We start from the raw sequence: 57,671 nt of genomic DNA, 5'->3' as shown, positions 1-57,671 counted from the left end.
AAACAAACTAAAGAACCACTGACCGGGGCCACCGTACAGATATCAGGCAGCACACTGGGTGTGATAGCCGACATTGACGGCAATTATACATTGGACGTAAAAAATGGTACTTACACCATAGAGATACGATACATAGGTTACAAAAACATTCAAGTCACCAATATAAAGGTAGGCAAAGAAACTCTTATCCTGAACTTTGAGTTGGAGAACGATGCACAGGCACTGGGAGAAGTATCGGTAATAGCCCAAAAGAACTTGGAAGGTGAACGTGCCTTGCAAATGGAACGACAGAAGGCGACGCTTGCCATCGAGAACCTGGGAGCCAAAGAGATGAGCATCAAGGGGATCAGCAATGTGGAAGAAGGAGTAAAAAAGATAACAGGCATCTCCATTGCCAGTGCCGGACAACTGATTGTTCGCGGACTAGGCGACCGATATAGTACCACCACCCTGAACGGGCTTCCCATCGCCTCACCCAACCCGGACAACAAACTTATTCCACTCGACCTTTTCCCCTCGAGTACCGTACAGAACATCACCGTGAGTAAAGTATATGATGCCGGTGCCTTTGCCGACTATTCCGGAGCGCACATCGACATCAGCACCAAAGAGAATGTACCCGACAACTTCTTCACTATCAGTCTGAATACCGGAGGTAAATTCAATACGACAGGCAAGGACTTCTACCGTATGGACCGCGACGGCTCACTTTTCAGAAATCCGTCGATGGACCGGGCAGCCCTGGATATGAGCAGAACGGAATTCAATGAATACGTAAAGACCAAAGACATATTCAATACCTCGTTTGCCGTAAACAAGAAAACCTCCCTACCCGAACTGGGTGGAAACATCGGCCTTGGCAGGAACTTCAACATCAACAACCAAACATTGAGTGTCATCGCCTCCATCAGTGCAGGCAACGGGCACCAGACCATGAACAATGCGTTCTACAAAACCCTGGAAGCCAACGGAAACGCATTGGACAACTTCAGCTACAACGGTTATACAGACGAACTAAAGCTGGCAGCGTTAGGTTATCTGGGCTACACACTGCGTAAGCACGACCGTATCGGTTATACCTTCTTCTATGCCCGCAATGCCAGCGACACCTATCAAAGCCGTGAGGGTAACGATGCCGAAGGCTACGAGTTGACCGGCAGTAACAACATCACCCACATCTATACTTTGCAAAACCACCAGTTGAACGGTTTACATAACTTTGGTGAACACGGGCAATGGGAACTGACTTGGGGAGGGTCTTACGGCAAAACCGGCAGTGAAGAACCCGATCGCCGCCAAGTGATGTATATCAGGAACAGTCAAGGTTCCCTCAGCTTATTCACACTGAACCAACAGGAAACCGCACGCTATTTCGGCGAGTTGAATGAAAAAGAATGGAATGCCAATCTCGGCCTGACATGGAAATGGAACGAACAGAACTCCGTAAAAGTAGGTTTCAACTATAAAGATAAGAACCGCGACTACGCAGGTACGCGCTTTTACTACGACGTAAGGAAACTGAAACCGGCCATTACGGATATTTATGATACGGACAGCTTCCTTAATCAGGAAAACATCGCCAACGGAAACATCAGTGTAGGACGCTACATGTATCCCTACGAGAGTTACAAAGCAGGTAATGATATTTACGCCGGATACCTGTCGACCGACTTCTACCCGATAGCAACCATGCTGGTAAACCTCGGAGTAAGGTACGAAATAAGTAAACAATGGGTAAAATATGCCACAGACGGAGGAGAGAAGTACTCCAAACGCCGTAACCTGGACAAGAACGATATCTTCCCCACCCTAAATCTGCGGTATGCCGTGAACGAAGGAAACAACATCCGTTTCTCCGTTTCACGTACCGTCACCCGTCCCTCATTCATCGAAATGGCACCGTTCCTCTATCAGGAATCCTACGGTTCGGCACAAATACGAGGTAATGCAGAGCTACAGAACGGATATAATCTCAACTTTGATTTGCGTTACGAACTCTTCAAGAAAAATGGTGACATGCTTTCCCTTACCGGTTATTTCAAATACTTGGACAAGCCGATAGAGCGCACCCAGATGCTTAACGGCGGCAGTACGATACACTCTTTCCACAATGCAGACAACGGTATGGCAGGTGGCGTAGAAGTGGAGTTCCGCAAACAGCTGGTACGAGACCTGCGGTTGGGTGCCAATGTCAGCTACATGTATACCAACGTAAAGTTACCCGAAAGTGGGGCCTATACCAACAAGGAACGTTCGCTGCAAGGCGCATCACCTATCCTGGTGAATGCCGACCTCACCTACTCTCCCCGCTTCGGCGAAGACCGGCTGCTGAATCTCGCTTTGTTATACAATCTTCAAGGCAGCCGCATCCATTCGGTAGGCATATCCGGCCTGGGCGACGTGAAACAACAAGCCGTGCACACGCTGAACTTTAATGCCGGTTACAACTTCAACAAACGTTTCAGCATCAGGGCACAGGTAAACGATCTGCTGAACCGCGATATCGTCTTCAAACAAGATGTACCGAAAACAGGGCAGAATATCGAAGTGGAACGCTACAAAAAAGGAACAAACTTTGAGATAGGGGTAAGTTATAATTTCTGAGATCTCTCCCCTGCTCTAATAAAAAAGTATAATCAATTATTACAAACCATTATTAACTAAACGAATTGAATTATGAAATCTTTAAATTTGAAATTGTATTCTTGGGCACTGGTAGCCGGAATGTTCTTCTTCACCGCATGTAGTGATAACGAAGATGATGGAAATCCTGACGGTAATGCAATCGAGAACGGTGCCACCCTGAAAGGTTCCACCACCTCGGACGTCACCCTGAAAGCCGGCAACTCCTACAAATTGAGCGGCGAGTATATCGTAGAGAACGGTGCGACGCTGAACATCGAAGAAGGTGTAACCATCACCGCCATCGGTGACGATGATATCGTAGACTATATCCTCATCAAACAAGGAGGCAAAATCAATGCGGTAGGTACGGCAGACAAGCCCATAGTGATGACCAGCGACCTAAAAGCTCCCGGCGCATGGGGCGGTATCCACATTTGCGGCAAAGCGCAAACCAACGTAGGTTCGGGAGTATCCGAAATCGGCGATGCGGTCTATGGTGGCGATAATGATACCGACAATTCAGGCATATTGAGATATGTACGTGTAGAATACAGCGGTTACGCTTTCAATCCCGAGAAAGAAGCCAACGGCATCACATTCTACGGGGTAGGTAGCGGCACCACTGTTGACCATTGTGAAGCCTACAAAGGTTCCGATGATGGTTTCGAGTTCTTCGGCGGCACTGTCAATATCAGCAACATGGTAGTAGTGAGCTGTAGTGACGACTCATACGACTGGACCGAAGGTTGGAGAGGTACGGGCACAAACCTCGTAGCCTATCAGGAACCGGAAGCCACATTAGGATACGACTGTGACTGCCTCATCGAAGCCGACAACTATGAGAACGACTTCACCGCCACTCCCATCGCGCACCCGACACTGAAAAACCTGATCCTTGTAGGCAACGGATCCACCGAAAACAAACGGGGTATCCGTCTACGCCGCGGTACTCAAGTCAACATTGACGGCGCCAAAGTCTGCGGCAAGAATAACGCCGTAACCCTGGAAAGCGACGAAACAGAAAATGCCTTGAAGAACGGGATTTCCAAACTAATAAACATGACGGTAGACTCCGAACTGAAAAGTGAAAAGAACATCTATACGAACGATGCTTTCGTTGCTGCCGGAAACACGATCGACACTTCACTGAAATATACTTCATTCAGTGACATCAAGGCTGAGTGCAACTGGATGGCGGGTAACTGGGTGAAATAAAATAGAAAGATATCCAAATTCTTCCTATCCAGGTCTTATTAAGGTAAAAAACAGCCTGCACAACTCCGGTCAATGTGCAGGTCGTTTTTTTATAGAAGCGATTAAACTCCCTTATCTTTCTTCTTCAGTTCCTTTTTCAAATCCTGCACCTGGAAACTGAACAAATCCAAATGTCGGTAAATACGCTGCATAAAGCCGCTTGCCGCCTTGAAGCAAATACGCGAAACACGTACCTTGTCTGCCGTACAGTCTTCTATCCGTTCTACAGGTTCGCTGGTAATGGCGGGAAAGAAGTTACCCAAACCCTTGATATTCACAGTACGGCCACTTGCCAGAAAATCGGCAATGATGTCTGGAAGCTGTATCAATACGGACTGTGCATCACCCGTTTGCAATGAACTCATCTCCGCAAGCCTTGCCGCAATTTCATCGTTGCTCACCGGTTCGGGTTGTAACACTTTCGATGCGGCATAGTAACGCACCACTTCTTTATCTCCACTCTTGTCCACTTTCTTGCGGACTACATAATTCATTGACATACAGATTTAAATCTTTAAGTTTATAAGATATTCTTACCCAACATTTGTGATATCAACATCGAATATCTGCGATATTACGACTGAATGCTTTCGACATTACGCCCGAGTACCTTAGACATTACGACTAAAAGCCTAAAACACCCGGATGTTGTACCCCAAAACATGGGGATGTTTTCACATAAAACACCCGGATGTTTTATCGTATAACATGGGGATGTTTTGGAAGAAAAGTTCCGGTAGTTATTATCTTTCGATATAGGGCTTAAAGATACTAAGTATAGATGAGAAAAGCAACAGATATATAAGCAGTTCCTTCAACTAAACACATCAAGAGAATGCCCTCTGAAAGTCTCTTCCTGACGGTGATTGGAATACCTGCAAATCAAATTCGGGAATGATGGCAAGTACATGGTCGAAGACATCGGCTTGTACACCTTCGTATGGCACCCAATCTTTGAGAGAACAGAAGAAGTAAAGCTCCATAGGGATACCGTGGTCGGTGGGTTGTAGTTGGCGTACCATGCAAGTAAGCTCCTGATTGACATCGGGGAGACTTTTCAGATAAGCGGTCAGATAGGCACGGAAGACACCCAAGTTGGTTTGGCGGCGACCGTTGACGAGGATAGAATTATCAATATGGTTCTTTTCATTATAGTCTGCAATAACTTGCTCAGTATGTTCTACGTAATCTTTCAAAAGACGGATTTTACGATACTTCGCCAACATCTCCGGAGTACAGAACTTGACACTCGTCATATCGATGTTGATGGAACGCTTTACACGCCGTCCTCCACTCTCACGCATACCGCGCCAGTTCTGGAAGGAGTCGCTCACAAGCAGATAAGGGGGAATAGTAACAATGGTGTTATCCCAATTACGCACTTTCACAGTGTTCAGGGTGACTTCTATTACCGTACCGTCCGCACCATACTTGGGCATTGCAATCCAGTCGCCTACTTTCAGCATATCGTTGGCGGAGAGCTGTACACCGGAAACAAAGCCCATGATGCTATCTTTAAATACCAACATCAGGATGGCTGCCGACGCACCCAAACCGGCAAGCAGTGAGACAGGCGATTTATTGATGAGGATACTCACGATGACGATAGCTCCTACAAACCATAGGATGACCTGAACAGTTTGGAGCATTCCCTTCAAAGGGCGGTCACGAAGCTGTTCCTTGGCACTATATACCGTATAAACGGCTTTCAGGAAAGAGTTTATGAAACTCAGGAAAGTTATGATAATATAAATGAGACAGATACGCTGGATAAAAGCCAGAGTAGCCGAACCCGCCTCCGCAAATGCTACGGGGACAAAGATATAAATGATAACGGGAGCTACCATGCGGCTGAGGTGTACCATCACTTTATGGTCGAATACGATATCGTCCCATGTAGCTTTAGTCTTCCGCACCAGATGCGCCACTATTTTCAATAAGATATGACGGCATACGGCATCTGCCAGAAACGCAATGACAAGTACCAGCGCAAATGCGATGAATTGGTCGAGGCTATCAGCCAAGGAAGGAGATATTCCCCAAGATATCAAAAGATTATCAATGCTCTGCAATATTTCCATAATTTTACCCTTCGTCTTCCCTAAAGGGGAAGAAAAAATAATTTCATTAAGTTGATATTCATCATTAATGTACTTATAGAAAATCTATTTAGTTGCACACTCAACTATCAATCCGTTTATGGAGTAATCCTCTTCTCCTACTCAGGGTACAGGAGGCAACTCTAAAAACTCACGTATATCTTCTTTCAACCACTGATATAGGTAAAGGTTCTTATAGCCGCTGTTTTTTTTCAGCATCACGGCTACATTGACCTGGCTGTTTTCATAACCGGTCAGCTCGTTACGGAACTGCTCATTGTGTTCTGCCAGACGCTTGATTTCTTGTTCACGTTCACGGCGCAGTACGGTACAGACGGGAATTAAAATCTTCAGCACTACACAGTCCATGATGTGATGCCCCTGCATATAGAGATAAGTGGTATCTGGAGTCAGACCAAGACGTTCCAGTTCTTGCCCCATTTTCTTTATCGGATCGATATATCTCGGAAAACGGGCACGCATCTCGGATAATTTTGCCGATACTGTACGCTGCATCCGGTCCAAGGCACTGTAGGGATGCCGGATATTTATCTCTTGCAAACGGACATAGCTGTTGAAGTCGTACATGGGAAACGTGTGGGTATCGTGCAGGCGATAGAACCATACATTCCAAAGGAACAACGGATAGGCTATTTGGGAATAGCGTTTCAGGAAAGCGGGAAAGTCCAAAACAAAACGATCGTTCAGCGTAGCCTGCACACAAACCTCACGCAAACTTTCGGCAAAACAGTGAAAGTTTTCAATAGCATAACCGTAAGTCTGAAAGATATAAGGATTGCGGTTTATCTTGCGTGACATGTTAGTGGCACCTTGCAACAGAAAATCATAGTCACTGTCTACACAAGCGATCAAACTACGTCCCAGTTCGGCTGTATTCAGGGTATTCATCAGTACCATCTTCTTACCTTTGGCAAGGGAGGTGGCGGAAGGAAGCATTACCTGAAAATAGCGTTCTTCGTTTTCGAACTCGGATAGCAAGGTACGCCAGAAAGCAATGTCGTCATAACTCTCCACATACGCAACAATACGTCGGCGGGCTCTTTTGGGCGAAAGTTTGCGGGCGGCATCGAGGTAAGTGGAAGTAAGGTTGTGTCTTAAAGAAGTAGCCATCGTTCTATCGTTCTATCTCTGTTGAAATTTCTTCAACTTCCGTCACCGCATCCAGCCAACCTTCCATGATGACGGCAGGTGAGTGAGTGGTGAGGATAAGTTGCACATTGGGGTTCAGTTCGCGTATCATGCCGATAAGTTTCTGTTGCCACTCGATGTGAAGGGATGCCTCAGGCTCGTCCATGAAAAGTACACAATGGTCACCGTCACGTACCAGCACGGTTAGCAGAATTACCAACATCTGCTTTTCACCGGAAGAGAGCTTATAAGGTAAAAGACGTTCTCCATCCTGATAAAAAACGATATCGTTGCTCTTCCGGTCTATCTTCTTGCGAGTATAGCTGAACAGTTCATCAATCAGGTCCTGAAATTTCCGTTTTGGGGCGGACAATGAAGGTGCCAGAGAACGCTGTTTTTCATCACCGCTGAGAAGTTCTATCATCTTGTTGCCAATGTTTACCTGATAGTCGAGATAACGACGCTGAAGCAGGTAGAGTTGCCAGTCCAATTCCGACTTCACATTGGGATCCGCCATATGGGCGGTAAAATCACCCATGATGAGAGGACGGTCATAACTACGGATCACGTCGTAAGGTATAAAAGTCGCTTCAGGATTATCGAAGAAAACACGAACACCGTTTTTTTCATCATTCTTCATTTCACCGGAAGTCTGTTCCAAATAGTTGACCGAACTGTTCAGGATAGTGGTTTTCCCCACTCCGTTGATACCGGAGAGTATGTTGACGTCCGGGCGGAGCTCCCAGGCGATGTTGTACCGATGCCACAGTCCGTGTATTTCGATACGTTTGATATAATTGGCTTGTACTTCCATGATTTCTTGCTTTAAATCAAGACAAATATAAAGAAAGGAATTGAGAAATTAGTTAACTTTGCGACGTTTTTCGCATTGGCACGATTAGCGCATCGTCATATTAGTAGATTATTGCATTATGAACAAGAATATACAAGGACACCTATTTGCCTTAACGGCTAATATATTATGGGGGTTGATGTCACCTATCGGTAAATCGGCATTGACAGAGTTCTCCGCATTGTCAGTCACCACTTTCCGTATGGTAGGTGCAGCCGCCTGTTTCTGGCTACTTTCGCTGTTTTGCAAACGAGAACAGGTAGATCACCGGGACATGTTGAAGATATTCTTCGCTTCTCTGTTCGCATTGGTTTTCAATCAAGGCGTTTTTATCTTCGGATTGTCCATGACTTCTCCTATCGATGCCTCTATCGTGACCACCACACTACCTATCGTCACTATGATAGTAGCTGCTATTTATCTAAAAGAGCCTGTTACCAATAAAAAAGTGTCAGGTATTTTTGTGGGAGCTATGGGAGCATTAATACTCATCATTAGCAGTCAGGGTGCCAATAGCAGTGATGGTAATATATTGGGTGACTTACTCTGCCTGATAGCACAAATCAGTTTCTCCATTTACCTGACTGTATTCAAAGGGTTATCGCAGAAATATTCCCCTATCACCCTGAATAAATGGATGTTTGTCTACGCTTCCATGTGCTATATTCCTTTTTCTTATCATGATATGACAGCTATCCAATGGAGTGGTATCTCTACAGCTGCACTGTTGCAAGTGGGCTATGTGGTAGTAGGTGGCAGTTTCCTGGCTTATATCTGTATCATGTCTGCGCAAAGGATGCTCCGCCCCACAGTGGTAAGCATGTACAACTATATGCAACCGATCGTAGCCTCAACAGTGGCAATTATGATAGGACTGGGAACGTTCAATCTTGAAAAAGGAATAGCAATCGCACTGGTGTTCCTTGGAGTATATATTGTAACACAGAGTAAGTCACGAAAAGACTTTGAAAAAGAGGGGAAAGAAGTGTGACTATCCCCTCAACTCCTCAAAATACGTATCCAGCAAGTTCTTGGCGGCAACAAAAGAGGTTAGATTGCCCTGCAATACCTGCTTTTCCTTATCACTCAACATCGTCTCAATCTTCCGGTTATGATAGAAACTATCACGAAGCTGTTCGTTGATAGTCTCGTACATCCAGTATTTGCTTTGTTCATTCCGGCGATGCTCAAAATATCCATTGCCTTTCACGAAATCAATATACTGATATACCATATCCCAAACTTCTTTTACTCCGAGATTGAAGAAACCCGAATAGGTCAAGACTTGGGGAGTCCACCCACTCTCGGGAGCCGGAAAGAGATGGAGTGCATTGCGGAACTGGGTAGCCGCCAACTTGGCACGCTCCAAATTATCGCCATCGGCTTTATTGATAACAATGCCATCTGCCATCTCCATAATACCGCGCTTGATACCTTGGAGTTCGTCACCCGTACCTGCCAACTGGATAAGCAGGAAAAAATCCACCATTGAATGTACGGCAGTTTCACTCTGCCCCACACCAACCGTTTCTACAAATATCTTATCAAAACCGGCTGCTTCACAAAGCACAATCGTTTCACGCGTCTTACGAGCCACACCACCCAACGAACCTGCCGACGGGCTGGGACGAATAAATGATTTGGGATGTACGGAGAGTTTCTCCATACGGGTTTTATCGCCAAGGATACTTCCTTTGCTGCGCTCGCTACTGGGGTCGATGGCAAGAACCGCCAGTTTACCGTTATATTTCTCCAACACATGCAGACCAAAAACATCGATAGAAGTACTTTTACCCGCTCCCGGTACACCACTGATACCCACACGGATAGAGTTACCCGAATAAGGCAGACATTTTTCTATCACCTCCTGCGCTACCGCCTGATGTTCCGGTTTCACACTCTCCACCAACGTCACTGCCTGGCTCAATATGGTTACATCACCTTTCACAATACCGTCTACGTATTCTGCTACGGAAAGCTGACGCCGCGCCTTCCGCTTCAGATAAGGATTGACCGATGACGGTTGTTCAATGCCCGCATTGACAACCAAGCCTTTGTATGCTTCGTTATTTTCAGGATGTTCCATGTTTTTTTAATGTGCTAATATGATTAATATGCTAATGTGATTAATATGACAATATACTAATTGATTAATGCGCTAACAGACCTTTCTGATAATTCCGATTATCTACATTAGCATATTAGCACATTAACCACATTATCTCTTTATATTAATCTCGACTTTCGGTTGCATCGGATCGTTCGTTATCATCAACAAGCGCAAATGACGACGTTTTTTGCCAATATTCTTTTTCACCACATTCACACGAAGACGAGTACTTTCACCCGGTTGTAGCAGGCTCTTCTTCAAACTGACGCCCACGGCAGGATGGAACACCTGCAATTTTCTGATTTGCAATGGAGAGCGACCGGTATTAGTGAGAATAATATCCTGACGGGCCTTCGATTTCTTCGCTAAAACAGCACTCATATCAACATCTTTCGTGGACAACTGTATAGAAGGAGCATTCGTTTTTTCCGTAACCGTCATACCAGAGAAGTCAGGCAAGAGAATGGCAGACACAGGAATTTCATTTTCATCGCCTACTTTATCTCCGGCAAAGCGCGCCAAATAGACAGAAGTTTGCGTCAGACCGAGGTCAGTAAGTTTCTCAGAATCCAATGTAAGGGTAATAACACCTTTCTCACCTTTTTGCAAAACGTTGGGTTTTACTTCCATTTGCAGGTAAGGCGGCAAGTGCATAAGCACTGGTTCGTAAGGACGATCTGAAAGGTTCACCACCCCGATGTGGATAACCGGCTTGTCACCAGGCTGCACATCCGGAAAATCAAGGTTGTTCTTGTCAATACGAATTTGTCCGATGAGATACGGATGAGTCTTAGTATAATCCTTAATTTCTTGCACTACTTCTCCGGAAAACTTCAAATAAACCAAATGAGGTTCTGCATTGCTATAAATAGCCACAGATTTATGAAAATGTCCCAATGCTTCCGCATCAAAGGTCACATTGACCATTCCTTTTTCTCCAGGCGCTATAGGCGTTTTTGTCCATTGGGCAACGGAACAAGCACAATCCGGCTCTACCTCCGTGAGCACCAAAGGTTGATCACCCGTATTGGTGATGGTATATTGCACCGAGACCGGGTGCTTCCATTCAATCTGGCCGAAATTATGCATTTCGGTATTAGAGGTAAAACGTGGCTGTGCTGCGGCTGTCAAAGCCACAGCAGCCAACGTATATAGAGTAGTAAAGATACGTTTCATTTATTCTGTTTCTAAATTAGATGTACAAAAATAGATGTTTTAAATGAAAGTACCTAATAATTTAAGATTACTTGATTACTACCGTTCCTCCTGTAGAGTGCGAAGCATATTCCGGAGCGTACGCACACTGAATAGTGGCAAGTCCTGTTTCGTATGTTCCTCCACGAGCCACACGATAGCTATATTCCAGTACATGAACACCCTTGCCAAGCCGATCGAAGAAGAAATTCGTCGCGGCATCTTCCACCTCTACATAATAACTGAAGCCACTGTTCCAACGATAACCGGAAAGAGCGCCTATCGGTTCGAAACAAGCACCCCGCTGATCTTTCAACTGAACGAAGTCCATGGCACGATCCAGACGAATGGTTAAACGGGAGACAACTTTATCGCCAATGGATAAGTGAGCACTTTCTGTAATGGGTTGCAACGACTTCTGTCCGTCGGCAGCAACACGCTCTACAAACAAAGCCTTTTCTACGTTCAGTTCTCCGCCTTGTTGTTTCACGTCGGAAACAGGTGACAAATATTGCGCATAAACGGCTCCCCAAGCAATACCAGCATCACGTTTCTCTACAGTGATGGACTTAGCTTTCAATACCGGGTTCTCTTGGGTAAAGGTTTCCTTGATATATCCCAAACCGTGAACAGTAGTTTTAGTTGGTGATACTGTTTCCAGTACTTTATTACCTAAAGTGATACGCACATCCCCCTGATTATCGAGCAAGTTACTACCTTGGCAAAGCAACGCATAAACGGCATCGGCAGTGGCTACCGGAGAGTCCCAACTTGTAGCCTGCTTCTGTTTCAGCAGCCAAAGTTTCATTTCTTCTACCAAAGTTTCGTTACCACCTACCATCATCAAAGCTTCCATCACTTCGACATGAGTAGAAACCGGCAACATCCCCCAAGCATACGGATTCGCATAAAAAGCGAAGTGCGCACCCATTTCATCGGTCTGTACCAGATGTTCCTTGATAGAAGCGATAAATTCATTGGCAGCAGCCTTGCGACCGGTCTTGAGCAGAATGATGGCAGATTGTGCCTTACGTGCCATTGTTCCGTTTTCAAGATTACGGGCTATCTTGGAAAGGAAGTATCGATAGGCCACTTCATTACGGGCTGGTACCTTTTCACCACTGATGGCGATCAAGTAAAGATAACGCATAGCGGCATCTGATATTGTCGTAATCTTGGCTCCGTTTTTCTCAGCCTTAAGAATAGTATGGTATTCATCCAAAGCTTCCTGATGCAGATAACCGAAAGCATTTTGCAATAAACCGGCGGCATCGGCAGAAAGGGCTTCTTTCGTCAGTAACGGAAGGTGTACCAGCAACTCGGTAACATAAGCAGTAATGTATCGACTGCCTGGCATTCCCTTGTACCAGCTCCATGCACCGTCTTCTCCCTGCAAATCTTTCAATTTGGTAAATGCAGCCAAATTGCGATTATTCAATTGGTTCACATCGAACAAAGTGGCTATGCGTGCCTGCTGTTCGGCTTCAGTGGCAGCTTCCATCAACCAAGGAGATTCATCAAGCAAAATATTTTTCACACTCTGGTTTTTCTGTAATTGGCTGAGGAAAGTTTCCTTTGTTCCACCTGCCAGTCTCCAACTATCGAATACGGCTTTAATGCGCGGCTGGCTATTGGCAATGAAACCTGCCAGACTGTTGGCATAGAAAGCAGTAGCCCAAGAAATAGCATTATCCGTGGTAGGCTGGCTCAATACCGGAAGGGCTTGCACGGCATACCAAGCAGGATTTCCGGTAAATTCCACCGTCAGACGGCGGTCGGTAGCCGTACGGTTATTACCGTTGAACAAACTGTCAAGGGAGAAGGTACGGGTTTCTTCGCCCCGAACAGGCATTGCCAAAGTTTCGGTTATAAATTCCTTATTGCTCAATACCGGCAACAAGTGTTGTTCACCATCACTGAACGTACCTCCATCGGCAACCATACGTACACCTAATAAATCATAACGGTCGGTCACGTCGAAGCGGAAGTCAACGGAAGTTGTCTTTCCGGCTTCTACGACAAACTTCTGTCGTTGAGTAGAAATAACCTTCTCATTTATCGGATTGAAAAATGTAAGTGTAGCTGTACCCTTCACTTCTTTATTTGCCATATTGGAGATAGTTGCGGCAATCTGTGTCTTATCGCCTACACGGACGAAGCGAGGCATATTGGGCATCAACATAAATTCTTTGGCTGTTACGGCAGTACCATCAAGCATTCCCGTCATCATATCCTTTGTATGAGAATATCCACGGAAGTTCCAACGAGTCAGGCTTTGCGGCATGGTGAAAGAGAAAGCTATCTCTCCCTGCTCGTTGGTGAGCAGTTGCGGATAGAAGAAAGCAGTCTCGGCAAAGTTGGTACGAAGTTCTGCCATAGGCTGCAAGGTTTCACCGCCTATAGGAATTAATTCCTCTTCAAAAACGACATCCTCTACTGTATCAGAAGACTCAACCGGTACATATTTCACTTCAACAGCTTGTCCGACTTCTTCGGCTGAAGCCATTGAATTACTGATACCACGTACTCTGAGAGCACCAGTCATAGACTTATTTCGAGTGACCCCATAAGCCATTACTGGAGGCTCTTGAAGCAAAGCTTCGTCATCGACGATTTGTAGCAACTCAACGACTCCATTAAAGGGAAATATGAAATAGTCGAAATGCCAAGCCGGTACTTTCCAAGCGTTCAAAGGAAAATAGAATGAGAAATAATTCGTATCATACCTGCTGGCATTACGATAGACGCCATACTGATTATCTGGATAATAAACACGTAAAAATTGATTTTGACTATAAATCTTATCCAAAGAGGCATCGTACATCGTTGCCAACATTTCTGCTGCAGCAGGTGTACCTTGCGGTGTCTTTATAACAAGTCTCCATTCCTCTTTCTGTCCGGGGCGCAAACGGTCACGGAATACTTCCCATTTCATGTCGAGCGTATGGTTGGGCTGACGTTTTTTCAAAAAGACTTGTTCACTATACATTTCTCCACCCTTCACGAAACTAAAAAGAACGGTTATCCCTTTACCATATTTCTCCTGATAGGGAATTTCCATACGGAAGATTGTATCACTCAACTGCATGGTACGGGATTCAATACGTTTTTGTTCACAGAAGATATCCATCAACATATATACATCCTTATAAGAAGTACCAATAAGGAAAGATGCCGGATACCGGGCATCAAACTCTTCATTTTCTTTAAAATAGAACAGTTCGGTAAATGCAGCCGGACGTTTATCGTTCTTTGAGAACAGCAAAAAGCCGGAACTGCCATACTCTCCATTATTTTCTTCACGTCCCAAACTGTCACAGACAGAAAGTTCCAAACGATAGTTTCCCGAAGGCAACTTACTCCAAGCAGAAAAATCTTGTTGCACATTGGCATTGAACTTACCTTCAAGTACAGGTTGTTTTATATCCTTATCCGCCTTTACATTCTTTTTGGTTTTAATCAGCACTACACCATTCACACCACGGCTTCCATAACCAACAGTCGCAGAATCGCCTTTTAAAACCGTTATAGATTCTACATCCGTAGGGTTCAGTTTACTGATGTCTCCAACGACTACATCATCTACCACATGGAGAGGGCGATTTTCTACCGGCTCTTTCATAAATCGATTTATATCCTCCACAGAATATAAATGATAAATTCCTTTAATATTCTGAGGGATATTCATTATGTTAGTTACGCCGAAGGTGAATGACAGGTTATCTTCTTTACAAATAGCCCGAGGCAAACGGACATCAAATGAGTAAGCCTTGGGACCTGCCAATAAATTATAATCGGCAGTTTGTGTTTCACCGGCCTCATCGGTCACAACCGCTTCAACAGTATAAGTATAGACATGACCGTATCTGTCGATATTTCCATCCGCCTCCTCAGCATTCAAAGTCAAAGGAATGGAGAAATTACCGTTAGCATCCAACTTTAGAGTATCTGCCAATAATGCTTTATCCGTATTATTCCAATAAAAAGGTCGCGGATTACGCCGTTTTACCGTATAAACCAACGGTACATCCTGTACCGACACTCCATTAAACGATTTGACATTCCCCTTCAATATTACTTTCTCACCTAAACGATAAGCCTCAGAAACCGGAATGAAAGTGATTTCGAATGTAGGACGTTTATATTCTTCCACTCTGAAAGAAACATTGGAGCGCAGTTCTTTAGTCTGTACAGTGAATATCCCGCTCAGGCACGCAGAAGGGAGTACAAACTCAGCTGTAAATGAACCGAAATCATTCGTGTGTACTTTCTTAGTGGCAAGTTCTTTGTGGTTGGTATCCAACAGAGCAATTTCATAGTCGGCTCCTGCCAATACGTGGGCGCTATCACTGTTTTGTTTATATGCTATACCTTTCACATATACAATTTGCCCGGGACGATAAAGCGAACGGTCAGTCAACAGGGTAACCTGTTGCCAATCAGCATCCTTATCACCAATGTATCCAGAACCCATATAGACAGACTGAGGCATCATCGCTGTATCTTTCCCCTTACGTGCTACATAACTACGGATACCATGTTGCCAAGGTACTACAGCTTTACCTCCGGCATCCGTTACCACCTCTGCCAACAGCTTACGATTTCGTTCACTGTAAGTAGAATAAAAACTCACCTTTGTATCTGCAATCGGTTGTCCGTTACGAGCATCCAGTGCAGTGATTTCCATACGACCATCGCCCAAATTCAAAGTTAGTACTTTAAAGCGGGTAGATACCAGAAACTTATCCTCTGTCCGGGTAGTCGCAACATCGGGTACTACCTGAAGTATATAAACCCCTGTTTCTTGAGGTATCATAAACTTGAAGACTGTATCTGAAGAGAGATAAGGTATATCCTCAGGCAATTTATCCTTACCCGGTAACGGTCGTAAATCAAAGTGCCTGGAAGAAAGCTTCCGGGTATATCTTTTATAAGTATCCTTGTTTATACTCTGTTCCATCTGGGGAACTTCACTCAAAGTAGTGGCGTATATATTCAAAGTAAATCCTGTCAAATTGCGATATTGCAACCTCATGTCTACAGAATCACCGGGATAACCACTCCCGTCCGTAGTCAAAGTAAGTTGAGGTTGTAACAATCCTTCGCGAATATTCTTCAACTCATTGATACGCTTATAGGTAGGATAGCGTTTCAACCCTTCATCACAGACTTTCAGTGCCTGGGCAATATGCTCCACACCCGGATTGCGCAAATAAACGGCTTTATTGATATAAGTTTCGGCACAAACCTCACGTGAACCGTATTCTCTTATCAACCCATCCAAAGCCTCAAGATATTCTTGACTAACCTTTTTCTGACTCATTCGAAAGGTTGGATAAGGTTGCTGATTAATGCCATTGGTCAACTTCCAATCCCAATAATCAAGGGAACAGAGTAATACAGCATCTTCTGAATCGACACGATGCCGATAGGCATTTATCATATTTTGATAAGTATCTCCGATACGAATCTGCATCAGAGAATCCACATTGAAACCATCCAGTTTCTGATAGGTAATAATGGCACGTCTTGCCAATAGATGATACATATCATGCTGGTAGAAACGGCTACCGTCTTCCAATGTAACAAAAGGTACATAACTTCGTGAAGAAACGTCGAGTAAATTGATAGAATCCTGCAAGGATGCACAATTGTGCTCGTCAATCTTGGCTACAAATTGAGTAATTGTCCACTCACGGATATCCGCAGGTATTTCGTTTATATCCAAAGCAATACGGTTCATCAAGACAGCACGGTTACTTTGCATATAATCGGCATACTCACGTGCCAACAGTGAATGCAAGATAGCTTTGTTCACCGGATTTTGTTCCGATTGCGCCCAAAATTCCATATTTTTCAGATTGGCGTAAAGGCTATCCGGAGTCAGTTTCTCCTGATAGGTGTCCCGGTAAATAGTAGCTTTCAGCATTTGTGGAGCATTCTTCTCCTTTTCTGCCTTTTGATAGATTTCACCCGTCAATTTTATTACGGTCTGAGGCAGGCTCTTCTTTTGAGCCTGTTCCACTTGTTTCCATAACTTGTCATACGACTGCGCATGTAATGCTGACAGCCCCAAACCTATTAATAGTAAAAACAGGGTACATTTTTTTTGAAATCTCTTCATGGTTATTCTATTGTTAAGTTTTTATTCATTCTTGAAAGCAGTGGACAATCTTCATTAAAGATATTCATTATAAGGTAAATAACAAAAATAACAAATTACTGCTTATATTGTGCTACCTTTTGAATAAAAATATAAAAAAAATGAGGGATACAATTCCAAAGAACGTATCCCCCACTCTTCTATTAAGTTAGTGTACTCAGTTTGAATAGCTATAATACTTCATAGCTTCAATCCAGTTCTCTCCCATTCTGGTGAGAACGTGTTTAAATGAATTCACAATTTTCTTTTTCATACTCTCAAAAAATTAAACTAATACCTGAAAACTAATTTTTCTCATTTATTGATGGTGTATCCCATCATCAACATTTCATTCCTTCCTACTTCGGCAAGAATGCGTCTAAATGAATTTACAATCTTTTTTTTCATTTTGTTATCCTCCTAAAATCAATCTTGTTACTCTTAAATGTAACCTATTACCTATTGTTTCTATGTTTTACAACACAAAATTAAAGTCTTTGTTCAAAATGGCAAGCACTTTCAAACAGAAAAACATGTTATACAACATATTTCTTGATGTAAATCAATTTTTCAACAATAGAAAAAGGAGCAAGATACCTTAAGACATCTTACTCCTTTTTCTATATTCCTATTTGATTAGGTATCGTTTCCGGTTATTTTTTCGGAGTCTGTTCCAATGTTGCCATCAGGAAATCATAAAACTTCGGTACAGACGGAATATACGCACGTTCGTCGGGTGAATGGGGCGAACGCAAGGTAGGACCAAAAGAGATCATATCAAGTCCCGGACAGTTGACACCGATAATGCCACATTCCAAACCTGCATGTATCACTTTCACTGCAGGTTCTACTCCAAATTGCTGTTTGTAGGAAAGCTTCATGCTTAATAAGAATAATATAATAATATAGGATTCATATCTTCCGAAAAGTTCAATTGTACTTTGGAAGACGGAGAAAGATAACCTTCTTCAAAGTATTCTTTTAATATTGGCATTTCATACGAATTCAAAAAATAATAGTCTCCTTTAAAATCTGAACTTCCCCAACGTTGTTGTAACAAAATATTATTCTCCTTATTGAACAATAAGTCATTCAATAAAAAATTGATTTTTCTAATGTTTGTTTGATTATGATTGGCAAGTAAGGTGTACATGACGTTACCTTGCATGTAGCGTATGTGAAATAAATTAGAACGAATGATACAACAATTCATGTTGTAAATCTTATCAGCAGCAATAAGTTCTTGAAATCCGGCCTTTTCAATCTGCTGTATTGTTTGTCGATTAATCAAATTTTTGCTTTTAATGGAAAAAACTGGAGAAATTTGATCCTTTTTTACTTCAAAAATAACATTAGAAAATAGAGGGATAAAATAAAATCCATTATGGTCGGCCGGATAAAAAGGAGATGTACCACTAAATTGATTCCATCCTAAATTCCACTTTTCACTATCTAAAAAGAAATCTTCCCTATACTGCTCAGACAAGTCTATCTTTCTGAGTAAGTATTTTTTTCCTCCTTGTTTTTTAGCATATAAATCTGTAAATAAGCATTGACTGTTATATTGCAAATGGCGGCTTATATAATTTTCATTATTCAATCTGGTAGATCCTATAAAATTTCCCGTTAAAAGATTGTAAGTATAGATAGCTTGAGCTCGAAATTCTAATGCATATATATATCCTCGGTCATAGTCGATAGTAAAATCTGAAATATCTGTATATTCTCCAAGCCCTCCGCCTTTATTCCCTATTTTTCGCAAAAAAAGACCCTCATTATTGAACATATATAACTGTTGCGTCTTATCCAGTACGTAAATGAAGTTATTGGATACTTGCATTTTAACTATATCAGAGAGTACTATTTCCGAATTATCTAACGGAATAACTTTGACTGACTTATAAATAGCTGACAACCACGTTTTTTCCTCTGAAACGATAGTGTCTATATCTAACGTATTATTGTCTATGTAATATTCTTCTTTTGCACCACACGAGCACAAAAGAAGTAATATTAATAGAAAGAATGTATAAGATTTCATAATATTTTAAAAACAAGTACCTATGGAATTAAAAACTTCTGTTCCAGTCAACTCTCTATCACAATTATAATAATTTACTTCTTGTCGTGGACTGCAAGATGTCCCTCTTCCATTGTCACATCCATATGTATGAACAAAACTACCAACTAACGATAAATTACCACATTGCTCCATAGCACCTGTGGTACATCCCAAATAAATAGTACAATCGTACTCTTCAAATTCATAATCTGCTAAAGCTTCAATATTAGCTTCTATTAAACCGGGGATTTTATTACTCTGATGAGATATATAAATCCCATACCCTGCTATTAAAACAATAATAGTTATCCATAAAAATTTTCCATGTAGTGATTTCATATGTTCAGTATTATTTTTATATAAAAATAATTTATTCTCTTTAATATCACAAACAATAGTCAGTATTATTATTTATTAACACAACACATTTTCAAAGGTTACATTAATATTTTTTCATACAATTATCTACTGAATATTTCAAAAGAAATAATATTGGCGTAGAAAAAACAGAAAGAGCTTACTACAATCTCAAAAAATGTAGTAAGCCCTGTTAAGATAGTGTCAATTCTTTATTCTTATATAATGATATTACTTTTCAGGAGTCTGTTCCAATGTTGCCACCAGGAAATCATAAAACTTCGGTACAGACGGAATATACGCACGTTCGTCGGGTGAATGGGGCGAACGCAAGGTAGGACCAAAAGAGATCATATCAAGTCCCGGACAGTTGGCACCGATAATGCCACATTCCAAACCTGCATGTATCACTTTCACTGCAGGTTCTACTCCAAATTGCTGTTTGTAGGAAAGCTTCATGGCGTGAAGAATTGGAGAATCGACATTAGGCTGCCAACCGGAGTAAGCACCGCTCAACTCAATCTTCATACCTGCCATAGAGAAACAAGCCGTCAGGCTGTCACTCAGGAAGTCTTTCATTGTATCGCAAGAACTACGCGCTAGAATACGAACATCGGCCTTACCATCACCAATAATTACAATGGCCAAGTTGGAAGATGTTTCTACTGTATCAGGTACAGTAGGAATCATGCGCATCACACCATTCTGACAAGCCATCAATGCATTAATCAGATTATCCTGAATTTCTTCGGGAACAACGGCAAGCGGTAAGCTAACCGTTTCCATTGTCAACGTAATACCACTTTCAATTGGAGTATATTCTTCATTGAGTTGTCTTTCATATTCCTTGATGTAGTCTTCCAATCCTTCGATATCCTCAGGATTAAATACTAATATGGCATGCGCCTCACGAGGAATGGCATTACGCATATTACCACCTTCGAAACTTGACAACTGGCAGTCAAATTCAATCAGCAAATCGTGAACAATACGTGCCAGCAACTTATTGGCATTGCCACGCCCTTGGTTGATTTCTAGACCAGAATGCCCACCACGTAAGCCTTTCAGGGTTAATTTCCGGGCTACAAGATCGGCTGCAGGAACCTCTTCCTTATATTCCATAGTGGCAGTGATATCAATTCCGCCGGCACAACCGATATAAAGTTCGCCTTCATCTTCCGAGTCAAGATTCAGCAAGATTTCTCCTCCCAACGTACCCGGTTTCAAACCAAATGCACCATACATACCAGTTTCTTCGTCTTTGGTAATCAATGCTTCAAGCGGACCATGTTTCAAGTCATCGGCTTCGAGCACTGCCATAATAGCAGCTACACCCAAGCCATCATCAGCTCCTAACGTAGTACCTTTAGCTTTCACCCAGTCACCGTCAATGTAGGTTTCAATGGGGTCTTTAGTAAAATCGTGGACGGTATCGTTGTTCTTTTGAGGCACCATATCCATGTGCGCCTGAAGTATGACGCCTTTGCGGTTTTCCATACCCGGAGTGGCAGGCTTACGAATAATGACATTACCGACTTCATCGACAAAAGATTCCAAGCCTAACCTCTTACCGAAATTAACAAGAAACTCGGTTATCTTTTCCATGTGTCCTGACGGACGGGGAATGCGGGTCAATGAATAAAAATGCTTCCACACATTCTGTGGAGCTAGCTGTAAGATTGTACTCATAATTCTAAAAAGTTAGTTTTCGCAAATATAACAGTTATTTTTCCAATCACGGCACTATACGCTGCATTTTTACCCCTCCTTACCCGACAATTGTCATAAAAGAGCTATAGAGATATCAACAAGAATATTCCAAAGTAGTTTATTTCGGACGGTTCAGCAACGAGAGATGCATCCAACCATAAATACCAAGAATAATAACCAATAACGTCTGAATACCATGTACAATCAATGCAAAAACTCCTGCATCCGTAGCATCTACACCATAGAGCATCATCATGGTGATGACGGCAAAATGCCAAGGACCAGCACCATTGGGAGTAGGAACAATCACCGCAAACGTTCCGCCTACAAACATTACTAGAGCAGCCCAAAAACTAAGGTGTGCCGTGAATTCAAAGCAATAGAAAGTGATATAGAAATGATAGAAATAACAACCCCATATTAATAAGGTATAAAGAAGAAAAAGAGGTATGTTCTTTACATTACGAAGCGACATTACTCCTTCCCACACATTCAGTACCACCCCTTTTACTTTTTCAAAAAAAGAAAGCATACGCAAGAGAAAATAAAGAAGTACCAACACACCTATAATGGAAAAGAGAACGACATAAAACCAGGGCGAAGTAACCAGGTGCATCAGAGAAGGGATTTTGGTTCCCGTCTCCTCAAAAAAACGAAAAAACACAGGCATCTGTATCAGAAAAGTGACACCTGTTATCAACAGAATACACAGTGTGTCAACCAACCGCTCCGTCACTACGGTCCCCAAAGATTTGGCAAAAGAAACATTATCATACTTGGCAAGTACGCCACAACGAGAAACTTCTCCTACACGTGGCAATATCAGATTGGTGGCATAGGAAAGGAAAATGGCATCTACGCAATCGCTCGTTTGAGGATAGGCATTCAACGGTTCCAAAGTCTGTTTCCAACGCCAACCGCGAAAAACATGACTCATCACTCCAAAAAACAATGAAAACAACATCCATCCCCAGTTTGTACCATGTAAAAGTACTTCTTTGGCATGTTCAAAGTCGAAATCACGATATATCCAGTAAAGGATAAAACCGCCCAAAAGAATGGGTAAAACGATTTTCAATGTCTTTTTTAGCAGTTTATTCATGCTACTTTCCTAAATTCTTCATTCTTCATTCTTCATTCTTCATCGAAAAGAATTACCTTTGCCATAAATAACGAGGATAGTCTACACTACAGTATAAAAAATAAGATCGCTTATTTTTCTTCTGCATCTGGTTTGTACTATCTTTGCGCTACAAAAGTAACGATTTACTTGATACATGAGATTAGTAAAGCCTAAAAAGTTTCTTGGCCAGCATTTCCTGAAAGACCTCAAAGTAGCACAGGACATAGCCGATACGGTAGATGCTTGCCCCGAGCTTCCAATCCTGGAAGTAGGTCCGGGTATGGGGGTATTGACACAATTTCTTTTACCTAAAGAACGCCAGGTGAAAGTGGTGGAAGTCGATTATGAGTCGGTGGCTTATCTGCGGGAAGCTTATCCACAACTAGAGGAAAACATCATCGAAGATGATTTTCTCAAGATGAATCTACATCGGTTGTTCGACGATCAGCCTTTCGTACTGACAGGGAACTATCCTTATAATATTTCCAGCCAGATATTTTTCAAGATGCTGGAAAACAAAGAACTGATACCATGTTGTACAGGTATGATACAGAAAGAGGTGGCCGAACGAATTGCTGCCGCCCCGGGAAGTAAGACTTACGGTATTCTGAGTGTATTGATACAGGCATGGTACGATGTGGAATATTTGTTCACCGTACACGAACATGTGTTTAATCCGCCTCCTAAAGTAAAAAGTGCCGTTATCCGCATGACACGTAACGACAAACTGCAGTTGGGATGTAACGAAAGGTTGTTCAAGCAAGTGGTAAAAACGACTTTTAATCAACGGCGTAAGACGTTACGGAATTCTATAAAGCCGATACTCGGCAAAGATTGTCCGCTCACAGAAGATATTATTTTTAATAAACGCCCCGAACAATTGTCGGTGCAAGAGTTTGTGGAATTGACCAACAAAGTGGAAGAAGCGTTGAGAGAGACAAATGAAAAACCGATAAATGATAATTAAAGAGTGATAATATAGTAGAATAATAGCGTAACTCTACAACCGTTTTTCTAGTATGAAGAAGCATATCTCTATCACCTTATCATCCTAACACTTTATCACTTTTTATTATGGAAATAGACGAAGAATATATTGACAAAGTCAAAAGTTTTATTGAGCAAAAAGACGTAGAGAACGTCAAAACGCTCTTAATAGATCTCCATCCGGCAGATATTGCAGAATTATGTAATGACCTTGCCCCGGAGGAGGCACGCTTCGTTTATCGTCTTTTGGACAATGAAACGGCTGCAGACGTATTGGTAGAAATGGACGAAGATGTCCGGAAAGAATTCCTGGAACTCCTTCCCTCGGAAACAATTGCCAAACGATTTGTGGACTATATGGATACGGATGACGCCGTAGACCTGATGCGTGAGTTGGATGAAGACAAGCAGGAAGAAATCCTCTCGCATATTGAAGACATAGAACAGGCAGGTGACATCGTAGATCTGCTGAAATACGATGAAGACACTGCCGGTGGTTTGATGGGTACGGAAATGGTAACCGTCAACGAGAATTGGAGTATGCCGGAGTGCTTGAAAGAAATGCGTCAGCAAGCTGAAAAACTGGATGAAATTTATTATGTTTATGTCATCGACGATGAAGACCGCCTGCAAGGCGTGTTCCCACTGAAGAAGATGATCACCTCTCCCTCTGTCTCCAAGGTAAAACATGTGATGCGAAAAGACCCTATTTCTGTACATGTGGATACTCCCATTGATGAGGTAGCACAAACTATTGAAAAATACGACTTAGTAGCAGTTCCCGTAATCGACAGTATTGGTCGGTTAGTAGGTCAAATTACTGTAGACGATGTCATGGATGAAATTCGTGAGCAATCGGAACGTGACTACCAGTTGGCATCCGGTTTGTCACAAGACGTAGAAACGGATGATAATGTAATGCGACAGACATCCGCCCGCCTTCCCTGGTTGCTTATCGGTATGTTAGGAGGGATCGGTAACTCCATGATATTAGGTAATTTTGACGCGACGTTTGCCACACATCCCGAAATGGCTTTATACATTCCGCTTATCGGTGGTACAGGTGGAAACGTCGGAACTCAATCTTCTGCTATTGTAGTACAAGGACTTGCTAACAGTTCACTGGATGCTAAAGATACTTTCAAGCAAATAGCTAAAGAATCCGTTGTGGCACTTATTAATGCCACCATTATTTCACTTTTGGTATATATATACAATTTTATCCGGTTCGGTGCCACGGCTACAGTCACTTACTCAGTGTCAATCAGCCTGTTTGCCGTTGTAATGTTCGCCTCTATTTTCGGTACTCTGGTACCTATGACATTAGAGAAATTAAAAGTAGATCCCGCTATCGCAACAGGACCATTTATCTCTATCACAAACGACATCATAGGCATGATGATGTATATGGGGATTACCGTATTATTGGCATAAAACAGTCAAAACAAAAAAAACATAGAAAAAAAATATGAAGTAATCATTTTATTTCATTAATTTGTAATCTAATGTAACCCTGACGGGCATATCCCGTTGCTAAAAAAGTAAATACAAATGACGGACACTCATGACACTAATCTCCCCGAAAAGCCGGTGGAATTAGAAGAAGAAAAAAAAACAGTAGAGGTTTCTGAACCGGCAACAACAGAAACTCCCGCTGAAGAAGCCTTGACCATTGAAAAGCCGGCTGAATCGCTTCAAAAAATTACCAAAGAAGAAATCCTCGCCAAACTCAAGGGAGTTATTACCAATGTGGAGAATGCTGCAAAATCGGAAATAGATGGTTTGAAACAGGCTTTCTATAAGCTACATAATGCAGAGCAGGAAGTAGCTAAAAAACAATTCATTGAAAATGGAGGAGTTGCAGAAGACTTTATTCCGCAAGCCGATGCTTTGGAAGAAGAATTCAAAAACATCATGTCCGTCATTAAAGAAAAAAGAAGTGCATTAACTGCTGAATTAGAAAAACAGAAAGAGCTTAATCTGCAAATTAAGCTTTCTATCATCGAGGAACTGAAAGAGTTGGTAGAATCTCCTGAAGATGCTAATAAGAACTATACGGAATTTAAAAAATTGCAACAGCAATGGAATGAAGTAAAACTTATCCCTCAAGCTAAAATAAATGAACTTTGGAAAAATTATCAGCTATATGTCGAGAAGTTCTACGACCTACTGAAGTTAAACAATGAGTTCCGCGAATATGACTTTAAAAAAAATCTGGAAATTAAGACACATCTCTGTGAGGCTGCCGAGAAATTGGCAGACGAACCAGATGTAGTATCCGCTTTCCACCAATTACAGAAGTTACATCAGGAATTCCGTGATACGGGTCCTGTAGCCAAAGAACTGCGTGACGAAATATGGGTACGTTTCAAGACTGCATCTACCACTGTAAACCGTCATCATCAGCAACATTTTGAATCACTGAAAGAAACGGAACAGAATAATCTCGACCAAAAGACTGTAATCTGCGAAATTATTGAGGCAATTGACTACAACGAATTGACCAATTTCGCTACCTGGGAAACCAAAACTCAGGAAATCATCGCCCTACAGAATAAATGGAAGACTATCGGTTTTGCACCGCAAAAGATGAATGTGAAGATTTTCGAACGTTTCCGTAAGGCATGTGATGAGTTCTTCCGTAAAAAAGGCGAATTCTTCAAAACTCTGAAAGAGGGTATGAATGAAAATCTGGATAAGAAACGTACTTTGTGTGAAAAAGCAGAAGCATTAAAAGAGAGTACTGATTGGAAAGCCACCGCCGATGAACTGACCAAATTGCAAAAAGAATGGAAAACGATCGGGCCTGTTTCCAAGAAATATTCGGATGCCGTTTGGAAACGTTTTATCTCTGCTTGCGACTATTTCTTTGAGCAAAAGAACAAAGCTACTTCTTCCCAGCGTTCTGTTGAACAAGAAAATCTGGACAAAAAGAAAGCCATCATCGAAAAGTTGAATACCATCGATGAGAATATGGACGTAGAAGAGGCCACACAATTGGTGCGCAGCCTGATGAAAGAGTGGAATAACATAGGCCATGTACCGTTTAAAGAGAAAGACAAAATTTACAAGCAATATCATAACCTGATAGATAAACAGTTTGATCGTTTTAATATCAATGCTTCCAATAAGAAGTTGAGCAATTTCAAATCATCTATCAGTAATATTCAGGAAGGTAGCCCGCAAGCTCTTTATCGTGAACGAGAGAAACTGGTTCGTAGCTGTGAGAACATGAAGAATGAACTGCAAACCTATGAAAATAATCTCGGTTTTCTAACAGCATCTTCCAAAAAAGGAAATAACTTGTTGACCGAACTAAACCGTAAGGCAGAGAAACTAAAAGGAGACATTGAGTTAGTAAAACAGAAAATCAAAGTAATTGACAATTCAATCAAAGAGGCTGAATAACTTCTAAACAAAATCTAAGAGGTTATGCCAAAAGAATAGGATACTTTTGACATAACCTCTTTTTCATCTAACCATATAATACTGAATAATGAAAAGAATTCTAACTTTAAGTTTGTTTTTACTTGCAGTGAACGGACTTACACGAGCGCAAGAAATCACTTTCTCGGAAACAAAAGTAGAATGGGGTACTGTACAAGAAAAGAATGGCGATATCAGTCACGATTTCCAGTTTATGAATACCGGTGACAAGCCATTACTCATCAAAAACGTTATCACCAGTTGTGGATGTACTTCGGCTGAATGGTCCAAAGAAGCCTATCAGCCGGGAGAGAAAGGAAGTATCCGTTTGATTTATCATCCCCAGGGAAGAACAGAAACCGACATCAACCTAGTTGCGGAAGTATACAGTAACCGTGCATCAAAAGGGACTGTCAATTTGGAGATAACAGGTCATGTGACACATGAAGCACCGGTTCATTCATCTTATTTTAATCCGGCAAACGGAAGAAAGAGTGATATCTACATTTCTGTCCCTCAAGATGAATATGAGCGTATTCTTGAATGTATCCGTACAGAAATATACGAAAAAGCTACCCCGGCAAAAACAGATGCCTCCACTGAAAAGTTGTTACGTTCAATGACAGCGGAAGGTAAATGGAACGATTTGGACTATGCTTGCTATTTTCGTACAAATTGGGAACCGGTAGAGCATCTAAAACGCCTGGTTACCATTGCTACATCTTATACCGACAAGCGTTCTGCTTACTATGGTAATAAGGTGTTGTTCGATGCCATCAATACAGCCCTAAAATATTGGATAAAGCAAGATCCTATTTGTCACAACTGGTGGTATAATCAAATCTCTGTGCCACAAACGCAGGCTTCTTTACTCGCCCTGATGGCCACCGGACAACAGAAATTGGCACCAGAAATCTACGAACCGATTTATAAGACAATGAGTGAACGGAGCGATCCACGTAAATGGACGGGAGCCAACAAAATGGACATCGCCATTCATCATCTGGTGAGAGGATGTTTACAGAAAAACGACAGTATTGTAAGTGTGAATGCCGATGAAATATTCTATCCGGTACAAATAGTTAAGGCAGAAGGAATACAAAAGGATATGTCTTATCATCAACATGGTTCTCAACTTTACATCGGAGGCTATGGAACAGTCTTCGTCGATAATATTGTACGTATGGGTAACATTCTGCTCGGTACAAAATTTGCCATGAATGACAATAAACTTAAATTATTCTCTGACTTTACACGTAACACCTATCTTAACGTGTTTCGTGGAAGGCATCTGGATTTCAGTGTAACCGGAAGAGGTGTCAGCCGTACGGGTATCTTGGACTACGGAGATTGCGCCTCGTTATTTCGAAATCTGCAATCCCTCGACCCGGACCATACCGATGAATACGCTGCTATCGCTCATCGTTTTCTCACTCAAGATGCATCATACAAGCGTTCGGATCGTAATGTGATGTATTACTGTTCAGACTACATGTTGCATAATCGCAAAAATTATGATATTTCCATTCGTACCGCTTCTACTCGTACCAACAAGACTGAAAGTGGAAACGGTGAGAATTTGTACGGAACTTACATGAGTGACGGAGCTACCAATATCCGTGTTCATGGAAATGAATATACTGACATATTTCCTGTATGGGAGTGGGATAAAATACCCGGAACTACAGTACCCGCCGGTGAAAAGCGTAATCCTGCCGACTGGGGGACTAAAGGTACATGTACTTTTACGGGAGGAGTATCTGACGGAAAACATGGAGTCATGACTTTCGATATGAATGATTATGGAGTAAAAGCACGCAAATCCTGGTTCTTATTCGATAACGAAATAGTATGCTTGGGAGCGGGTATCACATCAAATGTATCAGAAAACATTGTTACTACAATCAACCAATGCCATTTGAACGGAGAAGTTTGGATCAATACCGGTAAGACCAGTCAAATGATAAAAAGAGGAGAATTTACATATCAAACAGCTCCTCAATGGATATGGCACGACAATGTTGCTTATTACTTTCCGCAAGCAGAAAATATGAAACTGAAATTAGGAGATCAGAAAGGTAATTGGGCTAAAATCAACTTTAATTATTCAGCAGCAGAAGTCAGTATGCCTGTATTCAACCTCACTATCAATCATGGAAAATCTCCACAAGGTGCATCTTATGCCTATATCATCGTTCCTGGAGTAAACAATACAACAGATTTGAAAAGCAAACCGGAAGTAAAAATTGAACGAAATGATGCAGATATACAGGCTGTAAGCAATGAGAAGCTAGGTTTGATACAGATTGTGTTCTTTAAACCAGGAATGTTTGACAATGGCAAGACTAAAGTAAAAGCAGTGAAACCATGTGTCGTTCAAATTCAAAAGAAGAACGGTAAAGTAGTAGATATACAGATTGCAGATCCTAAAAATCAAGAAACTCTAAAAATAGGAACTGATGTAACAGTTCTATAGCAAATTTTCAAAACCCACATAATTATTAAAGATCAGGCATGAATTGCACTGCTAGTGTACAGAAAATCAATAGCACTTGTGCGATTCATGCCTGAAAAATATCAAAACCCTCCTCTTAATGATGGAATAAACGGATACCCGTGAATGTCATCGCTATACCATATTTATCACAAGTCGCAATAACATGGTCATCACGAACCGAGCCACCTGCCTGAGCGATATATTCCACCCCACTCTTATGGGCACGTTCTATGTTGTCACCAAACGGGAAGAACGCATCTGAACCTAAAGACACCCCTTTCAATGTATCCAGCCATGCACGTTTCTCTTCGCGAGTCAATACTTCCGGCTTTTCGGTAAAGAATTGTTGCCAAACTCCATCAGCAAGTACATCTTCATGGTCGGCACTAATATAAATATCAATGGTATTATCACGATCGGCACGACGTATATTCTCCATCCAAGGTAAGTTCAACACTTTAGGATGTTGGCGCAAATACCAAATATCCGCTTTATTTCCTGCTAAACGGGTACAATGGATACGACTCTGTTGTCCAGCACCAATACCGATAGCCTGTCCATCCTTTACATAGCATACTGAATTGGACTGCGTATACTTCAAAGTAATCAGTGCAATCATCAAATCAGACTTTGCCGTATCAGGAAAATTTTTGTTTTGAGTAGGAATATTTGCAAACAAATCATCACCATTCAGCTTGATTTCATTCCGACCTTGTTCAAAAGTAATACCAAACACATCCTTACGTTCTACCGGCGCCGGTTTATAATCAGAATTAATCTTGATTACATTATAAGTACCCTTACGTTTGTTTTTCAATATCTCAAGAGCCTCCTCAGTATATCCCGGGGCAATGACACCATCCGATACTTCCCGATTGATGAAACGAGCAGTTGCCTCATCACAGATATCACTCAGAGCTATAAAATCACCATAAGATGACATACGATCGGCGCCACGAGCACGCACGTATGCATTGGCAAGCGGAGATAGAGGTAAACCGTCCACAAAATAAATCTTCTTCATTGTTTCATTCAATTCCAAGCCGATAGCTGCACCCGCAGGACTTACATGTTTAAATGAAGTAGCTGCCGGCATACCGGTTGCCTCTTTCAATTCTTTTACCAACTGCCATCCGTTCAAAGCATCCAAAAAATTGATATATCCCGGACGTCCATTCAATACTTCAATAGGTAATTCTCCCTCCTGCATAAAGATGCGGGCCGGCTTCTGATTAGGATTACAACCGTACTTGAGTGATAGTTCTTTCGTCATAATTTTTATAGTTTGAGTTGAATTGCAACAAAATTACAGATTATTTTCGTACATGGTCGAAACTCAACAAAAAAACCCACTAAAACTTGCGTTTTTAGTGGATTTTTGACCTAATTTGACTGTATGATAGTTGGGCTACCTGGATTCGAACCAGGAATGACAGGACCAGAATCTGTAGTGTTACCATTACACCATAGCCCAATAACAGGTCATTTCTGTTTTGCGGTTGCAAAGATACAAAGATTTCTATAAACCAAAACAAATTCCACCGTTTTTTTCACTAAAAACTGATAAGCCACCGTAAGCCAAAGAATTATATACCTAAAAAAAATCAAAAAATAAAAGACTTTTTCCCTTTTACGTGTTTGGTATAAGAAATCAATGTATATTTGTCAACTGTTTTAATATTAATAATGTGTAATGAACGAAGCAAAAAAACTTATTCAACAAATAACAGAAGGTATTCAAGAAAAAAAAGGTAAAAATATCGTTATAGCAGACCTTACCCATATAGACGATACGATTTGTAATTACTTCGTAATCTGTCAAGGAAATTCTCCCAGTCAAGTGAACGCCATCGTTGAATCTGTAAAAGATTTCACCCGTAAAGGTGCTGACAGTAAACCTTTTGCCATTGACGGGTTACGCAATGCCGAATGGGTAGCCATGGATTATGCCGACGTATTGGTTCATGTATTCTTACCAGAAGTACGAGATTTTTACAATTTGGAACATCTTTGGGCAGACGCCAAATTAACCCAAATCCCTGACCTCGATTAACAAAGATTTATGGAAAATAATAACAACAAGAAACCTATCAAAACCAACATGCCCAAGTTCAACCTGAACTGGTTGTATATGATAATAGCTATGATGCTATTGGGCTTATATTTTGCCAACGAAAACGATACAGCTACCAGAAACATTCCATACGATGAGTTTCAGCAGTATGTTCGTAACGGCTATATCAGTAAAATAACCGGTTATGACGACAATTCCGTAGAAGCATTCGTCAAACCGCAATTTGTAGCCAATGTTTTTCATGCAGACTCCAGTCGAGTAGGTAAAAATCCGCTTATCACTACCGAAGCCCCTTCCCGTGAAAGTTTGGGTGACTTCTTGCAAAAAGAAAAGGACGAAGCCCGTTTCGACGGTTCCATCAGCTACGAAAAGAAGCGTAACTATTTCGGCGCAATCCTTTGGCAAATCCTACCCTTTGCATTCCTTATCGGTTTCTGGATATTCCTGTCACGTCGCTGGAGTGGCGGCGGAGGCATGGGCGGAGGTGGCGGCATCTTCAGTGTAGGAAAATCCAAGGCCCAATTATTTGAGAAAGGCTCTCCTATAAAGATTACCTTCAAAGACGTAGCCGGACTTGCCGAAGCCAAACAAGAAGTAGAAGAGATTGTAGAATTCCTGAAAGAACCGCAAAAATATACTGACCTGGGAGGTAAAATACCTAAAGGTGCATTACTTGTAGGACCTCCGGGAACAGGTAAAACCTTGCTCGCAAAAGCTGTGGCAGGAGAAGCAAACGTGCCGTTCTTCTCATTGGCAGGTTCCGATTTCGTAGAAATGTTTGTCGGTGTAGGTGCGTCACGTGTACGTGACTTGTTCCGTCAAGCCAAAGAAAAAGCACCTTGTATCGTATTTATCGATGAAATTGATGCTGTGGGACGTGCCCGTGCCAAGGCTGCTGCCATGGGTGGTAATGATGAACGTGAGAACACCTTAAACCAATTATTGACGGAAATGGACGGATTCGGTTCCAACAGTGGTGTCATTATCCTTGCAGCAACCAATCGTGTAGATGTTTTGGACAAGGCTTTGCTGCGTGCCGGACGTTTCGACCGTCAAATTCACGTCGACTTGCCCGATCTGAACGAACGTAAAGAAGTATTCGGCGTACATTTACGCCCCATTAAAATAGACAATACGGTTGATGTAGACTTGTTAGCTCGCCAAACTCCGGGCTTCTCGGGTGCAGACATCGCCAATGTCTGTAACGAAGCCGCACTGATTGCTGCCCGTCATGGAAAGAAATTCGTAGGTAAGCAAGACTTCCTGGATGCTGTAGACCGTATCGTAGGTGGCTTGGAAAAGAAAACGAAGATTACGACAGAAGCGGAACGTCGTTCCATTGCCATGCACGAAGCCGGTCATGCCAGTATATCTTGGTTATTGGAATATGCCAATCCGTTAATCAAAGTAACTATCGTACCACGTGGTCGTGCATTAGGCGCCGCTTGGTATTTGCCTGAGGAACGTCAAATTACTACCAAAGAGCAAATGTTGGACGAAATGTGCGCCACTTTAGGTGGACGTGCTGCCGAAGACTTATTCTTAGGCAGAATATCTACCGGTGCCATGAACGATTTGGAACGCGTCACAAAACAAGCATACGGTATGATTGCTTATCTGGGTATGAGTGATAAATTGCCGAACCTTTGTTATTATAATAACGAGGAGTACTCGTTCAATCGTCCGTACAGTGAAAAAACCGCCGAACTGATTGACGAAGAAGTTAAACGCATGGTCAATGAGCAGTATGAACGTGCCAAGAAGATACTTTCCGATAACAAAGAAGGCCATAACAAGTTAGCTCAATTGTTGATAGACAAGGAAGTCATCTTTGCTGAAGATGTAGAACAAATCTTCGGCAAACGTCCATGGGCTTCACGTTCGGAAGAAATAATCAGTGCAACCAAAATCTCAGATGAGTTGAAGAAAGCAGAAGAACAAGAAGCTTTGATTGCCGTAGAAACTGAAAAAGAAGTAAAAGAAGAAGAGGATAAGGATGTCAATAACAGTCCAAATACAGAGAATGGTAAAACGGCTGATGATAATAAATCGCTTTCCGAACCTTCCAAAAAATCTGAATCTAAAAACTAAAACGGAAACACCGTGAAAAATAATTTCATACAACGTGCTGTCACAGGAGCACTATTTGTAGTCGTATTGGTGGGCTGTATACTTTACAGCCCCCTTTCATTCGGTATTTTATTTACCATTATCAGTGCGTTAAGTGTCCATGAATTCGCCCATTTAGTCAATCAAAACGGTGAGGTGAATATCAACAAGACAATCACAGCCTTGGGAGGGGCTTATTTATTCCTTGCCTTAATGGCATTCTGTACTTCAGCTACCGATGCGCGTGTATTTCTCCCCTATTTAGTTTTATTACTCTACATGATGATTACGGAGCTTTATCTCAAGAAAAAAAATCCTCTCGGCAACTGGGCCTTTTCAATGTTGAGCCAACTATACATAGCATTGCCTTTTGCTTTACTGAATGTACTGGCATTTCAAAACACTCCGGAAACAAGTAGTGTAACTTTCAATCCCATCCTGCCACTCTCTATCTTCGTATTCATTTGGTTAAGTGACACAGGTGCCTATTGCGTAGGTTCACTGATTGGCAAACATCGCCTTTTTGAGCGTATCTCTCCCAAGAAGTCATGGGAAGGCAGCATAGGTGGAGCAGTCTTCGCGATAGCGTCCTCTTTCGCTTTCGCTCATTTCTTTCCTTTCATGCAAATGTGGCAATGGGCAGGATTGGCGATTGTTGTCGTTATCTTCGGTACATGGGGTGACCTGACCGAATCACTGATGAAGCGTCAGTTGGGAATAAAAGATTCCGGAAATATATTACCGGGACATGGTGGTATGCTCGACCGTTTCGACAGTGCTTTAATGGCTATTCCGGCCGCGGTAGTTTACCTGTATGTATTGACAATGTTCAAATAAATCATATTAAAAAAATCAAGGGGCACAAGGTCGATATGAATCCATATCCCCCTGTGCCCTCTCTATAATCAACAGCAAACTCTATTATTCCAACATCATCTTCGACAAATCCAGATTTTCTACATTCTCCGTGTTATCTCCCGGCTCTTTCAGGTCGAACGTCAATTCCACTTCATCATTCACCTCCGAGTTCAATTTCAGCTTGATGCCCTTGGTTTCCGAGGTAATATCCAGACTATTTAAATTATACGACACAGCCCCATAAACTCTTAGTCCGGTCAAATCATCATAGTTATTATAGCGAAGTTCCAAATGAATATAACCATCCTCAGCGTATAACTCAGCATCATTTTGAGGTCGTACCAAACTAATACGATGTTTCGTATCCGACGGCAAGTTTTGCAGGAAAATTATATTCATATACCCACCGCTAATACCGATATCACCTTTGTGAATAAACACAGGGTCATTGCCAAATTCGCTATCATTCTCCGGAGTCAATTCTTCAACCTCTTTAGTCAAGACCTCCTGCAAGCGCAATATATTTACGGCATAATCAAAATCACCATATTCTTTGACTAATGGATTAAATACCGTAAGAACCCGTTGCCCGTCTGCAGGTTCATATCCGCCCAAATTTACATTTGTAGGCCAAAGCTTCCCCCATACATCACAATCTAGATAGAAAGCATTGCCCGTGACACGTACCGTAGCCCATAAAGGCGGTGTAAAATCACCTACAGAAAACCCGTCATCATCATCATCGCATGATTGCAACACAGGCATCACAGCCAAGCATATCGCCATAAAAAGCCAATGTAATTTTCTCATAATTAAAGTCTTTTAGTTTGTTTCTGTATAAAAAATACAAAAGCCGGGCATTTACTGCACCGGCTCTGTCTATTTTAACAAATTCTTAAAAATCACCCTCTCTTTTTACTATATTTCTTTAATAACTCTAACATCCGATTCGCTGCCCGTTTCGGTGCTCCCGCTTCACCCAAACGCGATGCCATATATTCATACCCCTCGAGCATCTGCCCACGATATTCTTTATTATAAAGAATGCGTTCCAACTCTTCACGGATATATGCCACGGTCATCTTATCGGCAACCAATTCCTGAACAACTTCCCGGTCGGCTATCAAATTGACCAAAGAGATATATTTCACTTTCAAGATATGACGTTTCAGAAAAGCAATCACCTTTCCTATCGGTGTATGATAACATACCACCTGTGGCACACGAAACAAAGCCGTCTCAAGCGTTGCCGTACCCGAAGTGACCAACGCCGCTTCAGCCTGTTGCAACAAAGAGAATGTCTGATTAAATACAATCTTCACACTAACGCCCCCCACATATTTCCTATAATATTCGGGGGAGATACCCGGTGCCCCCGCCAATACCAGCTGATAATCAGGAAAAGCAGATGCCGCCCGGAGCATATCGGGCAAATTATCTTTGATTTCCTGCTTACGGCTACCTGCCAGCAAAGCGATAATCGGTTTGGAAGATAATCCGTTAGACTTCACAAACTCCTCCAATACGCCAGAGTGAGACGAGCAAAAAGCCACCACCTCATCCATCGTAGGATTTCCCACATAATGTATCGGGTATTGATGTTTTCCCTCGAAAAACTCCACCTCAAACGGCAGAATGGAAAATAATTCGTCTACATCCCTCTTGATATTCTTTATACGATATTCTTTCCAAGCCCAGATTTTGGGAGAGATATAATAGAAGACCGGAATTTGCGTATGAGCATGGATAAATTTTGCAATGTTCAGATTAAACCCGGGATAATCCACCAATATCAGTACATCCGGTTGCCAAGTTACCACATCCTCCTTACAACATTTCATATTGGCAAAGATAGCACGCAAATGGAGCAATACAGGAATAAAACCCATATAAGCCAGCTCCTTATAATGCTTCACCATCGTTCCTCCCACCGCAGCCATCAGGTCACCGCCAAAAAAGCGGAATTCCGCCTGCGGATCTTCCTCTTTCAAGGCAGCCATCAAATGAGAAGCATGCAAGTCTCCGGAAGCTTCACCGACAATCAAATAATACTTCATAACAGTTGACAGTAGCCGATAATTAAAACCAAGTCTTCAATTCATCAATCAATCCATAAGCTGTAGCGTCTACCGTTGTGGGAGTGATAGCTACATAGCCGTTGGCAAGTGCCCAATGGTCAGTTTTCTCATTCTCGGCATCAGCTTCTTCAAACTCACCGGTCAACCAATAATAGTGCGTATCATTTCTATGAGCAAAATTTTCCCACTCATTGACCCACTGTCCTCTGGCCTGTTCGCAGACTTTGATTCCTTTCAGCTCTTTGGCATCAGGGAAGTTCACATTCAAGCAAGTCAACGGCGGCAATCCCTTTTCCAACACTTGGCGGGCTATTTCACGAATATAAGGCCCGGCAGGTTCAAAATCAGCATCAGGTTGATGGTTACATAAAGAGAAAGCGATAGAAGGTATCCCTTTCAGACATCCCTCGATAACAACCCCCATCGTACCGGAATAGTGTACATTCACTGAAGAGTTATCACCATGGTTGATGCCACCTACCACTAAATCCGGTTTACGGTCGAGCACCGTATGAAAAGCCAACTTCACACAATCTACCGGTGTACCGGAGCATTTGTAAACCGTCAATCCTACATCTTTACGGAGCAATTGATAGCGGATAGGTTCTGTCACCGTCAATGAACAGGCAGCGCCCGAACGTGGCGCATCCGGTGCCATGACGACAATTTCGCCCAGTGGACGAAGAAACTTGATCAACTCGCTAATTCCTTTCGCAATGATACCGTCATCATTGGAAATCAATATCAAAGGTCTCTGATTTTCCATATTTTCTTCTTAAATTTGCTACAAATTTAGCAAAAGAGAACCACATATTAACCACCATACTTTAAAAAAGCTCATTATGGACATTATTCTTATCATATCAGGTATTCTCTGTATGATTGCAGGACTGGCCGGTTGTTTCCTTCCCATCCTTCCGGGACCTCCCATCGCCTATGCCGGTTTACTGTTATTACACTTCACGGACAAGGTGCAATACACCACTACCGAACTGCTGATTTGGCTACTGATTGTCGTCATTGTACAGATACTCGACTATTTCATTCCCATGCTGGGCAGCAAATACAGCGGTGCCAGCCGATGGGGCACACGTGGTTGCTTCGCCGGTACAATAATCGGCCTGTTCTTTATGCCTTGGGGCATTATTCTCGGGCCATTTCTGGGTGCATTTATTGGAGAGTTGCTTGGTGGCCGGGAAACAATACAAGCCCTAAAGTCTGGATTAGGTTCCTTATTGGGATTTCTATTGGGCACAGTACTGAAATGTGTAATAGTCGGTTACTTTATTTGGCAATTTATGGCAGTTTTCCTATAAAAAAGATAGGATAAGTTCCATTCTACTGACACTGTTTTTCCCGAAAAGTTCTAAACAAAATAAGAACAGACAAAATAAAAGCATAAAAATACATCTTTTCCGCATAACATCCACTTTTTATACATCTCTTAAACGAGGGATGTTAACATCCCACATGAAGGATATTAACATCCCGGATAATTCTTATTAACTTCCGGCACGATGGATATTAACATCCCTCGCAAGCAAGCTCAACATCCATCCCCAATCACGTCTTTATCACTTCTACAAAAGATGTTTAAGAAAGAGTTTGATACTGTTTTCTATTTTTTAGAGTTGCCTATATTTCCATATCACACTATCCATAAGCGAGATACGGATTTTGGTTGCTGATTTATCCTTCAAAGCCATCCAAGGGCGGAAATACGCAATTCTCGCGTATGCAAAAAAGACAATGTGTCAAAAAGACAATATACTCTTCTTTCTCCTTTAAACTTGAGGAATTCCACATTTTAAGATATTTATCAAATAAAAGTGAAACCAATAAAAAAAGAAAAAGAAGCATTCGAAAGTTTCACAGACAAAAACGTAATCTTCTTTTAAGAATACTCGTTTATTTTGCATAATAATTACAAATACGCATATCATAATATATAGCCATGAAAATAACATGCATCATTTCTTTTTGCAATCCTATATCGTTGCCTTATGGAATATACCAGTAATTATGTAATGAACAAATGATACTAGCCGAGGGGTAACAAATGATATTTTCCCAACTCTTTCCTTCGGTAATGCAAAATTCTTGAAAAGCACATGATTAAGTATTGTATCACCTGATGTTACGCAAAAAAAATGGAGATAATCCGTTTCTGATAATTCTGTATTTAAAAAGATAAGTCTATTTAGCAAGAATAAACAGGGGTTACCTTTACAATTAGAACCATTTACAAATCTTAATCTTCTGCAAGCGAGACAAAAAAAACTATTTCATTTCAAGAGAAATACGTATATTTGTCTCCTAATATAGAGAAGAAGCACATAGAACCTTCATTTGAAGGTAAAATGGTCTAAAAGCACCTATGAGTTATTAACAAAACAGGTGACTTATCAACCGTTTTTGCAATCTTTCTCTTTTTTAGTAGGCGCTATTCGGAATTATCACTTATTTCGCTGCCAATAAACATTGAGATTATGGGAAAAATAATTGCTTTGGCAAATCAAAAAGGTGGTGTAGGAAAGACAACAACGACAATCAACTTAGCAGCTTCTCTCGCCACGCTTGAAAAGAAAGTACTTGTTGTAGACGCAGACCCGCAGGCGAATGCTTCTTCGGGACTCGGTGTGGACATCAAGCAAGCAGAATGTACTATCTATGAATGTATTATTGATCGTGCAAATGTGCGCGACGCAATCCATGATACAGAGATCGATACATTAAAAGTGATATCCTCCCACATCAATCTGGTAGGCGCCGAGATAGAAATGCTCAATCTCAAAAACCGTGAAAAAATATTGAAGGAAGTGCTTTCTCCTCTGAAAGAAGAGTTTGACTATATTTTAATAGACTGTTCACCGTCATTGGGATTGATAACAGTAAATGCACTGACTGCCGCAGATTCGGTCATCATCCCCGTACAGGCGGAGTATTTCGCTCTGGAAGGAATTAGCAAACTGCTGAATACTATCAAAATTATTAAGTCCAAGCTGAATCCTTCACTCGAAATCGAAGGATTCTTGTTGACAATGTACGACTCACGTTTGCGCCAGGCTAATCAAATTTACGACGAAGTGAAACGCCACTTCCAGGAATTGGTATTCAACACCGTCATTCAGCGTAACGTCAAGTTGAGTGAAGCTCCCAGCTATGGCCTGCCTACGATTTTATATGACGCAGACTCTACCGGAGCTAAAAACCACATGGCGTTAGCCAAAGAATTAATCAGCCGGAACGAGAAATAACGGTAACGTTACACATTCCGTAAGATTAACTAATAATTTGTGTAAATAGTAAAATAGTAAATAAACAGATGGCACAGAAAAGAAGTGCATTAGGACGAGGGCTGGACGCCCTGCTCTCTATGGATGAAGTGCAGACTGAAGGTTCTTCCTCCATTAATGAAATTGAATTGTCGAAGATTGCCGTCAATCCCAACCAGCCACGTCACGAATTTGACCAGACTGCGTTACAGGAACTTGCCGATTCTATCTCAGAAATAGGAATTATCCAACCTATCACGTTGCGTAAGCTGTCCGACGATGAATATCAGATTATCGCCGGAGAACGCCGCTTCCGGGCTTCGCAACTTGCCGGACTGACAAGTATTCCTGCCTATATCCGTACGGCCGACGACGAGAACGTCATGGAAATGGCGCTCATCGAAAACATACAACGCGAAGACCTGAATTCCGTGGAAATCGCCCTCGCCTATCAGCACCTGCTGGAACAATATGGACTGACTCAGGAACGTCTCAGTGAACGTGTAGGAAAGAAACGTACCACGATTGCCAATTATCTGCGCCTATTGAAGTTACCCGCCCCTATTCAGATAGGATTGCAGAACAAGCAGATAGATATGGGACATGCCCGTGCACTGGTGACATTAGGTGACCCCAAATTACAAGTGAAGATTTTCGAAGAAATCCTCGAGCATGGTTATTCCGTGCGCAAGGTGGAAGAGATTGTAAAATCCCTAAACGAAGGCGAAACCGTGAAAAGCGGCGACCGTAAAATCGTTCCTAAACGCGCCAAGTTGCCCGAAGAATTCAACATGCTGAGACAACAGCTTTCAAGTTTCTTCAGCACGAAAGTACAACTGACTTGTTCGGAAAAAGGAAAAGGGAAAATCAGTATCCCATTCAGTAACGAAGAAGAATTAGAACGTATCATTGGAATTCTGGATACGCTGAAAAAATAAATGGCAAAGAAAAGAAGAATATATCAAATCTGTATCACCCTGCTGCTTTGTTTCCTGCAAACGGCAGGGATTGCTATGTATGGTCAGAACCGTCCGCGTGCCGCTGCCAAACGAATACACAGACAGCAGACCGATACGCTCAACACTCAGCGGCAACCGATACTTCCGCTGACCGACAGCCTAAACCTTGAAACAGTCAATTCTGCCCTCAGCCGGCCAGCGACCACGACAGACAGTTTGACCATTGCCGACAGTATTGCTGCGGAAAATAAAAAGAAACTGTTAGAAATGACTTCCAGTCCCGAGCTGAAAGAACAGCCGGTACCTACGGACAGTATCAAGAAAGAAATAAACCAGAAGATATGGGTACCTAACCCTACAAAAGCAACTTGGTTAGCCCTTGTCATCCCCGGTGGCGGGCAGATCTATAATCGTAAATACTGGAAACTCCCCATCATTTACGGTGGATTTGCCGGATGTGCCTACGCCTTGACATGGAACGGAAAGATGTATAAAGACTATTCTCAGGCCTATAAGGATGCCATGAACGGCAATATGCAGTCCAGCAGTATCACAGACCTGTTACCTCCCGGATATACCATATCCGAAAGCCAGTTGAAAGAATTGCTGCGAAAACGGAAAGACACCTACCGCCGATACCGCGACTTAAGTATTTTCGCATTTATTGGCGTATATCTGATATCCGTTATCGATGCATACGTAGACGCTGAATTATCTAACTTTGATATCACTCCCGACCTAAGTATGAGAGTAGAACCTACGGTCATCAACAATCAGATGACCGGTTCATCAAACAGGTCGGTGGGGGTACAATGCAGTTTCCGATTTTAAACAAAACCCGATAAACTTGAATAAAACCCGATTTAAAAAGATATACTCATGACAAACAAACCTACATACATGAAGAAGATAATAGCCGGTTCCTCATTACTGTTCTGTACACTGTTCGTTGCCCCGCAACTACACGCACAGGAAAGTGTAGATGTAATCATCCGTGAAAACGGAACGGAACGTCGCGAAATAATCGATTTACCTACAAGTATGACCTATCCGCTGGACAGCTTGCTCAATGACTGGAAGGCAAAAAACTATATTGATTTAGGAAAAGATTGCAGTACTTCAACCGTTAATCCTGAGTTCAGTGACTCGATATATATTGACCGACTTTCGCGCATGCCGACTATCATGGAAATGCCGTATAACGAAATCATACGTAAATTCATCGACATGTATACCGGACGCCTGCGTAATCAGGTGGCATTTATGCTGAGTGCCTGCAACTTCTATATGCCTATCTTTGAAGAAGCGCTTGATGCTTACGGGTTACCTCTCGAATTGAAATACTTGCCTATCATCGAATCGGCTCTTAACCCTTCTGCCGTATCCCGTGCAGGAGCTTCCGGTCTGTGGCAATTCATGTTGCAAACCGGGAAAATTTACGGTTTGGAAAGTAACAGTCTGGTAGACGAACGCCGCGATCCGATAAAAGCAACCTGGGCTGCCGCACGTTACCTGAAAGACATGTATGCCATTTATCAAGACTGGAATTTGGTAATTGCGGCTTATAACTGTGGTCCAGGAACCATCAACAAGGCTATCCGACGCGCCGGAGGAAAAACAGATTATTGGGAAATCTACAATTATCTGCCCAAAGAGACGCGTGGCTATGTGCCTGCTTTCATTGCAGCCAACTATGTGATGACTTATTATTGTAAGCACAACATCTGTCCGATGGAAACCAACATACCGGATGCTACTGACACGGTACAAGTAAACCGTAACCTCCATTTTGAACAAATAGCCGATGTATGCGGTATCAATCTGGATGAAATCAAAAGCCTGAATCCCCAGTTCAAAAAGAATATCATTCCGGGAGATACCAAAGCACAAACTCTCCGTCTTCCGATAAATTATATCAGCACATTTATTGACAAGCAGGACACTATCTATGCTCACCGTAGCAAAGAGTTATTCAAAAATCGCAGGGTAGTTGCCGTTGCCGATACACGAAGCACGGCACGCAACCAAAGTAGTACCCCTAAAGGAAGTGCCACTTATCATAAAATAAAGAATGGAGAAACTTTGTCTACCATTGCACGTAAATATGGCGTCACCGTCAATCAGCTAAAAAGCTGGAATGGACTGAGCGGCACAAGGATCAACGCAGGGAAGCAACTGAAGATTTATAAATAATAAAACATCAAATGCTTGCCCCGTATTGAAAATTGCTTATTTTTGCAGAAAGTGAATAAAAGGAGAACAGTATATGGAAGAGAATGTAAGCCAGAAGGAGAAAGAGAAAGCCGAAGAAGAAATGATTGAACAGGCATTCCAGGAACTGTTAAACGACTACTTGGCAACTAAGCACCGTAAACGTGTCGAGATAATAACCAAAGCATTCAATTTTGCCAATCAAGCGCATAAGGGTATCAAACGCCGCTCGGGAGAGCCTTACATAATGCATCCTATTGCCGTGGCAAAGATTGTTTGTAATGAAATAGGACTCGGTTCCACCTCTATCTGCTCGGCTTTGTTACACGATGTAGTAGAAGACACCGACTATACCGTAGAAGATATCGAGAATATTTTTGGTCCCAAGATTGCCCAAATCGTAGATGGACTGACAAAAATATCCGGCGGTATCTTCGGTGACCGCGCTTCGGCACAGGCCGAGAACTTCAAGAAGTTACTTCTCACCATGTCCGATGATATTCGCGTTATCCTTATTAAGATAGCAGACCGGTTGCACAACATGCGTACGCTTGGTTCCATGTTGCCCAACAAGCAATTTAAGATTGCCGGTGAAACACTTTATATCTACGCTCCGCTTGCCAATCGTTTAGGATTGTACAAGATCAAAACGGAATTGGAAAACCTAAGTTTCAAATATGAACATCCGGAAGAATATCACGAAATAGAAAAAAAACTTGCCGCGACGGCCGTTGAGCGCGACAAAGTATTCAATGAATTTACAACTCCGATACGTGCACAACTCGACAAGATGGGGTTGAAATACCGTATTCTTGCCCGTATAAAATCCATCTACTCCATCTGGAACAAGATGCAGACCAAGCATGTTCCTTTTGAGGAAATCTACGATTTGCTTGCCGTACGAATTATTTTTGAACCCCGCAACATGGAAGAAGAGCTAAATGACTGTTTCGACATTTATGTTTCTATTTCCAAAATATACAAACCACACCCTGATAGATTGCGCGATTGGGTAAGCCACCCGAAAGCCAATGGTTATCAGGCTTTGCACGTCACCCTCATGGGCAACAACGGACAGTGGATTGAGGTTCAAATCCGGAGTGAACGCATGAACGACGTTGCCGAACAAGGTTTCGCCGCTCACTGGAAATATAAGGAAGGTGGCGGTAGCGAAGATGAAGGTGAACTTGAAAAATGGTTACGTACCATTAAGGAAATACTTGATGACCCTCAACCAGATGCTATCGACTTTCTTGATACTATCAAATTAAATCTTTTCGCTTCGGAAATCTTTGTATTTACGCCGAAAGGTGAAATTAAAACCATGCCGCAAAACTCCACTGCACTGGATTTTGCATTCTCTTTGCATACTGATATTGGCAGCCATTGTATAGGTGCTAAAGTCAATCATAAGTTGGTTCCCTTAAGCCATAAGTTACAAAGTGGCGACCAAGTAGAAATATTAACCTCCAAATCGCAACGTGTTCAACCGGAATGGGAAGTGTATGCCACCACCGCTCGTGCTCGTGCCAAAATTGCCTCCATTCTACGTAAAGAGGCGAAAGCTTATCAGAAAGAGGGCGAAACAATGATAGCTGAGTTCTTCCAAAATGAAGATATCCGTATGGATGATGCTGCACTGAACAAACTAACCAAGCTACATAATTTCCATACTCCCGATGAACTTCTCATCGCCGTCGGAAGTAAAAAAATTGTATTGGGCGATGCGGATAAGAATATATTTAAAGAAAAGCAAAGTAGTAATTGGAAAAAATATCTCACTTTCTCTTTTGGAAGCAAAGAAAACAAGGACAATAAAGATGGTAAAGAACAACCTGAAGAAAAGACTTCACAAGAGAAAATCAATACAAAGCAGATATTAAAGCTGACAGAAGAAACTATTTCGAAGAACTACATCATGGCAGACTGTTGCCATCCCATTCCCGGAGACGACGTACTGGGCTACATTGATGAAGAAAACCATGTTATTATTCATAAACGCCAGTGCCCCGTTGCCGCCCGTTTAAAGAGCAGCTACGGCAACCGGATCATTGCCACAGAATGGGATACACACAAAGATCTCACCTTCTTGGTTACCATATATATAAAAGGTATAGACTGTATGGGATTGCTGAATGAAGTAACTCAAGTTATCTCGCGTCAGCTGAATGTAAATATCCGTAAACTGACAATTGAAACCATCGACGGTATTTTTGAAGGCAAGATACAACTCTATGTACACGATGTGGATGACGTACGTTCTATTTGTAATAATTTGAAACAGATACAGAACATCAAGCAGGTAGTGAGAATAGAAGACTAAAAGAGATTTTCTTTCAAATCATCTACTTGTTGATAAGTAAACGTGTCCAAGGCATCACGCATTCCTACCAACTCTTCGCGAATGGATTTCAGCCTATCTACAATCTCAAAATTGCGAAGAGTTGTTTCCTTATTATCTTTCATTCGCTGACGGGCACCAGGGAGGGTCATACCACGTTCCTTTACCAAATGATAGATAAGTTTTACCGTTTCAATATCCTCTTTTCGATATTGCCGTATACCACGCCCCCCCTTCTTAGGATTGAGTTGAGGAAACTCTTTCTCCCAAAAACGAAGCAACGACTCGTTTACATCGAACATCGCCGCGACCTCACTAATAGAGTAATATAACTTCAGCTTTTTATCTGTATTCAGCATATCAGTACTTTCAATTAACCATTGTCAAATATCCATCAATCCATCATCTTACCGTGGTTCTCCGCAATCTGAATCATATGGTCATAATCTTCGGCACTAAGATCCATAAAGTAATAGTTGACGGGGTTTACAACCTGGCCTTTTACATGTACCTCATAATGAAGGTGCGGTCCGGTACTTTTACCTGTACTGCCAACTGCACCAATCACCTCACCCCGTACAACTCGCTTACCAAGTTGCGTACGAAAACCTTGCAAGTGGGCATACCAAGTCTGATAACCAAAACCATGATCTATAATAATTATATTACCATATCCGGTCTCCCACCCCATCTTTATCACTTTTCCGTCACCGGTAGCGTAGACATCTGTACCCGGATGAGCAGAGAAGTCCATCCCTGCATGGAAACGAGCAGTACCGTATATAGGATCTATACGCGTTCCATAGCCAGAAGCAGTCTTCCGTAAATCTTTATTGGAAATAGGTTGGATAGCAGGAATACATTTCAACATCTCATCATGGTTCTTACACATCTTCACTACATCATCAAAAGAACGTGATTGAATATAAAGCTGTTTGGTCAGCATATCCATTTTCTGTGTAGTGTTGATAACCAAATCCGAGTTCGCCATATCCATCAAGTGCTCATAACGGTTTGTACCGCCATAACCCGCCTTACGAATGGTCGAAGGTATCGGATCGGCTTGAAAGATGACACGATAAAGGTTGTCATCACGCTGCTGTATATCCTGCAACACCCCCATCGCCTCATCCAACCGACGGGAAAGTACATTATACTGCGCTTGTAGCTTACTATTTTCTTTTCTCAACTCCTTCTCCGACGGAGAACCGAAAATTAATAACAGTATGATGAAACTACCCGCACCCAGTCCCATACCAAAAAATAAACGACGCAAAATACTTAATGCCCGTTGCCGTACAGTAGGATAGATTCGGTCATAAGTCTGTGTCCTTGGATTATAAATGTAGTAAACTTTGCGCATCTTAGGAAATATTTCGCTTGTCAATGCGACAAAAGTAATAAAAACACGCTATCTTTGCACAGTTTTTTCAAGAATATTAACCTCAAGGATAGATATATAGAGTATGTTGACTGCAAATGAAATCAGAGACTCGTTCAAGAGTTTTTTTGAAAGTAAAAGCCATCAGATTGTGCCTTCGGCACCGATGGTGATTAAAGATGACCCCACGTTGATGTTTACCAACGCGGGTATGAACCAGTTTAAAGACATTATTTTGGGTAACCACCCGGCAAAATATAAAAGAGTTGCCGACTCACAGAAATGCCTTCGTGTGAGCGGAAAGCACAACGACCTGGAGGAAGTAGGTCATGATACTTATCATCACACCATGTTTGAGATGCTAGGTAACTGGTCGTTTGGTGACTACTTTAAGAAAGAAGCTATTTCATGGGCGTGGGAATATCTGGTAGACGTATTGAAACTGGATCCCAAGGATCTTTATGCCACCGTATTTGAAGGTAGTCCTGAAGAAGGTCTGGAACGCGACAACGAAGCTGCATCTTATTGGGAACAATTCTTACCCAAAGACCATATCCTTAATGGGAACAAACACGATAATTTCTGGGAAATGGGCGATACGGGGCCTTGTGGTCCGTGTTCAGAAATACATGTTGATTCCCGCTCGGAAGAAGAGAAAGCACAAGTTCCCGGTAGCCAGTTGGTGAACAAAGACCATCCGCAAGTTATTGAAATTTGGAATCTTGTATTTATGCAATTCAACCGTAAAGCGGACGGTAGCCTCGAAGGACTTCCCGCCAAAGTAATTGATACAGGCATGGGATTTGAACGTTTGGTACGTACATTACAAGGTAAAACTTCCAACTATGATACAGATGTATTCCAACCGATATTGAAAGCCATCGGTGACATGGCAGGTAAAAAGTATGGCGAAGATGAAAAATCAGACATTGCTATGCGTGTTATTGCCGACCACATCCGAACTATTGCCTTTTCTATCACAGACGGCCAATTGCCGAGTAATGCAAAAGCAGGTTATGTAATTCGCCGTATCCTCCGCCGTGCAGTACGTTATGGCTATACATTTCTTGGACAAAAACAGGCATTCCTGTACAAACTTCTCCCCGTGCTGATTGAAAATATGGGTGGTGCCTACCCCGAATTGAATGCGCAAAAAGAATTGATTACCAAAGTGATTAAAGAAGAAGAAGATTCCTTCCTTCGCACTCTGGAAACCGGTATACGCTTACTCGACAAGACAATGGCAGATACCAAAGTTGCCGGTAAGACTGAAATCAGCGGTAAAGATGCCTTTACATTATATGATACGTTCGGTTTCCCACTCGACCTCACGGAACTTATCTTGCGCGAAAATGACATGACTGCCGATATCAAGGAATTCAATGCCGAAATGGAGAAACAGAAACAACGTGCTCGCAATGCTGCAGCCGTTGAAACCGGTGATTGGATTACATTGAAGGAGGGTACCACAGAATTTGTGGGTTATGATTATACGGAATATGAAACATCCATTCTGCGTTATCGCCAGGTGAGACAAAAGAATCAGACTTTATATCAGATTGTATTGGACAAGACTCCGTTCTATGCCGAAAGTGGTGGTCAGGTAGGTGATACGGGGGTATTGGTGAATGAATTTGAAACTATCGAAGTAATTGATACGAAGAAAGAAAACAATCTTCCTATTCATATTACCAAGAAGTTGCCCGAATATTTGGAAGCTCCGATGATGGCTTGCGTGGATACAGAAAAGCGTGCCGCATGTGCCGCTAACCACTCTGCTACCCATTTGCTGGATGCCGCATTACGTGAAGTATTAGGTGACCACGTAGAACAGAAAGGTTCTTTAGTTACTCCTGACTCTCTGCGTTTTGACTTTTCCCATTTCCAAAAAGTAACAGATGAGGAACTTCGTCAGGTAGAACACATTGTAAATGCCAAGATACGTGCTAATATTCCTTTGAAAGAATATCGTAATATTCCTATTGAAGAAGCTAAAGAACTGGGTGCCATCGCACTTTTTGGTGAAAAGTATGGCGACCATGTACGTGTTATCCAGTTCGGCTCTTCCATCGAATTCTGCGGTGGTACACACGTTGCCGCTACCGGAAACATCGGAATGGTGAAGATTGTATCCGAAAGTTCTGTTGCTGCCGGTATTCGTCGTATCGAAGCATACACAGGAGCACGTGTAGAGGAAATGTTGGATACTTTCCAAGACACCATGCGCGACCTGAAAGCACTTTTCAACAATGCACCCGACTTATCCGGTGCAATCCGTAAGTATATTGAAGAAAATGCAGGGTTAAAGAAACAGGTGGAAGACTTCATGAAAGAAAAGGAAGCACAACTGAAAGAAAAATTGTTGCAAAACGCTCAAGAAGTAAACGGTATAAAGGTTATTAAGTTCTGTGCAGCAATGATACCTGCCGATGCCGTTAAAAATATCGCTTTCCAATTGCGTGGAGAAATTACGGAAAATCTTTTCTTCGTAGCCGGAACAGTATTCGAAGGTAAACCGATGTTGACAGTTATGTTAAGCGATAACCTCGTAGCTGGTGGTCTTAAAGCGGGTAACTTGGTGAAAGAAGCAGCTAAACTGATACAAGGTGGCGGTGGCGGTCAACCTCATTTTGCAACTGCAGGTGGTAAAAACCCTGATGGTTTGAACGCTGCAGTAGATAAAATTATGGAATTGGCAGGGCTATAAACAGCCTCTAACTGATCTTACCTAATAAAAAGGACTCCGCTTTCGGCTAAATATCGAAAGCGGAGTCCTTTTTTACAGACAAAATATAATCTGATATTATTCTATACCAAGGCTAAACAATTCCCGAAAAACAACTGTCACACCCTGAGGCAACAAACCGGAAGGGCAAAATTCTGTGATATTCTCAGCAAGTACACACTTTGCCGTATTACCGGAAGAAGAAAGAAGAGTTCGGGTATAAAACCTCTTTTCATTACCATAAGTAAATTGCCACACGACCCGCATATCTCCTTCTTCATCTTCTACGAAAATTGTATCGTAACGGCCAATAAAAGGTATACTTTCTTTCCCTTCCGGATAAATCTCCAGTATACCTTTCTCCCAAAAAGAAGAGTCATCATCTGGTACCAACAAGTAATATCCGTTGTCTTTCAACCAAGGCCGTTCGGCCAGATTTTTCTGCACACTAGCCAGCAAATCCATAGATGCACCTTCGCTAATTCCATATTCAAAGCCCATTTTCATCATTTTACACTGATGACGATTTTTCACTGTAATGAAAAGTTTAGTTCCAGTACCCGAGCCATCCATGATACGCAATATCGTTTCACCTTCCATCAGAGGTTGAATCTTAATACGCCGGTAACCGTTAACATCTTTAGTAAACGCTACATTTGCCACAGACTCATGTTCATTAATAAGGTTATAATTACCATCTCCTCCATCAATTCCTAATACTATCTCTTTTGTATTTGCCAAATATAATGTAACAGAAGAAATCAAGTTATCACAAGTCCCAATTTGATAGATAGGTTCAATCCCCTCAAAGATTACCATATCCCGATAATCCTCTTCACAACTGGCACCAACCAGCATCAAGCATATCAAAGTTAATATGTAATAAGCATGTTTCATTGTCTTAGATTTTAGTTGTTCCTTATATATAGGAATGCAAAATAGCAACAAATACTGCACTGAGAAATAGATATTCCACTTATTTTCCAGTATGATACAATCGTCCGTCTTGTTTACGTAATGCCAATTGTGCATCATAGAGTGACACCGGAGTGACATCTTTTCCTTGCATAATCCATACGCCATCGGGTCTTCCCTTACGAGCTCCTTCATGCTTGTTTCCCTTGGTACCGATACTGAAGTTTTTGGCAGATACCCATGGATTTTGAACGGTAATTCTACCTCCTTTACAATTCCAAAGAAACTGATTGGCACCTGCCCATCCATGTCCGGAACCCATATCGGCACGATCTTGCACATTGATTTGTCCGTCACTGTCAATGTTATCGTAGAGTGTACCAATATTCCAGCGGTGATGTGGTCCTGCATCGGCATGAGAATTTCGTATTTTCACCCTTACAAAAGCATTGGGTCCTACTCCCTTACTACCAGTAACACAATCATGCCGTCCTTCAGTAGTTTCACAATCTATCACCAAACATGATGACACATCATCCATCAAGAAGGAATAAAGTCGCCCTCCGGTACGCACCGCTACCCCATCAAAACATTTACAGTCCTTCACCGTAATATAACGAGAATTATCTCTCAGTTCAGCCAAACCATAGGCAAAGTATTTGGAAGTAACATTACGTATCCAACTATGTTCAGTCTTTGTCATATCAATAGCCGTACAACTATGATCTTCATCATTATAATAACCAGTCTTATCTTTTTTGGTTTTGTCATATTCACTGATAATCTGCATATTTTCTACACCACAATGGTTTATTCGTCCCGAAAAAGTTGACTTATACACAGCTCCACCACCATACCGAGTTTCCATAGCCATCATAATAGGATTATCAAAATGAAGAGTGTCGTCAATAATTTTAGTAACTACACGTTCATAAGCAAAATTATAGCCACTGGCTTCCCACTGCTTAACACCTGAGCCACCTTCTATTTGATCCATCTTAAGGTCATGAATCCATTCATTGGTACCGGGACGATAAATAGTGACATCATCACCAACCTGGAAAGAACCAGGGTTATTTACTGTAACCCAGAAACGCCCTACAGGAACATAAGCCTCTTTGATATTGTTAGAAGAAGGCGCAGATGGGGTCAATTTTCCGGAACCTGCTATTTTAATGAGCCTATGATGTGCATCATAACCTGCTTTTTTACCGGCAGCTACCAATATGGTACCATCTTCTCCATCGCCTTCACCACGAAGTACTACTCCACTAGCCTTTATAGCCAAAGACCCAAACACTTCATATTGTCCTTTTTGCAAAAGAATTGCTCCACGGATATTGTCCGTAAGCGGCATCCGAGAAACTTCATCAATAGCATTTTGAATCATGGAAGTAGCATCCACACCCTGCATTGGTGCAGAAAGGACTTTGACAACAGGAGCTTCAGGTATCTCAACTTCACCACCTTTATAGCCTATATTACTAAAATCAGGAAGAGTATTCCCAAAATCATCCTCCAGCAAAGAAAAATCAAAGTTAGGTTCTATACGCGAGTATAATACGGAGGGGACATAAGGGGCTTGAATTACAGAAATTTCTTTCTTCAAAGAACCAGCTGTAACACTGACAATAGCCTTACGTTGGTGCATGGCAGAATTTGACTCCACAGCGATGACCAGTATATTCGGTTTCTCCTTTTTCACAACACATGTAACCCAACTTGCTCCGGCAGTCATTACTCCTGCTTTCCATTGTATATTACTCTGTACCTGTATTTCCTTACTGCCACTGGCCACATCGAATGAAAGTTCAGTTTCAGTAATTTCAAGCATAGGTTCAATATTTTCCTGAATAACAAGAAGTACCTTCTTTAACGTGCCACATGTAAAAAGTATTTTCGATTCACGCTTAGCACCAGAGTCGTTAGCTTTTACAGTTATCGAAACAACCCCATTAGTTTCATCTTTGTAACTACACCAATCAGCACCGGAAACTACTTTAGCTTCCCAAACAGCAGAAGATTTAATTTCTATCTTCTTCGAAGACGCATCAGAACCAAATACCAGTTCTTCATCACTGATTTCTAACGTAAGAGGTGTTTCATCATCAGAACAAGCCTGCAAACTCCCCCCAAAAAGCAACACTAAAAAGAGAAAGAATAGTACCTTCCCTTCCCCAAAAAGAGTAGAATGTTTCATCGTAATATTCGTGTTTGTTGTTTAATAAAAATAATATTACGAATATAAAGGAAAAAAATAAAATAAAGCAAAATTATAAAGAAAAATAAAACAAATAATTTTTATTCTACCTGTACAGACGGATAATTCACTAGATACAACGTACCTGTAGTTCGTGTAAATGCGGTATACAACCAACGAAAATAATCAGGTGTCAGATACTCATCTGTCATATATCCCTGATCAAGGAAAACATTCTTCCACTGCCCACCCTGCGCTTTGTGGCAAGTTACAGCATATGCATATTTCACTTGTAAGGCATTATAATAAGGATCCGCTTTCATCTTCTTCATTCGTTCACGCTTTATGGTAATATCAGCATAGTCTTCTAACACCATATAAAAAAGGCGGTCGTTGTCAACTTTGGATAGTGCCGGTGCATCACTATGTAAAGTATCTAATAACAGATTTACATCCAATTCGAAATCATTGTAATCAGGAAAAGACAGAGTGACATTTGCAAAATGGAAACCATATAATTCACGTGTACTCCCAACTCTCCGAACAACAGCCGTATCACCATTAGCAATGAAATCCAATTCTTTCTCTTTCTCCGTCCAATAATAATTATTTTTCGCAACCATAAGTAAATCGCCTGTATTCAATTCATCCTCACGCCAGAGTATTTGGGTACGAATACCGTTATTGTAAATATTAGCTCGCTTGTTGGAACGGCATATCACAATGGTATCATCCACTCCATCACGACTATAACACTGTTCCAGAACATCAATCAACTCGTTACCCGGTAGTACCTTTATGTCTGCAAAACCTGTTACCTTTATTTTCGGTAAAGAGATACAGTTATCCTCTGTTATCAATTGGCGTAACCGGGTAGCATTCCACAAAATCCCCGATTGTTGTTCTTGTCTTACCACCTGAGTTAAATTCACCTCAACGACTTCGAGCCCATACCCCTTTAGAGCTTCGGCATAGAGAGCAGGACTTTGTTCTTCGCCAACCGGCGGCAACTGTGCCGTATCTCCCATCAGCAACAAACGACATCTCTGTCCGGAATAAACAAATTGTACCAAATCATCCAGTAATCTCCCCGTACCAAAAGCCGAACCGGACAACCCTTCATTGGAAATCATCGACGCTTCATCTACTATATATAAGGTATGTGTCGTCAAATTATCGTTCACCAAAAAATTACTCAATTCATTAGAAAAAGATCGTTGTCTATAAATTTTTTTATGAATTGTAAACGCTGAATGCCCCGCATAAGCTGAAAAAACCTTTGCCGCACGTCCCGTTGGAGCCAACAAAATTGACTTTTGTTGTAACTTATCCAATGTTTTGACCAATGCCCCTACTAACGAAGTTTTACCCGTTCCGGCATAACCACGAAGCAAGAAAACCACCTCACTACGGGGCGACAGAAGAAACTCTGATAAAGATTTTACAGCAATTTCTTGCTCGGGAGTTGGTTGATAAGGAAAATTTTCCTTAATTTGCCTTTCTAAATAGTTATTTATCATTTTTGTAAGAGAAAAAAGTAACGGTAACTATCGTTTTTAAATTTATTTCTTTTATTTTTGCGGTGCGAATATAACAACTAAAAAACATATTTATCATGAAAACAGTATTTAATATCGTTTTAGGCTTATGTGCTCTGGTCTTAGTTTATATCTGCTATACCAGCATTATGGGTCCTATAAACTTTGAAAAAGCTAAAAAGCACAGAGATGCGGCAGTCATCGCTCGTTTGATTGACATCCGTAAGGCACAGTTGGAGTATCGCGGTTTGCACAATCAGCAATACACAGCAAGCTTTGACACATTGATTGATTTCGTTAAAAACCAGAAACTTCCGTTCATTTATAAACAAGGTGAATTGAGTGATAAACAATTGGAAGATGGTCTTACAGAAAAGAAGGCTATCAACATCATCAATAAAGCTAAGAAAACCGGTAATTATGCGGATGTAAAAAAATGGGGATTGGAAAACTTCAAACGTGATACTTTGTGGGTAGCTGTTTTGGATACAATCTTCCCAAAAGGTTTCAATGCAGACTCTATGAGATATGTTCCTTTTGGAAACGGTGTACAGTTTGAAATGGCTATCAAAAATGATACAGCAAAATCCGGTGCTCCTTTCTGTCTGCTCGAAGTTAAGACTCCATACGAAGTTTACCTGAATGGTTTGGATAAACAAGAAATCGCTAACCTGAAAGATGTACAAACTAAGTTGGGTAAATATTCCGGTTTGATGATTGGTAGTTTGGAAACAGCTAACAACAACGCTGGTAACTGGGAATAATCTTCCATCATACGTATGATAGAAACAACTGATTTTAGTAAATCGGAACAATATACCTTATCCATCCGTCTTAGTACGGATGGATTTTCTTTTTCTGTATTCAATCCCTTGAATGATGGTAATTTTTTTTTCTATGAACATGATGTAAACAAGTCCCTATCCCTCACTGCCAATCTGAAACAAACTTTCCGTGATGTGGAATGGTTAAAGCATCCCTTCCGCCGTGTCAATGTGATAATGGCAGACAAGCGATTTACATTCATTCCTTTGGAGTTTTTTGAAGATGAACAAGCAGAAACGGTATTCTATCATAACCATCCACGAAAGGAAAACGAAACAGTGCAATACAATATTCTACAGAAAAACAATATCGTAGTATTATTTGGTATGGATAAGAGTACTTGTACTTTCTTGAATGAACAATATCCCAACATTAAATTTTACTCTCAAACCAGTCCACTCATAGAGTTCTTTGCAACCAAAAGCCGTTTAGGAAATAGTAGAAAGATGTATGCTCATTTGTGCAAAGATGCCGTAAACATTTATACTTACGAATGTGGACGTTTGTTACTTGCCAATTCTTTTGCCTGTAAGGAGATCAACGATCAAATCTATTATCTACTTTATATTTGGAAACAGCTTGGTATGGAACAGGAACGTGACGAATTACACCTTACAGGATACTTATCTGACAAAAACCAATTATTATCCGAACTGAGAAAATTTATCCGACAGGTATTCATCATGAATCCTGCCACTAATATTGATCTCCAAGCCATTAACCTATGCGAGTAATTAGCGGAATATACAAAAGAAGACGTTTTGATGTACCCCACTCTTTCAAGGCACGTCCGACCACAGATTTTGCTAAAGAGAACTTGTTTAATGTACTATCCAATTATATTGACTTTGAAGACGGTATACGCGCTCTCGATCTCTTTGCGGGAACAGGTAGTATCAGTATTGAACTGGTATCCAGAGGTTGTGATCAAGTTATCAGTGTAGAAAAAGATCGTGATCATTATGCTTTTATTTGCAAAATCATACAAGAATTGAAGACCGATAAGTGCTTGCCTATCCGTGGCGATGTATTCAAATACATAAAAAGCGGACGAGAGCAGTTCGACTTCATCTTTGCCGATCCTCCTTATGAACTTACCGGATTGGAAACTATACCTGATCTGATTTTTGAAAATAATTTTTTGAAAGAAGACGGACTGTTTATCCTGGAACATGGTAAGAAAGATAATTTTGAGAATCACCAGCATTTTGTAGAAAAAAGAGTGTACGGAAGTGTAAACTTCTCTTTTTTCCAATTATAGGAGCGGTGCCAAAAGCCGTATCACACTCTCGGCAGCTTTAAGATACCAAGAGCGTTTCTTCCAACTTTTTAAGAATACTTGTATACACTCTCGCTGATCCTGTAAAAAGATTTCGCGCATCTGGAGAGCAGTTTCCGCATCGTATATAAAAGCATTTACCTCGAAGTTATGTTCAAAGCTACGGAAATCTACATTCGTAGACCCTACCGTAGACAATTCGTCATCCGAAACCATCAGCTTGGAGTGTAAAAAACCTTTCTTATAAAAATAAACCTTAACCCCGGCACGTAACATATCTGCAAGATACGAACAAGACCCTAAATGCGTCAGCCGATTATCAGCTCGATAAGGGATCATTAAGCGAATATCCACACCAGACAAAGCAGCTGTCTGCATAGCAACAGCTACCGCCTCGGTAGGCAAGAAGTAAGGAGTTTGTATATAGAAATATTTCTTTGCCCCCGAAATTGCTGTTAAAAGTCCCTGCATAATTTCTTTCCATGGCCCTATCGGTTCACTGGTAACAATCTGCGCCAGCGAAGTGCCACAGTTGTCTATTTTCGGAAAATACCGGGTAGAAGTCATTAAAGTACGGTCTACAAAATACCAATCGAGTAAGAAAGCCGTTTGTAATCCATGTACAGCTTTTCCTTCCAACATCAGATGAGTATCCCGCCAAATCCCCCATGAGAAGCCACGCATATAACGTTCTGCCAAATTCATCCCTCCAATAAAACCAATACATCCGTCAATAACAACAATTTTCCGGTGATTACGATAATTCACTTTACTAGTGAACAGTGGAAAGCGGACTTTCAGAAAACTGCGTACCTCGACACCTGCCTCGCGCATTTTTTCAAAAAAACGATGGGGTACATGCCAACAACCTACATCATCATAAATGACACGTACTTCTACTCCTTTTTTTGCCTTATCTATCAGGACATCGCGCACCATACGTCCAATTGCATCGTCCTCAAAGATATAAAACTCAATATGAATATGTTTTTCCGCTTTCTGCAATTGGCGCAAAAGAGATTGCAACATTGAAAGTCCCAATGTATAAGTTTCTACACGGTTACCATCAAAAGGAAAAGCTTGGTTAGTATTACGGAATAAGGAAATGAGACGACTATAATTCATAGGAAGAGCACAGGAGTCCTGAGACAGATACTCCGCCATCGGTTTTTTCAATAGGCGGTCGTAACTTTTCTTTCCGATGATACGTTCACGACGTTGGCTACGACCAAAGAAAAAGTAAAGAATCAATCCCACTACCGGTAAGAACATCAGTATCAATATCCACGACATCGTCTTCACCGGATTACGGTTA

The 57,671-nt window shown here is 41.6% G+C and carries 41 protein-coding genes, 1 tRNA gene and 1 pseudogene (2 of these 43 cut by a window edge); 20 read left to right on the top strand and 23 right to left on the bottom strand.

The window, feature by feature from the left end; genetic code table 11:
* Together C1A09_RS11860 and C1A09_RS11855 are read left to right on the top strand one after the other, a co-directional pair.
* Positions 1–2,604: the 3' portion of a TonB-dependent receptor gene (locus tag C1A09_RS11860; RefSeq protein WP_101544796.1), read on the top strand. 105 nt of this gene lie to the left of the window's left edge; 2,604 of the gene's 2,709 nt are visible here — the last part of the coding sequence; its start codon lies off the left edge, out of view; its stop codon occupies positions 2,602–2,604.
* Between the two features lie 72 nt (positions 2,605–2,676).
* Positions 2,677–3,840: a beta-helix domain-containing protein gene (locus tag C1A09_RS11855; protein ID WP_101544458.1), complete on the top strand. Its 1,164-nt coding sequence runs from the start codon at positions 2,677–2,679 to the stop codon at positions 3,838–3,840.
* Between the two features lie 101 nt (positions 3,841–3,941).
* Here C1A09_RS11855 and C1A09_RS11850 read toward each other — a convergent pair whose 3' ends face one another.
* The 4 genes from C1A09_RS11850 to C1A09_RS11830 all read right to left on the bottom strand — a co-directional run bounded on the left by C1A09_RS11850 (position 3,942) and on the right by C1A09_RS11830 (position 7,941).
* The gene (locus C1A09_RS11850) at positions 3,942–4,379 is read right to left on the bottom strand and encodes an HU family DNA-binding protein (RefSeq protein WP_101544456.1); all 438 of its coding nucleotides are present in this window, start codon (positions 4,377–4,379) and stop codon (positions 3,942–3,944) included.
* Positions 4,380–4,706: 327 nt separating this feature from the next.
* Positions 4,707–5,960, bottom strand: a complete 1,254-nt coding sequence (locus C1A09_RS11840) for a mechanosensitive ion channel family protein (protein WP_101544452.1) — start codon at positions 5,958–5,960, stop codon at positions 4,707–4,709.
* A 141-nt stretch (positions 5,961–6,101) separates the two neighbouring features.
* Entirely contained in the window at positions 6,102–7,109 is a 1,008-nt protein-coding gene (locus C1A09_RS11835) for a DUF4435 domain-containing protein (RefSeq protein WP_101544450.1), read from the bottom strand.
* 4 nt (positions 7,110–7,113) lie between these two features.
* A complete protein-coding gene (locus C1A09_RS11830) occupies positions 7,114–7,941 on the bottom strand; it encodes an AAA family ATPase (RefSeq protein ID WP_101544447.1) in 828 nt (275 codons plus the stop codon).
* Positions 7,942–8,059: 118 nt separating this feature from the next.
* Between C1A09_RS11830 and C1A09_RS11825 the strand changes: the two genes are divergently transcribed.
* The gene (locus tag C1A09_RS11825; RefSeq protein WP_101544445.1) at positions 8,060–8,971 is read left to right on the top strand and encodes a DMT family transporter; all 912 of its coding nucleotides are present in this window, start codon (positions 8,060–8,062) and stop codon (positions 8,969–8,971) included.
* On the opposite strand, the gene meaB is transcribed toward C1A09_RS11825, so the two are convergent.
* From meaB to C1A09_RS11780, 8 genes and pseudogenes are all read right to left on the bottom strand, one after another.
* The gene (gene meaB, locus C1A09_RS11820; RefSeq protein ID WP_101544443.1) at positions 8,972–10,066 is read right to left on the bottom strand and encodes a methylmalonyl Co-A mutase-associated GTPase MeaB; all 1,095 of its coding nucleotides are present in this window, start codon (positions 10,064–10,066) and stop codon (positions 8,972–8,974) included.
* A 132-nt stretch (positions 10,067–10,198) separates the two neighbouring features.
* Complete coding sequence (locus C1A09_RS11815) at positions 10,199–11,266, bottom strand: DUF1573 domain-containing protein (protein ID WP_101544440.1); 1,068 nt, start codon at positions 11,264–11,266, stop codon at positions 10,199–10,201.
* Between the two features lie 67 nt (positions 11,267–11,333).
* The gene (locus tag C1A09_RS16370) at positions 11,334–17,408 is read right to left on the bottom strand and encodes an alpha-2-macroglobulin family protein (protein ID WP_158557814.1); all 6,075 of its coding nucleotides are present in this window, start codon (positions 17,406–17,408) and stop codon (positions 11,334–11,336) included.
* A gap of 671 nt (positions 17,409–18,079) precedes the next feature.
* A pseudogene (locus C1A09_RS11800) lies at positions 18,080–18,316 on the bottom strand (cytosol nonspecific dipeptidase); the annotation flags it as partial.
* Positions 18,310–19,467, bottom strand: coding sequence for a DUF4934 domain-containing protein (locus tag C1A09_RS11795; RefSeq protein WP_101544437.1), 1,158 nt, complete (start codon positions 19,465–19,467; stop codon positions 18,310–18,312). The pseudogene C1A09_RS11800 and the gene C1A09_RS11795, both read right to left, overlap by 7 nt.
* A 6-nt stretch (positions 19,468–19,473) precedes the next feature.
* Entirely contained in the window at positions 19,474–19,827 is a 354-nt protein-coding gene (locus C1A09_RS11790) for an NVEALA domain-containing protein (protein WP_101544435.1), read from the bottom strand.
* 249 nt (positions 19,828–20,076) lie between these two features.
* A complete protein-coding gene (locus C1A09_RS11785; protein WP_101544432.1) occupies positions 20,077–21,534 on the bottom strand; it encodes an aminoacyl-histidine dipeptidase in 1,458 nt (485 codons plus the stop codon).
* 139 nt (positions 21,535–21,673) lie between these two features.
* Entirely contained in the window at positions 21,674–22,657 is a 984-nt protein-coding gene (locus C1A09_RS11780) for a lysylphosphatidylglycerol synthase transmembrane domain-containing protein (RefSeq protein ID WP_101544429.1), read from the bottom strand.
* A 175-nt stretch (positions 22,658–22,832) separates the two neighbouring features.
* Here C1A09_RS11780 and rsmA point away from each other — a divergent pair, with 175 nt between their 5' ends.
* The 4 genes from rsmA (at position 22,833) to C1A09_RS11760 (ending at position 29,567) form a co-directional block, all read left to right on the top strand.
* Positions 22,833–23,645, top strand: coding sequence for a 16S rRNA (adenine(1518)-N(6)/adenine(1519)-N(6))-dimethyltransferase RsmA (rsmA, locus tag C1A09_RS11775; protein WP_101544426.1), 813 nt, complete (start codon positions 22,833–22,835; stop codon positions 23,643–23,645).
* A 107-nt stretch (positions 23,646–23,752) separates the two neighbouring features.
* A complete protein-coding gene (gene mgtE, locus C1A09_RS11770; protein WP_370448199.1) occupies positions 23,753–25,099 on the top strand; it encodes a magnesium transporter in 1,347 nt (448 codons plus the stop codon).
* A gap of 117 nt (positions 25,100–25,216) precedes the next feature.
* Complete coding sequence (locus C1A09_RS11765; RefSeq protein ID WP_101544424.1) at positions 25,217–27,073, top strand: DUF349 domain-containing protein; 1,857 nt, start codon at positions 25,217–25,219, stop codon at positions 27,071–27,073.
* 88 nt (positions 27,074–27,161) lie between these two features.
* Complete coding sequence (locus C1A09_RS11760; protein WP_101544421.1) at positions 27,162–29,567, top strand: polysaccharide lyase family 8 super-sandwich domain-containing protein; 2,406 nt, start codon at positions 27,162–27,164, stop codon at positions 29,565–29,567.
* Between the two features lie 115 nt (positions 29,568–29,682).
* Here the strand turns inward: C1A09_RS11760 and C1A09_RS11755 are convergent, their stop codons facing one another.
* On the bottom strand, positions 29,683–30,861 hold the full coding sequence (locus C1A09_RS11755) for a phosphoribosylaminoimidazolecarboxamide formyltransferase (protein ID WP_101544419.1): 1,179 nt from the start codon (positions 30,859–30,861) through the stop codon (positions 29,683–29,685).
* 130 nt (positions 30,862–30,991) lie between these two features.
* Positions 30,992–31,062 (bottom strand) — tRNA-Gln (locus tag C1A09_RS11750).
* Between the two features lie 219 nt (positions 31,063–31,281).
* Between C1A09_RS11750 and rsfS the strand changes: the two genes are divergently transcribed.
* The 3 genes from rsfS to C1A09_RS11735 are packed head-to-tail and all read left to right on the top strand — an operon-like array spanning position 31,282 to position 34,608.
* A complete protein-coding gene (rsfS, locus tag C1A09_RS11745; RefSeq protein ID WP_101544417.1) occupies positions 31,282–31,641 on the top strand; it encodes a ribosome silencing factor in 360 nt (119 codons plus the stop codon).
* Positions 31,642–31,650: 9 nt separating this feature from the next.
* Positions 31,651–33,753 carry an ATP-dependent zinc metalloprotease FtsH gene (gene ftsH / locus C1A09_RS11740; RefSeq protein WP_101544415.1) on the top strand — a complete coding sequence of 701 codons (2,103 nt, stop codon included), beginning with the start codon at positions 31,651–31,653 and terminating at the stop codon, positions 33,751–33,753.
* A gap of 12 nt (positions 33,754–33,765) precedes the next feature.
* Complete coding sequence (locus tag C1A09_RS11735; RefSeq protein ID WP_101544413.1) at positions 33,766–34,608, top strand: phosphatidate cytidylyltransferase; 843 nt, start codon at positions 33,766–33,768, stop codon at positions 34,606–34,608.
* Positions 34,609–34,692: 84 nt separating this feature from the next.
* Here the strand turns inward: C1A09_RS11735 and C1A09_RS11730 are convergent, their stop codons facing one another.
* The 3 genes from C1A09_RS11730 to surE form a co-directional block, all read right to left on the bottom strand.
* Entirely contained in the window at positions 34,693–35,439 is a 747-nt protein-coding gene (locus C1A09_RS11730) for a NigD1/NigD2 family lipoprotein (RefSeq protein WP_101544411.1), read from the bottom strand.
* A gap of 92 nt (positions 35,440–35,531) precedes the next feature.
* Positions 35,532–36,686: a lipid-A-disaccharide synthase gene (gene lpxB / locus C1A09_RS11725; RefSeq protein WP_101544408.1), complete on the bottom strand. Its 1,155-nt coding sequence runs from the start codon at positions 36,684–36,686 to the stop codon at positions 35,532–35,534.
* 22 nt (positions 36,687–36,708) lie between these two features.
* Positions 36,709–37,473 carry a 5'/3'-nucleotidase SurE gene (gene surE / locus C1A09_RS11720; protein ID WP_101544407.1) on the bottom strand — a complete coding sequence of 255 codons (765 nt, stop codon included), beginning with the start codon at positions 37,471–37,473 and terminating at the stop codon, positions 36,709–36,711.
* Positions 37,474–37,546: 73 nt separating this feature from the next.
* On the opposite strand from surE, the gene C1A09_RS11715 reads away from it, so the two are divergent.
* The 6 genes from C1A09_RS11715 to C1A09_RS11690 all read left to right on the top strand — a co-directional run bounded on the left by C1A09_RS11715 (position 37,547) and on the right by C1A09_RS11690 (position 45,475).
* Positions 37,547–38,023 (top strand): DUF456 domain-containing protein, encoded by a 477-nt coding sequence (locus C1A09_RS11715; RefSeq protein ID WP_180949224.1) that lies wholly within the window; start codon positions 37,547–37,549, stop codon positions 38,021–38,023.
* A 1,173-nt stretch (positions 38,024–39,196) separates the two neighbouring features.
* Positions 39,197–39,964 (top strand): ParA family protein, encoded by a 768-nt coding sequence (locus tag C1A09_RS11710; RefSeq protein WP_101544403.1) that lies wholly within the window; start codon positions 39,197–39,199, stop codon positions 39,962–39,964.
* Positions 39,965–40,032: 68 nt separating this feature from the next.
* Positions 40,033–40,920: a ParB/RepB/Spo0J family partition protein gene (locus tag C1A09_RS11705; protein WP_101544402.1), complete on the top strand. Its 888-nt coding sequence runs from the start codon at positions 40,033–40,035 to the stop codon at positions 40,918–40,920.
* Complete coding sequence (locus C1A09_RS11700; RefSeq protein WP_101544400.1) at positions 40,921–41,772, top strand: DUF5683 domain-containing protein; 852 nt, start codon at positions 40,921–40,923, stop codon at positions 41,770–41,772.
* Positions 41,773–41,820: 48 nt separating this feature from the next.
* Positions 41,821–43,134, top strand: a complete 1,314-nt coding sequence (locus C1A09_RS11695) for a lytic transglycosylase domain-containing protein (protein ID WP_101544398.1) — start codon at positions 41,821–41,823, stop codon at positions 43,132–43,134.
* Between the two features lie 73 nt (positions 43,135–43,207).
* Positions 43,208–45,475 carry a RelA/SpoT family protein gene (locus tag C1A09_RS11690; RefSeq protein WP_101544396.1) on the top strand — a complete coding sequence of 756 codons (2,268 nt, stop codon included), beginning with the start codon at positions 43,208–43,210 and terminating at the stop codon, positions 45,473–45,475.
* On the opposite strand, the gene C1A09_RS11685 is transcribed toward C1A09_RS11690, so the two are convergent.
* Both C1A09_RS11685 and C1A09_RS11680 read right to left on the bottom strand, forming a co-directional pair.
* Positions 45,472–45,852, bottom strand: a complete 381-nt coding sequence (locus C1A09_RS11685) for a MerR family transcriptional regulator (protein WP_101544393.1) — start codon at positions 45,850–45,852, stop codon at positions 45,472–45,474. The two genes, C1A09_RS11690 and C1A09_RS11685, sit on opposite strands and share 4 nt — an antisense overlap.
* Before the next feature lie 35 nt (positions 45,853–45,887).
* A complete protein-coding gene (locus tag C1A09_RS11680) occupies positions 45,888–46,856 on the bottom strand; it encodes a M23 family metallopeptidase (RefSeq protein ID WP_101544391.1) in 969 nt (322 codons plus the stop codon).
* Between the two features lie 103 nt (positions 46,857–46,959).
* Between C1A09_RS11680 and alaS the strand changes: the two genes are divergently transcribed.
* The gene (gene alaS, locus C1A09_RS11675; protein ID WP_101544389.1) at positions 46,960–49,581 is read left to right on the top strand and encodes an alanine--tRNA ligase; all 2,622 of its coding nucleotides are present in this window, start codon (positions 46,960–46,962) and stop codon (positions 49,579–49,581) included.
* Between the two features lie 96 nt (positions 49,582–49,677).
* On the opposite strand, the gene C1A09_RS11670 is transcribed toward alaS, so the two are convergent.
* The 3 genes from C1A09_RS11670 to C1A09_RS11660 all read right to left on the bottom strand — a co-directional run bounded on the left by C1A09_RS11670 (position 49,678) and on the right by C1A09_RS11660 (position 54,234).
* Positions 49,678–50,496, bottom strand: coding sequence for a hypothetical protein (locus C1A09_RS11670; protein WP_101544790.1), 819 nt, complete (start codon positions 50,494–50,496; stop codon positions 49,678–49,680).
* A 79-nt stretch (positions 50,497–50,575) separates the two neighbouring features.
* Positions 50,576–52,714 carry a BACON domain-containing protein gene (locus C1A09_RS11665; RefSeq protein WP_101544387.1) on the bottom strand — a complete coding sequence of 713 codons (2,139 nt, stop codon included), beginning with the start codon at positions 52,712–52,714 and terminating at the stop codon, positions 50,576–50,578.
* A 101-nt stretch (positions 52,715–52,815) separates the two neighbouring features.
* Positions 52,816–54,234 (bottom strand): ATP-dependent DNA helicase, encoded by a 1,419-nt coding sequence (locus C1A09_RS11660; protein ID WP_101544374.1) that lies wholly within the window; start codon positions 54,232–54,234, stop codon positions 52,816–52,818.
* A gap of 95 nt (positions 54,235–54,329) precedes the next feature.
* Between C1A09_RS11660 and C1A09_RS11655 the strand changes: the two genes are divergently transcribed.
* Genes C1A09_RS11655 through rsmD form a run of 3 tightly spaced genes read left to right on the top strand, consistent with a single transcriptional unit; the run spans position 54,330 to position 56,338 of the window.
* On the top strand, positions 54,330–55,016 hold the full coding sequence (locus C1A09_RS11655; protein ID WP_101544372.1) for a hypothetical protein: 687 nt from the start codon (positions 54,330–54,332) through the stop codon (positions 55,014–55,016).
* A gap of 15 nt (positions 55,017–55,031) precedes the next feature.
* Positions 55,032–55,811 carry a DUF3822 family protein gene (locus tag C1A09_RS11650; RefSeq protein ID WP_101544370.1) on the top strand — a complete coding sequence of 260 codons (780 nt, stop codon included), beginning with the start codon at positions 55,032–55,034 and terminating at the stop codon, positions 55,809–55,811.
* Positions 55,802–56,338, top strand: coding sequence for a 16S rRNA (guanine(966)-N(2))-methyltransferase RsmD (gene rsmD, locus C1A09_RS11645; RefSeq protein WP_101544367.1), 537 nt, complete (start codon positions 55,802–55,804; stop codon positions 56,336–56,338). The genes C1A09_RS11650 and rsmD overlap by 10 nt, the downstream gene beginning before the upstream one ends.
* Here the strand turns inward: rsmD and cls are convergent.
* A protein-coding gene (gene cls, locus C1A09_RS11640) for a cardiolipin synthase (RefSeq protein WP_101544364.1) crosses the window boundary here: on the bottom strand, positions 56,333–57,671 show its 3' portion. It continues 101 nt past the right edge of the window; only the last 1,339 of its 1,440 coding nucleotides appear in the window; its start codon lies off the right edge, out of view — the gene reads right to left on this strand; its stop codon occupies positions 56,333–56,335. The two genes, rsmD and cls, sit on opposite strands and share 6 nt — an antisense overlap.

It is taken from the genome of Bacteroides cutis, assembly GCF_900241005.1.
Lineage (GTDB): Bacteria > Bacteroidota > Bacteroidia > Bacteroidales > Bacteroidaceae > Bacteroides > Bacteroides cutis.
This window is presented reverse-complemented; position numbering and strand designations above follow the sequence as displayed.

Excerpts from the sequence above, each read along its gene's own strand:
- C1A09_RS11765 (WP_101544424.1), top strand. The coding sequence starts at position 25,217 with ATGACGGACACTCATGACACTAATCTCCCCGAAAAGCCGGTGGAATTA.
- C1A09_RS11840 (WP_101544452.1), bottom strand. The coding sequence starts at position 5,960 with ATGGAAATATTGCAGAGCATTGATAATCTTTTGATATCTTGGGGAATA.
- C1A09_RS11690 (WP_101544396.1), top strand. The coding sequence starts at position 43,208 with ATGGAAGAGAATGTAAGCCAGAAGGAGAAAGAGAAAGCCGAAGAAGAA.
- C1A09_RS11700 (WP_101544400.1), top strand. The coding sequence starts at position 40,921 with ATGGCAAAGAAAAGAAGAATATATCAAATCTGTATCACCCTGCTGCTT.
- C1A09_RS11685 (WP_101544393.1), bottom strand. The coding sequence starts at position 45,852 with ATGCTGAATACAGATAAAAAGCTGAAGTTATATTACTCTATTAGTGAG.
- lpxB (WP_101544408.1), bottom strand. The coding sequence starts at position 36,686 with ATGAAGTATTATTTGATTGTCGGTGAAGCTTCCGGAGACTTGCATGCT.
- C1A09_RS11785 (WP_101544432.1), bottom strand. The coding sequence starts at position 21,534 with ATGAGTACAATCTTACAGCTAGCTCCACAGAATGTGTGGAAGCATTTT.
- C1A09_RS16370 (WP_158557814.1), bottom strand. The coding sequence starts at position 17,408 with ATGAAGAGATTTCAAAAAAAATGTACCCTGTTTTTACTATTAATAGGT.
- C1A09_RS11730 (WP_101544411.1), bottom strand. The coding sequence starts at position 35,439 with ATGAGAAAATTACATTGGCTTTTTATGGCGATATGCTTGGCTGTGATG.
- C1A09_RS11795 (WP_101544437.1), bottom strand. The coding sequence starts at position 19,467 with ATGAAATCTTATACATTCTTTCTATTAATATTACTTCTTTTGTGCTCG.
- C1A09_RS11855 (WP_101544458.1), top strand. The coding sequence starts at position 2,677 with ATGAAATCTTTAAATTTGAAATTGTATTCTTGGGCACTGGTAGCCGGA.
- C1A09_RS11665 (WP_101544387.1), bottom strand. The coding sequence starts at position 52,714 with ATGAAACATTCTACTCTTTTTGGGGAAGGGAAGGTACTATTCTTTCTC.
- C1A09_RS11710 (WP_101544403.1), top strand. The coding sequence starts at position 39,197 with ATGGGAAAAATAATTGCTTTGGCAAATCAAAAAGGTGGTGTAGGAAAG.
- surE (WP_101544407.1), bottom strand. The coding sequence starts at position 37,473 with ATGGAAAATCAGAGACCTTTGATATTGATTTCCAATGATGACGGTATC.
- rsmA (WP_101544426.1), top strand. The coding sequence starts at position 22,833 with ATGAGATTAGTAAAGCCTAAAAAGTTTCTTGGCCAGCATTTCCTGAAA.
- rsmD (WP_101544367.1), top strand. The coding sequence starts at position 55,802 with ATGCGAGTAATTAGCGGAATATACAAAAGAAGACGTTTTGATGTACCC.
- C1A09_RS11760 (WP_101544421.1), top strand. The coding sequence starts at position 27,162 with ATGAAAAGAATTCTAACTTTAAGTTTGTTTTTACTTGCAGTGAACGGA.
- C1A09_RS11780 (WP_101544429.1), bottom strand. The coding sequence starts at position 22,657 with ATGAATAAACTGCTAAAAAAGACATTGAAAATCGTTTTACCCATTCTT.
- C1A09_RS11790 (WP_101544435.1), bottom strand. The coding sequence starts at position 19,827 with ATGAAATCACTACATGGAAAATTTTTATGGATAACTATTATTGTTTTA.
- C1A09_RS11815 (WP_101544440.1), bottom strand. The coding sequence starts at position 11,266 with ATGAAACGTATCTTTACTACTCTATATACGTTGGCTGCTGTGGCTTTG.
- C1A09_RS11655 (WP_101544372.1), top strand. The coding sequence starts at position 54,330 with ATGAAAACAGTATTTAATATCGTTTTAGGCTTATGTGCTCTGGTCTTA.
- meaB (WP_101544443.1), bottom strand. The coding sequence starts at position 10,066 with ATGGAACATCCTGAAAATAACGAAGCATACAAAGGCTTGGTTGTCAAT.
- alaS (WP_101544389.1), top strand. The coding sequence starts at position 46,960 with ATGTTGACTGCAAATGAAATCAGAGACTCGTTCAAGAGTTTTTTTGAA.
- C1A09_RS11830 (WP_101544447.1), bottom strand. The coding sequence starts at position 7,941 with ATGGAAGTACAAGCCAATTATATCAAACGTATCGAAATACACGGACTG.
- C1A09_RS11835 (WP_101544450.1), bottom strand. The coding sequence starts at position 7,109 with ATGGCTACTTCTTTAAGACACAACCTTACTTCCACTTACCTCGATGCC.
- ftsH (WP_101544415.1), top strand. The coding sequence starts at position 31,651 with ATGGAAAATAATAACAACAAGAAACCTATCAAAACCAACATGCCCAAG.
- C1A09_RS11705 (WP_101544402.1), top strand. The coding sequence starts at position 40,033 with ATGGCACAGAAAAGAAGTGCATTAGGACGAGGGCTGGACGCCCTGCTC.
- C1A09_RS11825 (WP_101544445.1), top strand. The coding sequence starts at position 8,060 with ATGAACAAGAATATACAAGGACACCTATTTGCCTTAACGGCTAATATA.
- C1A09_RS11755 (WP_101544419.1), bottom strand. The coding sequence starts at position 30,861 with ATGACGAAAGAACTATCACTCAAGTACGGTTGTAATCCTAATCAGAAG.
- mgtE (WP_370448199.1), top strand. The coding sequence starts at position 23,753 with ATGGAAATAGACGAAGAATATATTGACAAAGTCAAAAGTTTTATTGAG.
- C1A09_RS11650 (WP_101544370.1), top strand. The coding sequence starts at position 55,032 with ATGATAGAAACAACTGATTTTAGTAAATCGGAACAATATACCTTATCC.
- C1A09_RS11680 (WP_101544391.1), bottom strand. The coding sequence starts at position 46,856 with ATGCGCAAAGTTTACTACATTTATAATCCAAGGACACAGACTTATGAC.
- C1A09_RS11660 (WP_101544374.1), bottom strand. The coding sequence starts at position 54,234 with ATGATAAATAACTATTTAGAAAGGCAAATTAAGGAAAATTTTCCTTAT.
- C1A09_RS11695 (WP_101544398.1), top strand. The coding sequence starts at position 41,821 with ATGACAAACAAACCTACATACATGAAGAAGATAATAGCCGGTTCCTCA.
- C1A09_RS11850 (WP_101544456.1), bottom strand. The coding sequence starts at position 4,379 with ATGTCAATGAATTATGTAGTCCGCAAGAAAGTGGACAAGAGTGGAGAT.
- rsfS (WP_101544417.1), top strand. The coding sequence starts at position 31,282 with ATGAACGAAGCAAAAAAACTTATTCAACAAATAACAGAAGGTATTCAA.
- C1A09_RS11670 (WP_101544790.1), bottom strand. The coding sequence starts at position 50,496 with ATGAAACATGCTTATTACATATTAACTTTGATATGCTTGATGCTGGTT.